The organism is Quadrisphaera sp. KR29, assembly GCF_052644995.1.
Window position 1 is genome coordinate 1 of the sequence record NZ_JBQXXG010000013.1, and the last position, 56,212, is coordinate 56,212.

Consider the following 56,212-nt stretch of genomic DNA (forward strand, 5'->3'; position numbering starts at 1 on the left):
CGAGGCCGTGGGGCGGCCTCACAGGGGGGTGCGCCGCAGCCTCAGGGCGTTGCCGGTGACGCTGACGGAGCTGAGGGCCATCGCCGCGGCGGCCACCTCGGGCGACAGGAGCACGCCCACGGCGGGGTAGAGCACGCCAGCGGCCAGGGGGATGCCCAGGCCGTTGTAGGCGAAGGCGAACCAGAGGTTCTGCCGGATGTTGCGCATGGTGGCCCGTGACAGGGCGCGGGCCCGCACCAGGGCCTGCAGGTCGCTGAGCAGCAGCACCACCCCGGCGCCCTCGACGGCGACGTCGGTGCCCGACCCCATGGCGACGCCGACGTCGGCGGCCGCCAGGGCGGGGGCGTCGTTCACACCGTCCCCCACCATGGCCACCACGCGCCCCTGCTCCCGCAGGCGCGAGACCACTGCGGCCTTCTCCTCGGGGCGCACCTCGGCCTCGACGCGCTGCACGCCCAGCTGCGCCGCCACCGCCTGCGCGGTCGCCCGGGCGTCACCCGTGAGCATGACGACGTCCAGGCCCTGCGCCCGCAGGGCCGCGAGGGCCGGCGGGGTGCTCTCGCGCACCTCGTCCGTCACGGCGAGCAGCCCGGCCTCCTCGCCGTCGACGGCGACGAGGACGGCCGTCCCGCCCACGGCCCGCACCGCGTCCGCCCGCCCCGCGAGCGCCAGGCCGGCCCGCACCCCCTCCTCCTGGAGGAACGCGGGGCTGCCCACCAGCACGCGGCGTCCCTCGACCAGGGCCCTGACGCCGCGGCCCGCCGGTGCCTCGAAGGCGTCCGCGGGCGAGGGCGGCAGCCCGAGCTCCGTCGCGGCCTGCACCACCGCCCGCGCCAGCGGGTGCTCGCTGCCGCGCTCAGCGGCCGCTGCCCAGCGCAGCACGTCGGCGTCGTCGAAGCCCGGCGCGGTGGCGACCAGGCGGGCCGACGGGCGGCCCCGCGTGAGGGTGCCCGTCTTGTCCAGCACGACGACGTCCACGCGCTCGAGGCGCTCGAGGGCCTCGGCGTCCCTCACGAGCACGCCGAGCTGGGCGCCCCGCCCCACGCCCACGCCGATCGACATCGGCGTCGCCAGCCCCAGGGCGCAGGGGCAGGCGATGATCAGCACGGACACCGCGACGACGAGGGCGTGCGGCAGCCGCGGCTCGGGACCCGCGAGCGCCCACACCAGGAAGGCCAGGACGGCCACCGCGACGACCACGGGCACGAAGACGGCCGAGACCCGGTCCGCGACGCGCTGGACGGGGGCCCGCGAGCGCTGCGCCTCCTGGACGGACGCGACGATGCGGGCCAGCACCGTGTCCCGCCCGACGCCCTCGGCGCGCATGAGGAAGCCGCCGCCGGACGCCGTGGTGCCGCCGACCACGGCGTCGCCCACGTCCTTGCTGACGGGCATCGGCTCGCCGGTGACCATGGACTCGTCGACGCTCGAGCGGCCCTCGACCACGACGCCGTCGACGGGGACCCGCTCCCCGGGCCGCACCCGCAGCAGGTCGCCGACGGCCACGTCCTCCAGCGGGACCTCGGCCTCCTGGCCGGGGAGCTGGCCGGCGTGATGGCCGGTGTGCTCGCCCGCGGCCGCGCGCGCGACGCGCAGGGCTGTCGGCGGCGCGAGGCCCAGCAGGGCGCGCACCGCGCCGGAGGTCCGCTCGCGCGCCCGCAGCTCGAGCACCTGGCCCACGAGCACCAGCGCCACGATGACCGCCGCCGGCTCGAAGTAGACGTCGGGCAGCCCGTCCTGCCCGCGCAGCTGCGCCGGGAAGGCTCCCGGGGCGAGCGTGGCGACCAGGCTGTACAGCCAGGCGACCCCGACGCCGAGCGCGATGAGGGTGAACATGTTCAGCCGGCGCGTCCGCACCGACGTCCACCCGCGCTGCAGGAAGGGCCACCCCGCCCACAGCACCACTGGCGTGGCCAGCACCAGCTGCACCCAGGCGGAGGCTGCGGGCGGCACGACCTCGTGCACCACCGGGAGGTAGTGGCCGCCCATCTCCAGCAGGACGACGAGCGCCGCGAGCACGGCGGCGACGCGCAGGCGCCGCGACATGTCCGCGAGCTCGGGGTTCGGCCCGGCGTCGGCGCTCACCTCCACCGGCTCCAGCGCCATGCCGCACTCGGGGCAGCTGCCCGGGCCCTGCTGGCGGACCTCGGGGTGCATGGGGCACGTGTGCGTGGCCGTCGCGTCGTCGTGGTGGCGGCGCTCCCGCCCTCCGTGCCCGTGGGCCCCGTGGACCTCGTGCCCGTGGACCTCGTGCCCGTGGACCTCGTGCCCGTGGGCCCCCGCGTCGCCGGCGGTGAACCGCGAGCGGCAGTGCTCCGAGCAGAAGGCGTACCGCCGCCCGTCGCGCTCGGCGGTGAGGGGGCCGTCGGGGTCGACGGTCATGCCGCAGACGGGGTCGGTCGACCCCGCAGCCGTCTTGGTGGGCGCGTGCCGGTGCTCAGCCACCCTGCAAGAGTACCCCCGGGGGGTATTGGTCAGGGACCTCAGCGCGGGGTGAGGACCTCCTCGACCCGTCCGGACTCCGACGAGCGCACCAGCGCCTCCACCGCGGCGAGGGTGGCGAGGTTGTCCCGGCCGGTGACCTCCGGCGGCGGTCCACCAGCCGCGGCGCGGGCGAACTGGCGCAGCCCGGCCGCGCGCCCCCACAGCTCCGGCACCTGCAGCGGCACGGGGGACTCGACCCCGTCGCGCCCCCGCAGCACGAGCGAGTCGTCGACCGGCGGCGCGCTCCCCCCGTGGCGGCTGGCCATGGACAGCTCCCCGAGCTCCCCGGTGGCGCTCCACTCCCCCGCCCACGGCGTCGGCCTCGCTCGCGAGAGCCAGCTGCCGCGGTAGCTGACCACCAGACCGTCGGACATCTCGAGCAGCGCCGATGCCGCCGCCGGCTGGTCGAACCTGCTCCAGGACGGGGAGGACGCCACCGCGCGGACGCGCTCGACCTCCCTGCCGGTGACGAAGCGGAGCAGGTCGACGTGGTGGACCGCCATGTCCACCAGCAGCGGCTGGGGGAAGCGGTAGTGCGGGTGGGTCTGGGCGGGCTCGTCGTTGGCCCACTTCCGGAAGTCCACCGAGACGCCAGACAGCTCGCCGAGGGCACCGCGGCGCAGCAGATCGCGCGCGGCCCGCGGGGCGGGGTACGAGCGGTAGTTCTGGCTGACCTGCAGCACCAGGCCGAGCTGCTCGGCACGGGAAACCGCGGTGAGCGCCTCCTCGACCGCGGGTGCGAAGGGCTTCTCGACCAGCACGTGCAGCCCCGCCTCCAGGGCCTCCAGCGCCAGCGGAACGTGCGCTCCCACAGGGGCGGTGACCAGCACGCCGTCGGCCCGCACCTGCTGCAGGGCCTGCTCCAGGGAGGTCGCGCAGGCGTCGTCGGGCAGCCCGTGGGCGCGCCGGAAGGCCGCCAGGCGCGCGCGGTCGGGCTCGACGACCGCGACGCGCTCGACCTCGGGCACCCGCGGCAGCACCGTGCGCTCCCAGTCCCCGCCCCAGCCCCCGAGCCCGACGTGCACCAGCCTCATGCGCTGAGACTGGTCCACCTCCGGGTCAGCGGCCAGGCCGGGGGGTCAGGCGCCGGAACGGCGCGGGCCCCCTCGCCGCGGCACTGCGAGCGACCTCGCGGCGCCGAGCAGCCGGTGGAGCCCCGCCCGGCTCTGACGAGCCGGGACGGCCGCGTCGGGCCGACCGTCGGGGAGGACGACGACGAGAGGGCTCGGGGCGTGGGCGTCGAGCGCCTCGACGGCGGCGTCGCCCCCCACCCAGGCGGTCGGGTCGACCACCACCTCGGCGCCGCACGCGTCGAGCACCACCCGGGCGCCCCCGGGCAGGTGCACGACGGCCGCGGCGCGGTCCCAGGCGGCGCCGTCGGTGGTCCCGTCCTCGTGCTGGAGGAGGACCCCCTCCGCGCCCACCACGAGGCGCCCGGCGCCGCGGGTGGAGACCCACGTGCCTCCGGTGGGCTCCGGGGCAGCGGGCGGGCCGGCCAGCGGCACCCCGGCGGGTGCCTCGACGTCACGGGGCACCTGCAGCAGGCCGGTGCCCAGCGCCTCGCGCAGGGCCTGAGCCACGGCGGCGGGTCGCACTCCCCCGGCCTGCGCGCGCAGCAGCTCGCCGGGGGCGGCGGTGGGCGGCTCGACCTCACCGGACAGCAGCCAGGCGCCGGCGAGCTCCTCGAGGGCCGCCGTCGCGCCGAGAGGGACGAGGCTCGCGGCCCAGCGGGCCAGCTCCTCGGCGGGCGGCGGCTCGCTGCACGCGCGGGCGGTGGCCTCCTGCACGGCGTGCAGGGCCTCCTGCCCCGCCTCGGCGCTCGCGCTCAGCGCCAGGCACAGCTCGACGGCACCGCCGCCGACGGCGGTGACCTGGACCTCGACGTCGGCGGGGCCGGGGACCCGGGCACCCAGCTCCTCGGCGACCAGGTGCCGCAGCCACCACCAGCCGGCGCGCAGCGCCGCGCTGTCCTGGGCGAGCGCGGACACCGCGACGACGCCGGGCGGGCCGGCCACCACCGCGGGGGTCGACAGCTCCTGCTCCGCCGGCCGCGGCGCGGGCGACGGCGACCCGGACAGCAGCGGCAGCACCCACGCCGGGGGCTGGGGCCCGCGGACGGCGAGCACGGCGTTGGACGCGGTGAACCAGCGCTCCACCCACCCCGTCACGGCGGTGGCGTCGGCGGTGGCCAGCGCGAGCTCGGGAGCGGCGCGGTGGCCCCAGCCGGTCGAGCCGTGGCGGGTGGTGCGGAGCAGGTCCCAGCTCGTGGGCAGGTGCAGCAGCGACTCCCGCTCGGCGCAGCCCGCCTCGTGGGCGAGCTTCTCGGGGAGCACCTCGGCCAGCGACGCCAGGCCCTCGCACACGGCGACCAGGTGGTCGCGGACCTCCTCGTCGGTGCCGGTCGCGACGAAGGCGACCTCCAGCGGGGAGGTGCAGGGCGCGTGCCACGGCTCGCTCGGCCGCCGGCCCCCGCCCGCCTCCTGCCCGACCTCGGTGAAGCGGTGCGCGAGGTGGGCCACCAGGTGGGTCAGGCCGCGCTCGGGCAGGCCCTCGTCGGCGGTGCCGACGCGGAAGGCCAGGCGGGCGCGCACCGGCCCCTCCGAGGGCAGCCACGCGACGCGCAGGCCCCGGCGCGTGGAGCCGAAGCGGACCCCCGCGGGCGGGGCGGAGGGCGCCGCTGGCGCGCTCGCGGGCACGGGCGCCCCGGGTCCGGGGTCCACGGCGGTGCTGGTCACCCTCCGGGCATCGGCACGCGAGGGCGGGGGCTCAAGCGCCGCCGCACCGGTGGTGGCCCGCTGCTGCTCCCGAGCCGCGGCAGGCCGGGCGCGGCCGGCGGGCGCACGGCGGCGCGACGTCCGGATGACCGGCTCGGCGGCGCCTTGCCACAGGTGTGAGGCTGTGCGAGGTTCATCGGTCGGCAAGGCGTCAGGACGCAGGTGGGGAGGTCGGTGGTGCGCGGCTCGAGCACGTCGGACGGCGCACGGGCGACCCTCCCCGCGCCCGCCCTGAGCGAGGTCCGCTCCGACGCGCCGGCTGCTGTGCTCATGGTCGACCTGGCCGCTCAGCAGGTCGTCTACGCCAACGCCGTGGCCCAGCAGGTGGCGCCCGGCCTGCCGCTGCCGGCCAGCACGGAGGAGTGGTCGCGGAGGGCCGACCTGCGCGACCTGGACGGCGCGCCGCTGTCCGAGACCGACCACCCCCTGTCGCGGGTCGCCCGCTTCGAGCCGGTCGCCGGCCAGGGCGTCTCCGCGGCGCGCTCCAGCGACCTCGGCAGCCGCCGCGAGCCGCTGTGGGTGGTCGCGCTCCCGCTCGACGGAGCGCCCAACCTCAGCGACCACGCCCTGGTGGTGCTGCTGCCGCTGCGCGACCGCGCGGCCGCGCAGGAGCGCGCCGTGGCCGCCCACCTCGACGGCCACCTCGCGGACGTCGACCCCGTGCTCGACGACGGCGGCGACGCGCTGCGCTCCTCCGCGGTGGTGGCCACGGGGCTGTCCTTCACCGTCGCCGACGCCGGCGACCCCGACGTCGCGCTCGCCTGGGTCAACCCGGCCTTCACCGCGGTCACCGGCTACACCTTCGAGGAGGCCGTCGGGCGCAACTGCCGCTTCCTGCAGGGACCGGGGACCGACCCCGAGGTGCGCCGGCAGCTGCGCGATGCCGTCCGGGCGGGCGAGTCCATCACGGCCACGCTGCTCAACTACCGCAAGGACGGCTCGGCCTTCTGGAACCAGCTGGCCCTCAGCCCCGTGCGCGACGCCGAGGGCCGCGTCACCCACGTCGTCGGCATCCAGACCGACGTCTCCGGCCGGGTCGCCGCCGACGCCGAGCGCGACCGCGCCCTCGCCGCGGAGCGCGCGGCCCGCGCCGAGGCGGAGAAGGCGCGCCAGCGCCTGGCGCTGCTGGCCGAGGTGACCCGCCAGCTCAGCTCCACCACCGACGGCGAGCAGGCCATGCAGCGCCTCGCGGGCCTCGTGCTGCCCCACCTCGGCGACTTCGCGATCCTGGCGATCGTCGGGGACGACGCGCGCGACCCCTCATCGACCGCGTCACGGCCCACCGGCTCCGACGGCTCCCCCCTCGGGGCGAGCGTGTCGGGGCGCGACCTGCGCGACGTGGCGTGCGCCCACGTCGACCCCGCCGTCCAGCCCCTGCTCGAGGCCTACTGCCGGGTACGGCTGACCCACCTGACGACGGCGGGCCGCCAGGTGCTCAGCTCGCTGCTCGTCGACGGCGAGCCGCGCCACGACGCGCCCGCCGACCAGGCGGGGGCCTCTCCCACCGAGGTCCTCACCCCCCTCATGCACGGCGAGGCCCAGCACCTGCTGGAGCAGCTGGCGCCCTCCTCCGTCGCGACCTTCCCGCTGCGGGGCCGCGACCGCACCGTCGGGCTGCTGACCGTGTGCACCGGTCCCGGCCGGCCGCCGCTGACGGAGGGCCAGCTGGCGCTGGGCGCGGACATCGCCATCCGCGCCGGGCTGGCGCTCGACATCGCCCGCCTCTACCGCCAGCAGCGCGACCTCGCCGCCGGGCTGCAGCGCTCGCTGCTCACCCTGACGAGCCCGACGGCCCCGCACGGCCTGGAGCTGGCGGTGCGGTACGCCGCGGCCGCGGAGGCCGCGCAGGTGGGCGGCGACTTCTACGACGCCTTCGTCCAGCCCGGCGGGGCAGTGGTGCTCACCATCGGCGACGTCATGGGCCACGACACCCAGGCCGCCGCCGGCATGGCCCAGCTGCGCTCCATCGTCAGGGCCCTCGGGGCGGCCGGCGACGACGGGCCGGCCGCCGTGGTGGCCAGCACCGACCGGGTCATGTCGGTGCTGCGCCTGGACACCACGGCCACCGCCCTGGTGGCGCGCTGGGAGGATGGCGAGCTGCTGTGGTCCAACGCCGGCCACCCGCCGCCGGTCGTGGTGGCGCCCGACGGGTCGGTCAGCACGCTCACCAGCGAGACCACCGACCTGCTGCTCGGCGTCAAGGCCGAGGTGCCCCGCCAGGAGCTGCGCACCGCCCTGGCGCCCGGCACCACCGTGCTGCTGTACACCGACGGCCTGGTCGAGCGGCGGGGGCAGCCCCTGGACGCCGGCCTGCGCCGGCTGCAGGACGAGCTGGTGGCCCTGCGGGCGCACCAGCTGGACCTGGAGGTGCTGGTCGACGCGGTGCTCCTGCGCCTGCTGCCCAGCCACGCCGCCGACGACGTCGCCGTCCTGGCCCTGCGGGTGCTGCCGGCCTGACGCGCGTCACAGCGGCGCGGTGCCCTCGGCCACCTGGGCCGGGTGGTGGCGCACGAGGAACGAGCGCAGGTTCTTGGCGGCGAGCACGTCTCCCGCGCGCACGCCGCGCGAGAGCATCCGGCGCGCCTCCACCACCCGCCCGCGCCGCTCCAGCAGCAGGCCCAGGTTGTTCCACGCCCTCGCCTCACCACCCTCGGCGAGGGCACGCAGCGCCCGCTCGGCGCCGTCGAGGTCGCCCAGGTCCTCCTCCAGCACCAGCGCCAGGCGGATGGCGCTGGTGGGGTCGCCCTCGGCGGCTCCGGCGCGCAGCAGGGCCAGGGCCTCGGCGTGCGCGGCGCCGTCACCGCGGCGCACGCCGCGCAGGCGCAGCAGCCAGGCCAGGTCGCCGCGGGCGTCGACGTCGACGACGGCCCCCGCGCGCAGGAGCCGCTCCAGCTCACCGCCCGGCGGCAGGGCCGCGACGGCGTCGTCGGCGCCGCCCCCGGGGCCCGAGCCGCCGCCGGCGGCCTCGCTGAACAGCCACGTGCCGAGCACGGCGCTGGCCTCGGGGTCCCCCGCGGCGGCGGCCGCGCGCAGGAGGTCGCGCGCGTCGTCCTCACCGCCCGAGACCCCCGGGTCGGTCCCGTGCCAGCGCCACACGTCGGCGAGGAAGACCAGCGCGCGCGGGTCACCGGCCCCCCGGGCCACCTGGTAGGCGCGCTCGGCGCCGCCCCAGTCCTCGAGGCGCTCGCGGGCGATGCCGAGGTTCAGCCCCGCCAGGGGGTCGCCGCCCTCGACGGCCCGGGCGAAGACCGCCTCGGCCTCGGCGTCCCGCCCGAGGTCCAGCAGCGCGTTGCCCAGCCCGAGCAGGGCGTCCCGGTCCCCCAGGGCGGCGGCGCGCGCGAAGGCCTCGGCGGCCTCCCCGTGACGACCCGCCTCGGCGGCGTCGACCCCGCGGTCGTGCTCGGCGGCCGCCGCCGCGCCGTCAGCCCCCGTCTGCTCCACCCCCGTACTGTGCCAAGGCCCTCGGAGGCGCGAGCGGTCAGCCGCCGGCCCGCACCGCGCCGGCGGTGCGCGCGAGCGGCAGCGTGCGCGGGACGGGCGAGGTCGGCGAGGCTCCCGGAGCCGGGGCCGACGGGGCCGACGGGGCCGACGCAGGGGTGTGCAGCAGCAGCAGCAGCGCGCGGGTGCGCCGAGCGCTGCGGACCCCACCGAGCATCCCGCGCCGCGGCGCGCCACCGCCGGCGACACGCGGGCGGGAGCGGGCTGCGTGCCGGCGCGCGGCGTGGCCCCGCGCGGGGAGGCGGCCTAGCGTCGTCGTCGTGAGCAACCACGGCGCGGTCACCACGCGCACCCTGGGATCGACCACCGGCGGCACGGCGCTGGAGGTCTCCGCCCTCGGCCTGGGCTGCATGGGCTTCAGCCAGTCCTTCGGCCCCAACCCCGGCAGCCGGGAGGAGATGGTCGCGGTCATCCGCGGGGCGGTCGAGCGGGGGGTCACGCTGTTCGACACCGCCGAGGTCTACGGCCCCCACGACAACGAGGAGCTCGTCGGGGAGGCCCTCGAGCCGGTGCGCGACGACGTGGTGATCGCCACCAAGTTCGGCTTCGCCATCGAGGAGGGCTCCCGCCGGCACGGCGGCCCCGGCGGCACGGACAGCCGCCCGGAGCACGTCCGGGAGGTCGTGGAGGCCAGCCTGCGACGACTGCGCACCGACGTCATCGACCTGCTCTACCAGCACCGCGTGGACCCGGCCGTGCCGATCGAGGACGTCGCGGGCGTGGTCGGCGAGCTGGTGGCCGAGGGCAAGGTCAAGCACTTCGGGCTGTCGGAGGCCAGCGCCGCGACCATCCGCCGCGCTCACGCCGTGCACCCGGTCACGGCCCTGCAGAGCGAGTACTCGATCTGGTTCCGCGACGTCGAGGCCGAGGTGCTGCCGACCCTGGACGAGCTCGGCATCGGCCTGGTGCCGTTCAGCCCGCTCGGCCGCGGCTTCCTCACCGGGGGCGTCAGCGCCGCCAGCACCTTCGGCGACGGCGACATCCGCGCGGGGCTCCCCCGGTTCACCCCCGAGGCGCTCGCGGCCAACCAGGCGCTGCTGGACCTGCTCGGTGAGATCGCCCGCGCGAAGGGCGCCACCACGGGGCAGATCGCGCTCGCCTGGCTGCTGGCCCAGCGCCCCTGGGTGGTGCCCATCCCCGGCACGCGGCGCCTGAGCCGGCTGGAGGAGAACCTCGGCGCGCTCGACCTGGACCTCACCGCCGAGGACGTCGCCGCCGTCGACGCCGCCTACGAGCAGGTGCAGGTGCAGGGCGAGCGCTACCCCGAGCACATGGCGCGGCTCACCAACGGCTGACCAGGGACCTCAGGGCTGCGGCCCCGCCACCCCCTGGTCGGCGAACCAGTCCGCGTAGGCGGTGGTCCTGGCCAGGTGCCGCGTCAGGTCCGGCGCGCCGTCGTCCCACCACACCGGCCCGCGCTCCCCGAGGGCCTCCTTGGCCGCCTGCACCCGCCGGCGGGCGTCGGCGCGGGCCGGCTCGTCCCGCGAGCGCAGGGCAGCCGCCTTGGCGCGCCGGGCGGCCATGAGCTCGGCCACGAGGCGCTCGCGCTCGGCGTCGGGGAGGCGGGGGTCGCTTCGCCGCCACAGGCGCCCGCGCACCACCAGGTACCGGCCGTCGGGCGTCACGGGGGGCCCGTGGGGCGTCGCACCGGTGGCCACGCACCGACGCTAGGCGCCGGTGGCCGGGTGCGCCCGTGTGACGAGTGCGTTTCGGGCGGCCCCGGGCCCGACCGGGCGGGTGACGATCGCCCATGGCCGTCGCCGACCCTCCAGCCGTCGCCCTCCCCCCGCTGGCCGAGGCGCGGGTGGTGGTGGTCCACGTGCCCGAGCAGCGGCGCTTCGAGGTGCGCGTGGGGGGCCGGCGCGCGGGCTTCACCGAGTACTTCGAGACCGGGGACCGGCGCGTCTTCGTCCACACCGAGGTCGGACAGGCCTTCAGCGGACGCGGTCTGGCCAGCGCGGTCGTGCGCCGGGCCCTGGAGGCGACCCGGGAGGACGGCCGGCGGGCCGCCGCGGTGTGCCCGTACGTCTCGCGGTGGCTGGCCAGCCACCCCGGGTTCGAGGACCTGGTGGCACCGGGGCGCTGACCGGCGCCGGCCAGCACCGGTCAGCGCGCCGCGGGGGCCCCGGCGTCGTCGCTCTCCGGTCCCGGCCCCTGCAGGGGCAGCTCGACCCGGAACACCGTCTGGCCGGGGCGCGACCGCACCGTCAGGGAACCGCGGTGCTTGTGGGTGACGATGCGCCAGGAGATGTCCAGGCCCAGGCCCGTCCCCTCCCCGACCGGCTTGGTGGTGAAGAACGGCTCGAAGATGCGTCCCACCACCTGGGGGTCGATGCCGTGGCCGCTGTCCTGGACCTCCACGACGGCGCAGTCGCCGGAGCGCAGCGTCCTCACCACCAGCTCGCGCGAGCCCTCGGGCTGCTGCGCCATGGCGGCGACGGCGTTGACCACGAGGTTGGTCCACACCTGGTTGAGCTCCGCGCCGTAGGCGGGCACCAGGGGCAGCGTCCGGTCGTACTCCCTGAGCACCCGCACGCCGGAGAGCTTGCCGCCGAGCATCGTCAGGGTGGAGTCGAGCAGCTCGTGCAGGTCGACGTCGCGGAACGGGGCCCTGTCGAGCTGGGAGTACTGCTGCGCGGCGCCCACGAGGTGGGAGATGCGGGTGGCGGACTCGGCGATCTCCCCCATGAGCAGCTCGGTCTCCACCGTGTACCGCAGCCACCCGACGGCGCCGGGGAGGGCGCCCTCGGAGGCCGTCGCGGCGACGGTCTCGAGCCAGTCGACGTCCAGGCCGCCGGCCACGAAGACCGGCGCGACGTCCCAGGAGCCCGGCAGACCGTGCTCGTCCAGCCAGTCGGCCACGGCGTCCTCGCGCTCGCCGGCCTCCACGGGCCCCAGCACGGGGGCCTTGGCCGCGCGGCGGACCGCCTCCTCCTGGAAGCGGATGAGGGCGGCGATGGTGGCCGGCTCCAGGCGTCCGCTGCCGATGAACTCCAGCTTGTGGCGCATGCCCGCGACGCGCTCGCGCAGCGCCTCGACGGCGCGCACGGCGGCGGCGGCGGGGTTGTTGAGCTCGTGGGTGAGGCCCGCGGACAGCGCGCCCAGCGCCAGCAGGCGCTCGCGCTCCGCGACGCGCTGCTGGCTGGTGCGCATGCCCTCGTAGAGGCCCTCCAGGAGGTGGGCGGCCATGGGGAACCACTCCCGCAGCACCGTCTCCAGCACCGGGGCCTCCAGCTCCAGCAGCACGCTGGGGCGGGTGGTGCGCGCGCTGTTGCCGTAGTCCGGCGCCGCGCGCTCCCCGAGGTAGCCCTGGGTGGCGCCCATGTAGACGCCGCGCTGGGAGGTGCGCGAGACCTCCACGTCGTCCGCGCCGACCCGGCGGCTGATGACCACCTCGCCCTCGACGAGCACCCAGAACAGCCGCGCCGGCTCCCCCTCGGTGAACAGCGGGCCGGCCCCGACGCGGCGCAGGGCGCTGCGCTCGCAGATCCAGGTGAGCTGGGCGTCGGTCAGCTCCTCGAAGAGGAACAGGGTGCGCAGGAGCTCGGGGGTGCAGCGGAGCTCCTCGGCGGGGGTCAGCACGCCGGGTCCAGCGCCGGAGGGGGTCACCGCTGTTCCAGGTAGCGGTGCACGAGGGTGACGGCCATGGCGCCCTCGCCCACGGCCGAGGCGACCCGCTTGACCGACCCGGAGCGCACGTCACCGGCCACGAAGACGCCCGGCACGGAGGCCTCCAGGTGGTAGGGGTCGCGCTGCAGGTCCCAGCCCGGCGGCGGATCGCCGCCGCGCAGGAGGTCCGGTCCGGCCACGACGTAGCCGCGCTCGTCGCGCACGGCGGTGCCGTCGAGCCAGTCGGTGCGCGGCGCGGCCCCGATGAAGACGAACAGCCGGTCCGAGGGCACCTCCTCGCGGCCCTGCGGCGTGGCGAGCACGAGGCGCTGCAGGCGCCCCTCGCCGCGGGCCTCGACCACCTCGGTGCCGGTGCGGACGGTGACGTTGGCCAGGGCCGCCAGCTGCTTGACCAGGTAGTCGGACATGGTGGCCTCCAGGCCCGCGCCGCGCACGAGCACGGTCACCGAGCGCGCCCGGCCCGCGAGGAAGACCGCCGCCTGGCCCGCGGAGTTGGCGCCCCCGACGACGTGGACGTCGGCGCCCTCGCACCCGGCGGCCTCGGTGAGGGCGGAGCCGTAGTAGACCCCCGCCCCGGTGAGCGCTTCCACGCCGGGGACGTCGAGGGTGCGGTAGGAGACGCCCGTGGCGAGCACCACGGCGTGCCCGGAGACCCGTGAGCCGTCGGACAGCACCACCGTGCGGGCCGGTCCTTCGGCCTCCAGGGCCACCGCGTCGCCGGCGGTGATGACCTCCACGCCGAACCTGTCGACCTGGCGGCGTGCGCGGTCGGTGAGCTGGGCGCCGGAGACGCCGTCGGGGAAGCCCAGGTAGTTCTCGATGCGGGAGCTCTGCCCGGCCTGCCCGCCGGTGGCGCTGCGCTCGAGCAGCACCGTGCGCAGCCCCTCCGAGGCGCCGTACACCGCCGCCCCCAGGCCGGCGGGCCCGCCCCCGACCACGACGAGGTCGTAGAAGTCGGCGTCGGCGGTGGTGTGCAGGCCCACGGCCGCGGCGAGGCGGGCCTCGGTCGGGCGCTCCAGCCAGCCGCCGTCGGGGAGCACGACCACCGGCAGGGCGAGGCCCTCCGCGCCGGTGGCTGCGAGGAGCAGCCCCGCCTCCGGGTGGTCGGACGGCAGCGAGCGGTAGGGCACCTGGTTGCGGGCCAGGAAGTCGCGCAGGGCGAAGAAGTCCGGCGACCAGCGGTCCCCGACGACCTTGACCTCAGGCCGGCCCCGCTCGGTGGCGCGCCGGTCGCGGCGCCAGGCCTCGAGCAGCGCGTCGATGACGGGGTAGAGCTTCTCCTCGGGCGGGTCCCACGGCTTGAGCAGGTAGTGGTCGAGGTCGACGAGGTTGATGGCGTCGATGGCGGCGCTGGTGTCCGCGTAGGCGGTCAGCAGCACCCGGCGAGCAGCCGGGTGCAGGTCCATCGCCTGCTCGAGGAACTCGATGCCCGACATGCCGGGCATCCGGTGGTCGGCCAGCAGCACGGCCACCGGCTGGCCGCGCAGGGCGAGGTCGCGCAGGGCCTCCAGCGCCGCCGGCCCGGACTCCGCCCGCACCACGCGGTAGCGCTCGCCGTAGCGGCGCCGCAGGTCGCGGGCGACGGCGCGGCTGACCGAGGGGTCGTCGTCGACGGTGAGGAGGGCCGGGCGTGCGGCGGCCGCGGAGCCGGGCGAGGCAGGGCCGGGGCGGGGCGGAGCGGGGCTGGTGGGCGGGGGGCTGGTGGAGAGGGCGTCAGGCTCGCTCACGGACGAAGGCTCGCACGCCGCAGGGGTCCGTGGGCAGGGGCGCTGGCCGTGCGGCCACCGCCCCTGCCCGGGCGCGTCAGCGCTTGGTGGAGAAGGCGGCGTCGAAGGCGGCGGCCGGCGGGGAGATCCTCGCCAGCTCCTTGACCATCGCCAGCGCCTGCGGGGCGCCGACCAGGCGGTCCATACCGGCGTCCTCCCACTCCACGCTGGTGGGGCCCTCGTAGCCGATGGCGTTGAGAGTGCGGAAGATGGGCTCCCAGTCGACGTGGCCGTGGCCGGCGGTGACGAAGTCCCATCCGCGGCGCGGGTCGGCCCAGGGCAGGTGGGAGCCGAGTCGGCCGTTGCGCCCGTCGAGGTGGCGCACCGACTCCTTGACGTGGACGTGGTAGATCTTCTCGGCGAAGTCCTGCAGGAACATCACCGGGTCCAGGTCCTGCCAGATGAAGTGCGACGGGTCGAAGTTCAGGCCGAAGCCGGGCCTGTCGAGCACCTCGAGGGTCTTCTTGGCGGTCCAGTAGTCGTAGGCGATCTCGCTGGGGTGGACCTCCAGGGCGAACCTGACGCCGACCTCGTCGAAGACGTCGATGATCGGGTTCCAGCGGCGGGCGAAGTCCTCGTAGCCGCGCTCGATCATGCCGGCCGGCGGCGGCGGGAACATCGCCACGCACTTCCAGATCGAGGACCCGGTGAAGCCCGTGACCGTCTTCACGCCCATCTTGGCGGCGGCGCGGGCCGTCATCTTGAGGGCGTCGGCGGCGCGCTGGCGCACTCCCTCGGGCTCGCCGTCGCCCCACACCCGCGGGGAGAGCATGTCCTCGTGGCGCTCGTCGATCGGGTCGTCGCAGACGGCCTGGCCGGTGAGGTGGTTGGAGATGGCGAAGACCTGCAGGCCGTTCTCGGCCAGGACCCGCTGCTTCTCCTCGAGGTAGCCGTCCTCCTCCACCACGCGGTAGGGGTCCAGGTGGTCTCCCCAGCAGGCGATCTCCAGACCGTCGAAGCCCCACTCGCCGGCGAGGCGGGCCACCTCGGTGAAGGGCAGGTCGGCCCACTGGCCGGTGAACAGCGTGATCGGTCGCGTCATCGTCGAAGCTCCTGCTCGTGTGCGGTCGTCGGGGTGCCCGTCAGGGTCGGGGACAGCATGGCCCTACCAGGCGGTAGGTCCTCGGTCGGGGGCGTCAGACGTCGCGCGCGGTCGCCGCGCGGCGCTGCAGCGCCGGGATGAGCACCTCGGGCCGCATCACGGCGTCGACCTGCTCCGGCGTCATGAGGCCCCGCTCCACGACCAGCTCGGTGACGCTGCGCCCGGAGGCCAGCGCCTCCGCGGCGACGTCCGTGGCGGCGGCGTAGCCGATGTGGGGGTTGAGGGCCGTGACGATGCCGATGGAGCGCTCCACCACCCCGCGCAGGTGGTCGGTGTTGGCGGTGATGCCCACCACGCAGCGGGACTCCAGCACCCGGCAGGCGGCCGTCAGGTGCGTCACGGACTCGAAGAGGTTGTGGGCGATGATCGGCTCGAAGGCGTTGAGCTGCAGCTGGCCGCCCTCGGCGGCGAGCGAGATGGAGACGTCGTTGCCCACCACCTCGAAGGCGACCTGGTTGACCACCTCGGGGATGACCGGGTTGACCTTGCCGGGCATGATCGAGGAGCCGGCCTGGACCGGCGGCAGGTTGATCTCCGAGAAGCCGGTGCGCGGCCCGGAGGACAGCAGCCGCAGGTCGTTGCAGATCTTCGACAGCTTCACCGCGGTGCGCTTGAGCACGCCCGAGAGCTGCACGAAGGAGCCGACGTCCTGGGTGGCCTCCACGAGGTCGGCGGCGCTGACCACCCTCACCCCGCTGATCTCGCGCAGCGCGGCCACCGCGAGCTCCACGTACCGGTCGGGGGCGTTCAGGCCGGTGCCGATGGCCGTGCCGCCCAGGTTGATCTCACGGATGAGCGCCGCTGCCTCGGCCAGGCGGTCGGCGTCCTCCGCGACCATGACCGCGTAGGTGGCGAACTCCTGCCCGAGGGTCATCGGGACGGCGTCCTGCAGCTGGGTGCGCCCCATCTTGAGCACGTCGGCGAACTCGTCGGCCTTCCGCGCGAAGGCCTGCGACAGGCTCTTCATGGCGGTGTGGAGCCTGTCGATGGCGAAGTGCATCGCCACCTTGACGGCGGTGGGGTAGACGTCGTTGGTCGACTGGCTGCGGTTGACGTGGTCGAGCGGGTGCACCACGGCGTAGTCGCCCTTGGTGCCGCCGAGCAGCTCGATGGCCCGGTTGGCGATCACCTCGTTGGCGTTCATGTTGGTCGAGGTGCCGGCGCCGCCCTGGATGACGTCGACGACGAACTGCTCGTGCAGCCGTCCGGCGCGCACCTCCTCGCACGCCGCCTGGACCGCCCCGGCGACCTCGGGGGTCAGCAGGCCCAGCTCGGCGTTGGCGCGGGCCGCGGCCTGCTTGACGCACGCCAGCGCCACGACCAGGTCGGGGTGGGTGCTGATGGGGCTGCCCGAGATGGGGAAGTTCTCCAGCGCCCGCAGGGTGTGCACGCCGTAGTAGGCACCCGCGTCGACCTCGCGGTCACCCAGCAGGTCGTGCTCGCGCCGGGTCTGGCCGGCCCCGCCAGCGGCCGTGGTCGTGCCCGTGGTCGTCTGCGTCGTCGACACGCCGGTGAGCCTAGCCAGCGCCCCGGTGCGCCCCTCAGGGGCGCGGCGACGGGGGCTGGGCGCCCTCGTGCTGCACCGTCAGCGCCGCCGCGGCCGTCGCCGCCTCCACCGCGGCGCGCCGGTCGTCACCGGCGGCCAGGCGGGCGGCGAGCACCCCGCAGAAGGAGTCACCGGCACCGGTGGTGTCCACGACGGCCTCGACGCGCTCGCCGGGCACCTCCAGGTCCCCCCAGCGCGAGCCGGCCGCGCCCAGGGTCACCAGCAGCGACGGCGGCTGGTCGCCGCCGAGCTGCTCGGCGAGCAGCGCGGCCTCGTGCTCGTTGACGACGACCGGGTCGGCCAGGGCCAGCACGTCCGGCGGCAGCACCGCGAAGGGCGCGAGGTTCAGCACCACCCGGGCGCCGCGCGCCGCGGCGCGGCGCACGCCCTCGGCCACCACCTCCAGAGGCAGCTCGAGCTGCGCCAGCAGCACGTCGCCGTCCTCCAGGCCGCCCGGCCCGTCCAGGGCCGCCAGGTGCTCGGCGCCCACCCGGTGGTTGGCGCCCGGCGCGACGACGATGGTGTTCTCCCCGCGGGCGTCCACGCAGATGACGGCGGTGCCCGTCGGCGCGCCGGGGACCTCGCGCACCAGTCCGGCGTCCACGCCGAAGGCCTCCAGCCGCCGCCGGTACTCCCGGCCGGGCTCGTCGTCGCCGACCGCGCCGACCAGCGCCGTGGTGGCCCCGGCCCGCGCACAGGCCACCGCCTGGTTGCCGCCCTTGCCGCCGAAGCGGCGCTCGAGGTCACCGGCGAGCAGCGTCTCCCCGCCGCGCGGGTGCCGCTCCACCTGCAGGTGCAGGTCGAGGTTGACCGACCCCAGCACGACCACCCGGCTCACGGCGGTGAGCCTAGGGGGACGACGGGTCAGCGGACGGTGTACCCGCCGTCGACGACGAGGTCGGCGCCGTTGACCATGTCGGAGGCCCCGCTGGCCAGGAACAGGGCCGCTCCGGCCACCTCCTTGGGCACCGCGAAGCGCCCCACGGGGATCTCCCGCTTGGCCGCCTCGCCCTTCTCCCCCGCCCAGGCCTTCTTCCCCAGCTCGGTGAGCACGACGGTGGGCGAGATGCAGTTGGCGGTGACGCCGCGGCCCGCCCACTCGGCGGCCAGCACCCGGGTCAGGCCCACCACGCCGGCCTTGGAGGCGCAGTAGGCGGCGTGCTCGAGCAGCCCGACGCTGGCGGCCTGGCTGGCCATGCTGATGACCTTGCCGCGCCCGGCCTCGAGCATGCGCCGGCCCACGGCCTGGCTCACGAGGAAGGTGCCGGTGAGGTTGACGGCGATGGTGCGGTCCCAGGCGCGGGTGGACAGGTCCTCGGCGGGAGCCAGGTCGACGATGCCCGCGCAGTTGACCAGGACGTCGACACCTCCCGTCGCCTCGACGGCGGCGGCCACGGCCTCCTCGACGCTGGCCGCGTCGGAGACGTCGCAGCCGAGCCCGAGGGCGCCGCCGCCCAGCTCCTCGGCGCGCCGCTGGGCGGCTCCGGCGTCGAGGTCGACGACGACCACGCGCGCGCCGCGCTCGGCGAAGACGCCGGCGATGGCCGAGCCGATGCCCGAGACCGCACCGGTGACCAGCGCGGTCCGGCCGTCGAGGCGGAAGCTGAGGTCGACGTCGTCGTCGGTGACCTCCCGGCGGGCCTGCGGCGAGCTGCTCACGCCTCGTCCAGCTGCAGCTCGCCCAGCCGCGACCAGTCGTCCTGGGGCAGCTGGAAGTTCACGATGCGCGGGCGCTCGGCGACCTTGGCGCCCAGCGTGGCCATGGCGTGCCGGAAGTGGTCGCTGCTGACGTGCGGCCCGGCGCCGTCGTCGGTGAAGGCCTCCAGCAGCACGTACTCGGTCGGGTCCTCCACGCTGCGCGACCAGTCGAAGAAGAGGTTGCCGGGCTCGGCGCGGGTGGCCTCGGTGAAGTCCGCGACCGACTCCAGCCAGGTGTCCGCGTGCTCGGGCCTGATGCGCCACTTGACGGCGATGAAGATCACGGGAGCTCCCTCGGGACGACGGCGTCCGGTGCGACCGGCGCGCGCCAGCCTAGGTGCGGGCGGGTGACCGCGCGGTCCGAGGAGGGCCAGCAGCGGGACTCGAACCCGCAACCCCTCGTTTACAAGACGAGTGCGCTACCAGTTGCGCCATGCTGGCCGGCGCGCCCGGGGCCGGGCGCCCTCCCAGGATAGGGCGCCGGGCCCTCCGGCGGGCCGTCCACCGGGCACGCCCCCGGGCCCGGTGGCGGACGTCCCGGCCGCCGCCCCGCTCGTCGCGCCCGGCCGCGCCCCCGTGGTGTCGCGGTGGGGTGCGGCTGGTAGACCGGAGCCCGTGGCTGAGGCGGGTGTCCTGAAGGTCGGCGTCGTGGGACTGGGGTGGGCCGGGCAGCAGCACCTGCAGGCGTACGCGGCCCGGCCCGACGTCGAGGTGGTGGCGCTGGCCGGCATGGAGTCCGCGCTGCTCGCGTCCCTGGGCGAGGCGCACGGCGTCCAGCACCGCGTGGCCCGCTGGCAGGACCTGCTCGAGGTCGAGGGCCTGCAGGCGGTGAGCATCGCCGTGCCCACCGCGCTGCACGCGCCGATCGCCGTCGCCGCCCTGCAGCGCGGGCTGCACGTGCTGTGCGAGAAGCCCATCGCCCGCGACGCCCCCGAGGCCTCCACCATGGTCGAGGCGGCCCGCAGCGCCGGCCGCGTGCTGGAGGTGGTCTTCAACCACCGCCAGCGCGGGGACGTGCAGGCGCTGCGCCAGCTCGTGGCCTCCGGACAGCTGGGCCGCCCCTACGCGGCCAGGACGTGGTGGCTGCGCCGCCGGGGCATCCCCACGCTGGGCAGCTGGTTCACCAACGCCGAGGCCTCCGGCGGCGGCCCCCTGGTCGACCTCGGCGTGCACTGCCTGGACTGGGCGCTGCACGTGCTCGGGGAGCCGCGCGTGCTCGCCGCGAGCGCCGTGACGGCCTCCGAGCTGGGCCCGCGGGGCCTGGGCGGGAGCCGCGAGGCGGGCAAGACGCAGGCCGGCGGCCCCTCGGCCTACGAGGTGGAGGACCTCGCCCACGCGTTCCTGCGGCTGGAGGGCGGTGGCGTGCTGCAGCTGGAGACCTCCTGGGCGGTCTTCCGCGACCCCGTCGACCAGCTGGGCATGAGCCTCAGCGGCACCGACGGCGGCGCCGAGCTGGTGGTGCGCGGGGACACCGAGGTGCTCGGCGAGCTGCGGGTCTTCACCGACAGCCCGCTCACCGCCGACGGCGAGCCGGCCGACAGGACCGTGCCGGTCGAGCGCGGCCGAGGGCACGCCGCGGTGGTCGACGCCTTCGTCGACGTGGTCCGCGGCGACCCCGCCGCCTGGGAGGACCACGACGGGTCGCTGGCGCTGGGGCGCGCCCGGATCATCGACGCCTGCTACGCCTCGGCCCGCGAGAACAGGGAGGTCGCGCTGTGAGCGCTGCTGGAGCGGTCAGGGTGACCGTCTGGAACGAGGGCGTCCACGAGGCCCGCCAGCACCCGGAGTGGATCGGGGAGATCTACCCCGACGGCATGCACGGCGCCATCGCGGCGGGCATCACCGAGCACCTCGGCGACCGCGCGCAGGTGCGCACGGTCACGCTGGCCTCCGAGCCCGACCACGGGCTCACCGAGGAGGTGCTGGCCGCCACCGACGTGCTGCTGTGGTGGGGCCACGCCGCCCACGAGCAGGTCAGCGACGAGGTGGTCGCGCGCGTGCACCGCCACGTGCTCGCGGGCATGGGCTTCATCGGGTTGCACTCCGCGCACTACTCGAAGATCTTCACGCGGCTGCTGGGCACCACCTGCTCCCTCGCGTGGCGCAACGAGGGCGAGCGCGAGCTGGTCTGGACCACGGACCCCTCGCACCCGATCGCGCGGGGCGTGCCCAACCCGGTTGTCATCGAGAAGCAGGAGATGTACGGGGAGCCCTTCGGCATCCCCCACCCCGACGAGGTGGTGTTCCTGTCCACCTTCGCCGGCGGCGAGGTCTTCCGCTCCGGGGTGACCTACCGGCGCGGGCAGGGGAAGGTCTTCTACTTCTCCCCCGGCGACCAGGAGTACCCGGTCTACCAGCACCCGGACGTGCGCCGGGTCATCGCCAACGCCGTGCTGTGGGCCCACCGGCCCGACGTGCAGCGGCTCAGCGAGGAGCAGCTGGGCTGCACCAACCCGCCCCGCCGCTTCTGACCTCCCCGGCGCCCGTCCTGCGGCGCCGGTGCAGTTGACGCCCCTTGGCTGCCACCGACGCCCCTTCGGGCCCGCCGATGGGGCGTCGGGTGCGGGGAAGGGGCGTGGAGTGCGCGGACGGGGCGTCGAGGCGCCGGCTGGCGGATCAGCGGGTGAGGGCGTCAGCGGGCGAGGGAGGCCTCGGGGGACGACGGGGCTGCGGCCGGCGCGGGCTCGGCCGCTGCCGGGACGCGCCAGCCGCCCACCAGCAGCGCGAGCGCCGCGAGCGCGAGCCCGCCGGTGCCCACCGCGGCGAAGCCCCACGGGGCGCCGAAGCGGTCCACGGCCACGCCGGTCAGCGGGGCCCCGAACGCGTCACCCAGGGTCAGCGCCGAGGCGTGCACGCCCAGCACCAGCCCGCGCACGGTGGCGGGGGTGGCGTGGGTGAGGGCCTCCGCGGTGCCCGCCATGAGCGGGGCGCAGAACAGGCCCGTGGGCACCACCAGCAGCGCCAGCACCGGCCAGCTGCCCGCGAGGGAGACCGGCAGCGCCGTGCCGGCCAGCAGCAGCAGCACCACCAGCGGGGACGGCCTGTTCTTCATGGCCCCGAAGACGAAGCCGCCGACGAGGGAGGCCAGGCACCAGACGGCGAAGACCAGCCCGAGGTGCGGCACGGCGTCCCACGAGGTCATGACCGCCGACAGCGCCGTGTCGGTGCCGCTGACGGTGACCGTGGCGGCGGACGTCACGAGCAGCAGCGCCACCACGGGCCTGCTCATCCAGCTGCGCAGCCGCGGGCGCTCGGCGCGCTCGCCCGCAGCGAGGGTGCGGGTGAGCTCGGGGTCGCGCACCGGCGGGTCGAGGACGAACAGCGCCGCACCGGCCAGCACCACGAGAGCGGCCACCGCGGTGAGCGTGGTGGCCGCGCTGGTCGCGGTGTAGAGCGCGATGCCCGCCGCGGGGCCGACGGCGAAGCTCATCTCCACGGCCATGGAGTCGAGGGAGAAGCCGGGGCGGCGCAGCTCGGGGGTGAGCATCGCCGCGAGCGCCTGGCGGGTCACGGAGAACACCGGCAGCGACAGCAGGCCCGCGAGGAGCGCGGCGGGCAGCAGCACCGGGTACTCCAGGCGCGGCGCGACCACCCAGAAGGCGGTCGAGGCGACGGTGGTGACGGCGACGACGGGCCGCAGGCCCACCCTGTCGACGGTGCGGCCCACGAGCGGGGCGCCGACCGCGGCGCCGACGGCGAAGGCCGCGCCGAGCAGGCCGGCCAGGCCGTAGCCGTGCCCGAGGTCGAGCACCACGTGGAGGGTGAGGACGACGGGCGCGGCGGCGATCGGGATGCGGGCGAAGAGCCCGATGAGGATGACGGCGGGGACGCCGCGGCGCGCGAGCACACCGCGGTAGACGGCGAGGGACAACGACGATCCGTTCGGGTACCAGCGCCGACGGGCGCCGCGGCCGGGTCAGCACCCCGGCGGTGGGCCGGCCCGGGACGCGCGCCAGCACTCCCTACAGTGCCAGAGCCCGGCCGCTGATTCCCAGTCCCGCTGGCCCGCTCGCGTGGCGGATCGCCGGTCCACCGGCACCGGCGCCGCTGGATCCGTCGCCGTCCTCGTCCGCAGCCGGGCGCTCCGTTGCGGTTCCCGAGCCCCTCCGCACCGCAACCGGGCGCTTGACTGCGGTTCCCGGGCGCTGCGGACCGCAGCCGGGCGCCCGGTCGCGGTTCCCCGCACGGCGGCAGCGGCGCTGACCGTGCCGGGGTGGTGCCGCCGGGCCCGCCCGGCTGGACGGGCGGACCCGGCGGAGTCCTGGAGCGCTGGTCAGCGCACGGGCAACCAGACCCGCATCGGGCCGACGCCGCGGTTGGCCCACACCGCGTACGGCACGGCGGTGAGCTCGACGTCCTCACCGTCGCCGGCGGGCTCGGGGTCGCCCGCGGGCAGCCAGGTGGCGTCCGCGCCCTCGTGGCCGGCCGAGCGGCCCCGGGGGTGCAGGACGACGACCCCGCCGAGCAGGTCGTCGCGGCGCTCCGCGCCCACCGGGGCGGCCGGGTCGACGACGACGTCGTCCACGAGCACCCCGTCGGGCTGGTCGACCTGCTCGAGGGCGTACACGAGCGGTCCGCGCTCCAGGGCGACCGCGCCGCGGGCGTCGTCGACGCGGCGGTCGGCCCGCGAGAGGCGCACGTCCAGCGGCAGGTCGAGCTCGAGGACGTCGCCGGCGACCCACGTGCGGGTCACGCGCAGGTAGCTGCCGGCCTGCGGCTGCAGCTGCTCGTCGCCGACGCGCGCGGTGGCCCCGGCCGCCCAGGCGGGCACCCGGACGGACAGCGTCCAGGCGGCGGCGCCGGCGGGCTCGCCCTGCCCGACCTGGTCCACGCGGACGCGCACGCCGCCGTCCCACGGGTAGCCGGTCTCGACCGCCAGGTCGACGGGCCCGACGCCCTCGACCTGCGCGGTCAGCGCGCTCGGGGCGAACAGGTGCAGCTGCACGCCGGCGTGCCCGTCCACCGCCCCGGTGGTGGCCAGGTACCCGTCCAGGCTGGACAGGGTCCGCATGATGTTGGGCGGGCAGCAGGCGCAGTCGAACCAGCCGCGCCGCCCGTGCGCGGGGCTGCGGTTCTCGAAGGGGTGGCTGCCGTCGCGGAACTGCAGCGGGTTGACGTAGAAGTACTCGTCCCCGGACAGGGAGACGCCCGCCGGGAAGCCGTTGTGGAGCATCCGCTCGGTGGCGTCGGCGTACTGGGCCTTCCCCGTGGCCAGCAGCATGCGCCAGGCCCACTGCACGCCGCCGATGGCGGCGCAGGTCTCGGCGTAGGCCCTGTCGCTCGGCAGCTCGTAGGGGTCGCCGAACGCCTCCCAGTCCCACCGGGAGCCCAGGCCGCCGGTGATGTAGGTCTTGGTGGCCCACATGTGGGCGAACTGGCGCTCCAGGGCGGCCAGCAGCTCGGCGTCGTCGGTCTCGGCCGCGACGTCGGCGGCGCCCGCGGTGAGGTAGACCGCGCGCACCGCGTGCCCCTCCACCGTGGTGGCCTCGCGCACCCGGACCCGGTCGGAGAAGTACGTCGGCTCCTTGCCGTGGCCCTCGATGATCCCCGTGCCGCGCGCCTCGACCATCCAGCGCGCCAGCTCCAGGTAGCGCCGCTCGCCGGTCTCGCGGAACAGCTCCACCAGGCCCATCTCGACCACGGGGTGCCCGTCGACGTCGCGCACCCGGCCCTCGCCGTCGCCGAAGGTCGCGTCGAGGTGGTCGGCGAGCCTGGTGGCGACGTCGAGGAGCCCGCGCTCCCCCGTGGCGCGGCTCACGGCGACGGCGGCCTGGAAGAGGTGGCCCGCGCAGTACATCTCGTGGCTCCACGGCAGGTCGGCGTACCGCCCCCGCGTCCCGATCGAGCCGTCCTGCTCCTGCACCACCGAGTCGAGGTAGCCGTCCTCGGCCTGTGCAGCGGCCACGACGTCGGTGAGCTCGCGGATCCAGCCGAGCAGCTGCTCGCTCGGCTCGCGCCCGTGCTCCCACGCCGCGGCCTCGAGCCACTTGTAGACGTCGGAGTCCATGAAGATCGGGCCGGTGACCTGCGCCCCCTGCGGAGCGGTGCCCGCGGCGATGCGCAGGTTGGTGAGGTTGCCGGCGCTCTCCAGGCGCTCGCGGCCCGTGGGGATGGCGTTCTCGCGGTTGGCGCGCTGGCGCTGCGCCCAGTACCCCCCCGTGATGCGCGCGGCGCCGGGGGCCACGGGCTGCAGGGCCGTGGTGCCCGGGGTGGGCCGGGCCGGGCCGGCACTCGCCCCGCCTCCGGTCGGAGAGGTGGTGCGGGCGGTGGTCTGGGCGGTGGTCGTCGTGGCCACGCGGGTCCTCTCGCAGCGTCGCGGAACATCCGGAACACGTTTTCTGCCACCGTAGCCCGCGTCGCGGCCGCCCGTCGACCCCCACCGCCGCGCTACCCTCGGCCCACGCCGGCCGCTGCGGCCGGAAACGCCGGAACGCTGCTGGCCGGCAGGTTCGGACGGGCTGCTGCCAGGCGGCGGAGGGGGTGGCGTGACGAGCAGGGCGGTCCAGCGGCGCTCGGTCGCGCGCATCGTCGACGTCGCCGCGCTGGCCGGCGTGTCCCCCGGCACGGCCTCCAAGGCCCTCAACGGCACCGGCCAGCTGCGCGCCGAGACCGTGCAGCGGGTGCGCCGGGCCGCCGACCAGCTCGGCTTCACCCCCGACGGCGTCGGCCGCGCCCTGTCCTCCGGCCGCAGCTTCACGGTGGGCCTGGTCACCACCGACAGCTTCGGGCGCTTCACCATCCCGGTGCTGCAGGGCGCCGAAGACGCCCTCGGCGCCGGCGACATGGCGGTGCTGCTCTGCGACACCCGCGACGACGCCCTGCGGGAGAAGCACCAGCTGCGGATGCTGGCCAGCCGCCGCGTCGACGGGATCATCGTCACCGGACGTCGCACCGACCCGCGCCCGCCGGTCGAGGTGCCCGGACCGGTGCCGGTGGTCTACGCCTTCCAGCCCTCGGCGCGCGAGGGCGACACCAGCGTCGTCGTCGACGACGCCGGCGGCGCCGCGCAGGCCGCACGCCACCTCCTCGAGCTCGGCCGGCGCAGGGTGGGGCACGTCACCGGCTGGCCCGAGCACCACAGCGCCCGCACCCGCGCCGCAGCCGTCGCCGGTGCGCTCGGCGACGCGCTCGCCGGCGAGCCGCTCTTCGGCGCCTGGAGCGAGCAGTGGGGCCGCCAGGCGGTCGACGTCCTGCTGCGGCGCCACCCGGACCTCGACGCCGTGAGCTGCGGCAGCGACCAGATCGCCCGCGGCGCCTGCGACAGGCTGCGCGAGCTGGGGCGCTCGGTGCCCGAGGACGTCGCGGTGACCGGCGTCGACGACTGGGAGGTCATGGCGCTGGCCTGCCGCCCCCCGCTGACCACCGTGGACCTGCGGCTGGCCGAGGTGGGCCGCCGCGCCGCGCAGCTGCTGCTCGACGCCGTCGACGGCCGCGAGGTGCCCCCGCGCACCGTGCTGCCAGCGCAGCTGGTGCTCCGCGCCTCCACGCTGGGCGCCTGAGCCGCGCCCCGGGCCGGGGTCAGACCAGGGAGACCCAGCTGCTCCAGAACGCCTGCGCCACCATCACGACGACGGCGAGGTAGGTCAGGACCACCGCGACCAGGCGGTACTCCACCAGCGTGGCCGCGGCGCGGCGCAGGCCGGCGGGCACGGGGACCACACCGCGGTCGAGGGAGTCGGCGGTGGTGGTCCAGAACATCGGGATCACGGCGGCCCACACCACCATGCAGTAGGGGCACAGCGCCCTGATCTCGTACAGGCTCTGCGTCACCAGCCAGCTGATGAAGACGAAGCCGAGGGTGATGCCCACCTGCCACCCGGCCCGCACCCACCGCGGCAGAGGGGTGCCGGATAGCAGCAGCACGCCCAGCGTCGTGGCCACGGCGAAGGCGGCGATGCCGAGCAGGGGGTTGGGGAACCCGAACAGCGCCGCCTGCGGCTGGGACATCACCGAGCCGCAGGAGATGAAGGGGTTCACGTCGCACGACGGCCGGTAGCCGGGGTCGGAGGCCAGCTTGAAGCGCTCGACGGTGAGGGTGAACGCGGCCAGGAAGCCGATCGCGCCGCCGACGGCCAGGAGCAGGCCCAGGCGCCGAGGGGGCACGGGGTCGGCCGAGAGGTGCCCCTCGGCGGCGCGAGCGCCGTCGTCCTCGAGGGGGCGCGACGACGACGCGCGGGGAGCGGGCGGCCTCACGCCGCTGCGGGTGCTCATCAGCCCGCGACGCCGATGGCGGTGGCGAGCGCCTGCTGGTCAGGCGCACCGCCCTGGTCGTTCTGGAGCAGCTGGCCGTCGACGAAGACGGTGGGCGTGCCCTGCACCGTCCGCGCGCCGCTGCTGTCGGTGAGCGCGAAGGCCGCCTCGGTGCGCTCCGCCACGAAGTCGTCGTAGGTGCGCGAGGCGACGCACGTGCCGATGTCGCCGCCGGCGGACTGCGCGATGGAGACGAGCCTGCTGTCGGTCAGACCGTCGGTGCCCTCGGCCGGCTGCTCCAGGTACATGGCGGTGTTGAAGGCGTAGAAGTCGACCCCGGGCTGGCCCGCCAGGCAGAAGGCGGCGTTGGCGGCGCGCGTGGAGTACTCCGTGCCGCTCGACTGGGCGTCGAGGAAGGAGATCGGGCGGTACTCCAGCTTGGTGGCCCCGGAGTCGACCTGCTCCTTGAGCCAGGGGCCGACCGACGCCTCGTAGGCCTTGCACACCGGGCACTGGTAGTCCTGGAAGACCGTCACCGTGTGGGGCGCGTCGGCCTGGCCCAGCACCACACCGCCGTCCGCGGTGACGCCCGGGGGGGTCGCCGCCGGCTCCCCGCCGCCGGCGCGGCTGATGCCGAAGGCGACGGCACCGATCACGAGGACCAGGGCGACGGCACCGGCGGAGATGGCGAGCACGCGGTTGCGGCGCTTGGCGCGCGCCTGCGCCTCGCGCATCTGGCGGGCCTTCTCACGGGCCGCCTCGCGGCGCGCGTCCTTGGTGGTGGGCCGGTCGGGCACGGGTCGTCCTCCAGGGTGTCCGGTCGGCTCACCAGCGTACGGGCGCCACCTGGGAGGAGGCTGCGACGACGCGGCGCTGTGACCCGCCTCCCACGACGGGGGCCGGCGGACCCGAGGGGAGGGTCAGCCCAGCCCCGGCGGGGGCGTGGTCAGCGGCGTCCAGTCCGGGGAGCCGCCGCTGCTGACGACCACCACCACGCAGGCCACCAGGACCAGGGCGAGCACGGACAGCGCGACCAGGCCGCCGGTGCGCCCCGGCAGCGCCCCGCGGACCGCGGTGCGCGCTCCGCGCCGCAGCGTGCGGCTGCCCGGTCCCCACCACGCGGTCGCCGTGCCCACCGCCACCGCCGCGGCCAGCGGCAGCGCCTGCCCGGGCACGGGGGTGCTCTGCGGGGCGATGGCCCATCCCACGAGGAAGGCCGTGCTCACCGCCATCGCCGCGGGCAGCAGCAGCGCCGGCAGCGAGGCGAGCGCCGCAAGCAGCAGCTGGCCGGGCAGCGAGAGGGCGACCACGGCGCCGTCGGAGCGGCGACGGCCGCGCTCGAAGCGGCGCCGCACCACGGCCGCCACCGACCTGTCCACGGTGCGCGCGACGACCACGCCCCCGGCGACGGTCATCGCCGCCACCAGCGGCGCCACGGCCCCCAGGGCCACCACGACCAGGAGCAGCAGGAGCAGGACGGCGCCGACCGGCGAGCGCCGCGCGGCGTCCTGCTCGCCGGCGGGCGCGGGCGGCGCGGGCCGCTCGTAGCCGGCGGGCGGCTCGTAGGGCTGCTGGAGGGACTGCTGGTGGGGTGGACCGGCGCGGTGGGCGCCGTCGTAGCCCGGCGGCGGGGCCGCGAAGGGGGACGGCGGCTCCACCACCTGGGTGCGGTCCCCGGAGCGGTCCGGGACCGGTGCGGGCTGGGCGCGGCCGGTGCCGGCGGGCAGCACCCGGGTGCCCTCGGGCGCCCCGAGCGCCGCGGTCGGGGCCGAGGCGGCGGTGGGCGCGGGCGCCCGCTCGTGGGGGGCGTCGGGGCCACCGGTGTCGCGCTCCGCGCCGCGCCGGGGCGGCTCGGGCCACGGCACGGGCGCGGCCTCCGGCGGCGCGCCGGCCAGCGGCGCGGCGGCCTCGGGCATCACGGTGGTCTCCGGCAGCACCGTGGACGTCCGCCCGGCACCGGGCTGGCCGGGCGCTGCCTGCGGCGTGCTCGTGGGGCTCAGTGCGGGCGCCGCGCCCGCGGCGGGCCGGTGCAGCGGCACGGCGGTGGTGGGCGCGGCGCTGGAGCCGGTGCGCACCGGCGGCCACGTGCCGCTGTCGGGCTCGAGCAGCCCCTGCACGGCCTGGCGCAGCCGGCGCGGCGGGGGGCGGTGGGCGGGGTCGGGCGAGAGCGCTCCCCGGAGCACCCCCACGAGGTCCTCGGGGGCGCCGTCCAGGTCCGCTGCCCCCCGCCGGACGCGGGAGAGGACGGCCTCCGACGGGCCGGTGCCGAAGGGCGGGCGGCCGGTGGCGGCGTAGGCGAGGGTGGCGGCCCAGCCCCACCAGTCACCGGAGGTGGTGGGGGCCGCGCCGTCGAGGACCTCCGGGGCCAGGTAGCCCGGGGTACCCATGACCAGGCCCGCGCTGGTGAGGCGCACGTCGTCGGCGACCTGCGCGATCCCGAAGTCGATGACCACGGGGTCGCCGTCGGCGACCAGCACGTTGCCGGGCTTGAGGTCGCGGTGGACCACCCCGGCGGAGTGGATGGCGGCCAGGGCGTCGCCGAGGCCCAGGCCCAGGCGCCCCAGGCCGGCTCCCGACAGCGGTCCCTCCCGCTCGACCAGCACGTCCAGCGGCGGCGCGGGCACGAACTCGGTGACGACGTAGGGCTGGTCGGCATCGGGGTCGGCGTCGAGGACCTCGGCCACGCGCGGGGAGCGGACCCGCTGCAGCGCGTCGACCTCGCGCGCCAGGCGGCTGCGCGCCGAGGGGTCGGCCGCGACGTGCGGGCGCAGCACCTTGATGGCCACGGCGCGCCCGGCGGGGTCGAGGCCGAGGTGCACCACGCCCATGCCGCCGCCGCCGATGACCTGCAGCAGGCGGTAGGGACCGAGCCGGCCGATGACGGACGGCGTGGCGGCGCCCGCGGGGACCGCCGCGCCGGGCTCGCGGCGCCCCGCGCCCTCGCGCGCGCCGAGCCCCGGGGTCCTGGCGTCCACCCCGCCACGGTACGCGGAGCGGGCGGCCCCGGCGCCGCGGCGCGGCGGGCCGGGAGTCGCGGCCCGGGTGGCGCCCGCCTAGGGTCGGTGCCGGGCTGGCCCCGGTCAGCGGGGCGTCGCACGAGCGGGGAGCTGGGCCGGGTGCCGCAGGGCGTGGGCGAGTACGACTTCGTGGTGGTGGCCAACCGGCTTCCGGTGGACCGGGTCGTCGCGGAGGACGGCGCGGTCTCCTGGCGCACCTCCCCGGGAGGCCTGGTCACGGCGCTCGAGCCGGTGATGCGCCGCGCGGACGGCGCCTGGGTTGGGTGGAGCGGCGACGCCGGCGAGGCGCCCGAGCCCTTCGACGGCGAGGACATGCACCTGGTCCCGGTGCCGCTGTCGGAGGAGGAGGTGGCCACCTACTACGAGGGCTTCTCCAACGACACGCTGTGGCCGCTGTACCACGACGTCATCGCCGTGCCCACCTACCACCGGGCCTGGTGGGACGCCTACGTCAAGGTCAACCACCGCTTCGCCGAGGCCGCGGCCTCCCAGGCCTCCCGCGGCGCCACGGTGTGGGTGCAGGACTACCAGCTGCAGCTGGTCCCCGCGGCGCTGCGCGAGCTGCGGCCCGACCTGAGGATCGGCTTCTTCAACCACATCCCGTTCCCCCCGTACGAGCTGTTCGCGCAGATGCCGTGGCGCCGGCAGGTGGTCGAGGGGCTGCTCGGGGCCGACCTCGTGGGCTTCCAGCGGCAGTCCGACGCCAACAACTTCCTGCGGGTGTGCCGGCGGCTGCTGGGACTGGACAGCCGCCGCCACCGCATCCGCGTGGCCGACGGGCAGGGCGGCGGGCGCGACGTGCACGCGGCGGCGTTCCCGATCTCCATCGACACCCCGGCCTTCGAGGAGCTGGCGGCCCGCCCGCCGGTGCAGTCGCGGGTGGCCGAGGTGCGCTTCGAGCTGGGGGCGCCGCGCAAGCTGCTCCTGGGGGTCGACAGGCTCGACTACACCAAGGGGATCATGCACCGGCTCAAGGCCTACGGGGAGCTGCTCGACGACGGCGCCGTCAGCCCCGAGGACACGGTGCTCGTCCAGGTGGCCACCCCGAGCCGCGAGCGGGTCGACAGCTACCGCCAGCTGCGCGACGAGATCGAGCTCGCGGTCGGCCGCATCAACGGCGAGCACGGCACCATCGGGCACGCCGCCGTCCACTACCTGCACCACAACCAGCCCCGCGAGGAGATGTCGGCGCTCTACCAGGCGGCCGACGTCATGCTCGTCACCGCGCTGCGCGACGGGATGAACCTCGTGGCCAAGGAGTACGTGGCCTCCCGCCTGGACGAGCGGGGCGTGCTGGTGCTGAGCGAGTTCACCGGGGCCGCCGACGAGCTGAGCGGCGCCGTGCTGGTCAACCCCCACGACATCTCGGGCCTCAAGCGCGCCCTGCTGCAGGCGCTGCAGATGCCCGAGCGCGAGCAGACCCGGCGCATGCGCCAGCTGAGACGGCGGGTCCGCAGCCACGACGTCACCCGGTGGGCCGAGGCGTTCCTCTCGGCCCTGGAGACCGGGCGCGGCTCCGGGGCGGCCGTGCCGGAGGCCGAGCAGGCCGCGGCGGGCGCGCGGTGACCACCTCCGGCCAGGCCCCGGCGGGCGAGGTCCCGGGGGTCCCCCCGGAGCTGCGCGCCGCCCTCGACCGCCTCGCCGCAGCGCCCTCGCTCCTGGTGGCCCTCGACTTCGACGGCGTGCTCGCGCCCATCGTCGAGGAGCCCGGGGCCGCGCGGGCGCTCCCCGCCAGCGCCGCCGCGCTGGAAGCGCTGACGGCGGTGGACGGCGTGGCCGTGGCCCTGGTCAGCGGGCGCGCCATGGAGTCCCTGCGCCAGGTCAGCGGCCCGCCGGCGGGCGCCCTGCTGGTCGCGAGCCACGGCGCGGAGGGTGACGGGACCCCCACCGACCTCGACGAGGACCACCGGGCGCTGCTGGCGCGCGTGGTCGAGGCGGTGAGCGCCGTCGTGGACGCCCACCCCGGGACCGCCCTGGAGCTCAAGCCCGCCGGAGCGGTGCTGCACACGCGCACCGCCGCGCGCGACACCGCCGCAGCCGCCGTCCGCGCCGTCGGCGAGGGCCCCGGCTCCTGGGAGGGCGTGCGCTCGCTGCCGGGCAAGGAGGTCGTCGAGCTGAGCGTGGTCGAGGCCGACAAGGGCAGCGCGGTCACGGCGCTGCGCGAGCGCCTCGCGCACGGCTCCGGCCAGCGGCCGGCCGTGCTCTACGCCGGTGACGACACGACCGACGAGGACGCGTTCGGCGTGCTGGACCCCTCCGCCGGGGACGTGGGCGTCAAGGTGGGCGAGGGCGCGACCGCCGCGGGCTTCCGCGTGGGCACCCCCGAGGACGTCGCGGCCCTCCTCGAGCACCTCGTGAGCGCCCTGGCGGCCTCGCCGCGGAAGCCGGGGTTCCCCGCAGGTCGCGCGTAGGGCAGTATGTGGCCCGGACACCGGCGTCCACCTCGGCTGCCGGCGCCCCTCCGCACGGCCACCGCTGGCCGGGCGGGGTCCCTCACTCGGATCGTCCGGCACGTTCCTGCCGGTGGGAGGACGCCTTCTCATGGCATCTGTGGTCTACGACAACGCGACGCGCCTGTACCCCGGCGGTGAGCGCCCGGCCGTCGACAAGCTGAACCTCGAGGTCGCCGACGGCGAGTTCCTCGTGCTGGTCGGCCCGTCCGGCTGCGGCAAGTCGACGTCGCTGCGCATGCTCGCCGGCCTGGAGGACGTCAACTCCGGCCGGATCCTCATCGGCGACCGCGACGTCACCGACGTCCAGCCCAAGGACCGGGACATCGCGATGGTGTTCCAGAACTACGCGCTGTACCCGCACATGACGGTGGCCGACAACATGGGCTTCGCCCTGAAGATCGCCGGCGTCAAGAAGGACGAGATCAAGACGCGCGTCGCCGAGGCCGCCAAGATCCTCGACCTCACGCAGTACCTCGAGCGCAAGCCGAAGGCGCTCTCCGGCGGTCAGCGCCAGCGCGTCGCCATGGGCCGCGCCATCGTGCGCCAGCCCCAGGTGTTCCTCATGGACGAGCCGCTGTCCAACCTCGACGCGAAGCTGCGCGTGCAGACCCGCACGCAGATCGCCCAGCTGCAGCGCCGCCTCGGCGTCACCACCGTCTACGTGACCCACGACCAGGTCGAGGCCATGACGATGGGTGACCGCGTGGCCGTGCTCAAGGACGGCCTGCTCATGCAGGTCGACAGCCCCCGGCGCATGTACGACCACCCGAACAACGTCTTCGTCGCCGGGTTCATCGGCTCCCCCGCCATGAACCTGCTGAACCTCGACGTCGTCGACGGCGGCGTGAAGTTCGGCTCCACGACGATCCCGGCCTCCCGCGAGGCCCTCGCGGAGACCGGCTCCACCGTGACGCTGGGCGTGCGCCCCGAGGACCTCGACCTCGCCGAGGACGGCCTGCCCGTCGAGGTCGACGTCGTCGAGGAGCTCGGCGCCGACGCCTACCTGTACGGCCGCGCGAAGCTGGGCTCCTCGGAGCAGCAGATCATCGCCCGCGTCGACGGCCGCCGTCCTCCCCAGGCCGGCTCCACGGTGCGCGTGGTGCCCAAGGCGAACCACATCCACCTGTTCTCCTCCAAGGACGGCCAGCGCATCGGCGACTGAGCCCGCCTGCTCCACCCGAGGGGCGTCCCGCTGCGGCGGGGCGCCCCTCGGCGCGTCAGACGTCGAGGAGGCGGCGGCCCTCGAAGGCGCGCCCGAGGGTGACCTCGTCGGCGTACTCCAGGTCGCCGCCGACAGGCAGCCCGGAGGCCAGGCGCGTGGTGCGCAGGCCCATCGGCTTCAGCATCCGGGCGAGGTAGGTGGCCGTCGCCTCGCCCTCGAGGTTGGGGTCGGTGGCCAGGATCACCTCGGTGACGTCCCCCGAGGCCAGGCGGGAGAGCAGCTCGCGCACGCGCAGGTCGTCAGGGCCGACGCCCTCGATGGGGCTGATCGCCCCGCCGAGCACGTGGTAGCGGCCGCGGAACTCCCGCGTGCGCTCGATGGCGACGACGTCCTTGGGCTCCTCCACGACGCACAGCACCGTGGGGTCGCGCCGCGGGTCGAGGCAGATGCGGCACTGCTCCTCCTGCGCCACGTTGCCGCACACCGAGCAGAACCTCACCCGCCGCTTGACCTCGGTGAGGGCCGACACGAGGCGGGCCACCTCGTCCTCATCGGCGGCGAGCAGGTGGAACGCCAGGCGCTGGGCGCTCTTGGGCCCCACACCGGGGAGCCGCCCGAGCTCGTCGATGAGGTCCTGGACCGCGCCCTCGTACACGCGTCGAGCCTACGTGCCGGCGCCGACCGCGCGGGCACGGACGACGCCGCGCCCGTGCGCCGCGGCCCTCAGCTGCGCTCGTCGACCGAGAGCACCCGGCCGCCGAGCAGCCGCTGCACGACCGGCAGGCCGACCTGGCCCGACCCCTCGGCGTCGGGGTCGTCGCGGCTCGGCTCGTCCTCGGGGACGGGACGGGCCTGCGCCGCGGCGCTCGCCCCGGCAGGACCACCGCCCGGCGCGCCCCCCGCCCCGGCGGCGGAGCGCATGGCGGAGCGCGCGAGGTCGGCGCCGCTCAGGGGCCGGCCCGGGGCAGGGGGGCGCGGGGCCGCAGGACCCGCCGCCGTCGAGGGCGCCGACGGGGCGACCCGCGCAGGGACCGCCGGTGGCGGGGGCGTCGGCGGCGCCTCGGGCGCCGACCGCGCCGCGGCCCCCGGACGCTGGCGCGACAGCTGGCCGGGCTCCGCCCACGGGTCCTCGTGCTCCGGTGGCGGGGGCTCCCCGTCATCGGGCGGCTCGGGGGGCGGGACGTCCTCCCACGGCGGCGGCGCGGAGCTGCGGGCCCGCTGGCGGGACGGCTCGGCGGGCGCAGCGGGGCGCTGCGGGGCGCCGGCGGGCGGCGACCCCGCTCCAGCCGGCCGCTCGCGCCGCTCGGGGCCCACGGACGGCTGGCGCTGCTCGGGGCCCGCGGACGGCTGGCGCTGCTCGGGGCCCGCGGACGGCTGGCGCTGCTCGTCCCGCGGCGGCCGGGCCGGTCCGGGCGGCCCGGCGGGTCCGGTCGGCTGAGCCGGCTCGGACCGCGGGCCGGCCGCCGAGGGAGCTCGGCCGGCCGAGGTCGGCCCGGACGGCGCGGACGCCGTCCCGGGCAGCGGCGCTCCGGCGTTCACCGCGATGACCTGCCGGTCCAGGCCGAGCACGGCGATGAGCGCCTCGCGGACGAAGTCGGCGTGGGGCCCGGTGCTGAAGGCCTGCAGCGTGCCGGGCCGGGCGAAGTGGAGCACCACGCGCTGGTCGTCGACGTGCGCGACCTGCGCGTCCTGGCTCACGCGCGTCCAGGTGCGGCGCTTGACGGTGGCGAGGTGGTCGAGCACCTCGGGCCACATGCGGCGCACGGCCTCGGTGGAGTGCGGCCCGGAGGGCGCGCCGGTGGGCACGGAGCCCACGGGGTCCGGGGCCGCTGCGACGGGTGTGGCCGCCACGTCCTCCTCGTCGGGAGCCCGCTCGGGGGCCCGTTCCGGCGCCCGCTGCGCGACCGGGGTTCCGGCCGGCGCGGTGCCGGGTCCCTCGGCCTGCCCCCAGCCGTGCTCGGCGGTGTCGGGCCCGACGGCGTCCGCCGGGGGCTCCGCAGCGGCGGGGGCCGCCGGGCGCGCCTGCTCGGCTGCTGGTGGGACCCCGACGTCCCGCCGCCGCGCCATGACGTCCCTGACGTGCTGGGCGCCGCGCGGCTCACCGGCGTCCTCCGGCGCCGCGGCGGAGGGGTCGCCGGCGCCGCCGGGCAGCGAGCGGGCGGCCCCCGCGTGGTCGGCCGCTGGGGCGCCGCCGGCGGCGGGGACGCCGCCGGGGACCGCCAGGCGCCTCTCGACGCGGTCCAGGCGCGCCGCGAGGCCGCGCTCGCCGTCGTCGGCGGCGGGCAGCAGCATCCGGGCGCACAGCAGCTCCAGGTGCAGGCGCGGGGAGGTGGCGCCCGTCATCTCGGTGGAGGCGGTGTTGGCGAGGTCGGCCGCGCGCGACAGCTGCGCGGCGCCGAAGCCCGCCGCCTGCAGCGCCATGCGCTCCAGCTGGTCTGCGGGGACCCCCGGGAAGACCTGGGCGGCGCGCTCGCCCACGGCCTGCACCACGACGAGGTCGCGCAGGCGCTGCAGGAGGTCGTCGACGAAGCGTCGCGGGTCCTGTCCGGAGGAGATGACCCGGTCGACCACCTGGAACACCGTGGCGCCGTCGCCAGCGGCGAAGGCCGCGGTGACGTCGTCCAGGAGGGTCGCGTGGGTGTACCCCAGGAGCCCGACCGCGTTCTCGTAGTCGATGCCGTCGGGGCCGGCCCCCGCGGCCAGCTGGTCGAGCACGGACAGCGAGTCGCGCACCGACCCGGCGCCGGCGCGCACCACCAGGGGCAGCACGCCCGGTCCCACCTGCACGCCCTCGGCGTCGCAGACCTGCTGCAGGTGCGCCTGGAGCACCTGCGGCGGCACGAGGCGGAACGGGTAGTGGTGGGTGCGCGAGCGGATGGTGCCGAGCACCTTGTCCGGCTCGGTGGTGGCGAAGATGAAGGCGATGTGGGGCGGGGGCTCCTCGACGATCTTCAGCAGGGCGTTGAAGCCCTGGGGCGTCACCATGTGCGCCTCGTCGACGATGAAGACCTTCTGCCGGTCGCGCGCCGGGGCGAAGGTGGCGCGCTCGCGCAGCTCGCGGGCGTCGTCGACGCCGCCGTGGCTGGCCGCGTCGATCTCGACCACGTCCAGGCTGCCCGGGCCGCCGCGGGCGAGCTCGACGCAGCTGTCGCAGGTGCCGCACGGGGTGTCGGTGGGGCCCTGGGCGCAGTTGAGGCAGCGAGCCAGGATCCGCGCCGAGGTCGTCTTGCCGCAGCCGCGCGGCCCGGAGAAGAGGTAGGCCTGGCCCACGCGCCCCGAGCGCAGGGCGGCGCGCAGCGGCTCGGTGACGTGCTCCTGGCCGATGACCTCCGCGAAGGAGTCGGGCCGGTAGCGGCGGTACAGGGCGGTGGCCACGTCAGCATCCTCCCGCCGGGTTCCGACAGCTCGGGGCCGCCGCTGCAGCGCCTGTGGACAGCGGGGCCTGACAGGGAAGGACCCCTCGCGCACCCACCAGAGCCCACCTGCCCTTGCTGCCTTCCGGCCCTGGGGGGGTTCAGCAGGATGGCGCCGCACGAGGGGCCGGGCCCCACTGTAGCGCGGCGCGCCGGGGGCGCCGAGCACCGGCGAGGGGTGGCGGGGGACCGCTGACGGACGCCGCGGCGGTCCGGTATCGTCGGCTGCGGAGGATTCGCCTAGTGGCCTATGGCGCTCGCCTGGAACGCGGGTTGGGTTAACAGCCCTCGCGGGTTCAAATCCCGCATCCTCCGCCCTCGGGGCCCGGACGGTCGTGACCGTCCGGGCCCCGCTGCGTCCCCGCTCCCACGGGCTGTCAGACCCCTCTGCGACGGTGCACGCGTCGTCGAGGAGGCGCCCCGGGCGCCCCAGGAGGAGGTCAGCGTGCCGGTGCTGGAGGAGATGGACTGCCCGTGGTGCGCGGGGCCGCAGCCCTTCGAGGTGCCGCCGTGCGCCGACGGGCACGGTCCGCAGTGCCCCGAGCGGGTGTGCACCCGCTGCTCGGGCGCCCTGGTGCTGTCCTCGCCGGCCGCCGCGGCGCTCCCCCGCCCCCACCTCGCGGTGGTCGCCTGACGGCCCGGCGGGCCTCGGCGCGCACCGCCCGGCGTAGGGTCGACCAGGTGATCTTCGCCCGCGTCGGAGACTCCCGGCCCTATCCCGAGCACGGTGTCGACACGCCCCGCCAGTGGGCCGCGGTGGCCCCGCGGCAGGTTCGCCTGGACGAGCTGGTGACCACGAAGCGGACGCTGGACCTGGGCAGCCTGCTCTCGGAGGACTCCACGTTCTACGGGGACCTCTTCGCCCACGTGGTGCAGTGGCGCGGCGAGCTCTACCTGGAGGACGGCCTGCACCGGGCGCTGCGGGCGGCGCTGCAGCAGCGCAGCGTGCTCCACGCGCGCGTGCTCGTCCTGCCCGACTGACGCCGGGCCCCCCGGCCCCCGCGGCCGGGGAGCACGCTCACAGCAGCCGGCGGTCGCTCGCCCAGCGCGTCAGCTCGTGGCGGTTGGACAGCTGCAGCTTGCGCAGCACCGCCGAGACGTGGGTCTCCACGGTCTTGACCGAGATGAACAGCTGCCTGGCCACGTCCTTGTAGGCGTAGCCGCGGGCGATCAGCCGCATCACCTCCCGCTCCCGCGCGGAGAGCCGGTCCAGCTCCGCGTCGGTGGAGGCGACCTCCCCGCCCCCGCCGGCGGCGCCGAAGGCGTCCAGCACGAAGCCGGCCAGGCGCGGGGAGAAGACGGCGTCGCCGTCGGCGACGCGGCGCACGGCGTCGGCGAGGGCCGCGGCGTCGACGGACTTGGTGACGTAGCCGCGCGCCCCGGCCCGCACGACGGCGATGACGTCCTCGGCGGCGTCGGAGACGCTGAGCGCCAGGAAGCGCACCGGCTCGCCGTCGGGTCGCACCGCGCCCGCGCACCGGCGCAGCACCTCCGCACCGCCGCTGCCCGCTCCGCCGGGGGCGTCCCCACCGGGCAGGTGCACGTCGAGCAGGACGACGTCGGGCGCCAGCCGCCGCACGGCCTCGACGGCGGAGGGGACGTCGTCGGCCTCCCCGACCACCACCAGGTCGGCGGGCAGGACCGCGCGCACGCCCGAGCGCACGAGGGCGTGGTCGTCGACGAGGAGGACCCTCAGGGCGCTCACCGCTGCCCTCCCGCCGGGTCGTCCCCGACGGGCGCTGCCGCCGCCCCCGGGCCGGGTGCCGTGCTGAGCGAGACCTCCGTGCCCCCGCCCGGCGCCGGCCCGACGTGCGCCGACCCCCCGGCCCTGCCCATCCTGCCGAGCACCGAGTCGCGCACGCCGCGGCGGTCGGGGGGCACCGCCGCCGGGTCGAAGCCGTCGCCGTGGTCGCGCACGAAGGCCTCCGCGCCGGCGGGTCCGGCCTCGAGGTAGACCTGCACGGGCGGCCGGGCGTGGCGCACGGCGTTGAGCACCGCCTCCCGCAGCGCGGCCACCAGCGCCTCCTCCACCCGGCCGACCTCGCGGTCCCCCACGACGACCACCTCGACCGGGACACCGACCGCGTCCTCGACGTCGGCGGCCTCGGCGCGCACGCGCTCGGCGAGGGTGGCCTCCTCGCGCCCCGGCCCACCGGTGCGTCCGCCGTAGAGCCACTCGCGCAGCTCGCGCTCCTGGCGCCGCGCCAGGCGGGTCACGGTGGCCGGGTCGTGGCTGTGGCGCTGCAGCAGGGACAGGGTCTGCAGCACCGAGTCGTGCAGGTGGGCGGCGACCTCGGCGCGCTCGGCCTCGCGCAGCCGCGCGGTGCGCTCGGCGGACAGGTCGCGCAGCAGGCGGAGCACCCACGGCGCCACCACCAGCGCGGCGCCCCCGAGCACCGCGAGCGCCGCCACGGCCGCGGGTCCCAGAGCCTGGGCCCGCCCGCCGCCCAGGGCGAGCAGCACGAGGCCGCCGGCGGCCAGGGCCGCGCCGAGCAGCACGCGGCGGGTGCCGTCGGGGGTGCCACCGCCCGCCTGGGCGAGCAGCGCGGAGCGGGTGGGCGGCGCGAGCGCTCCCCAGGCGACGGCCGCCCCCGCCAGCCCGGCGGCCACCGGGACCAGGGCGGCGGCGGAGGCGTCCACGCCGCCGCGCTGGAGCAGCAGCTGGGCACCGGCGGCGAGCAGGACGGCGCCGACGACCAGCTGCGCGCCCGCGCCGCCGGACGGGCTCCACCGCGTGAGCCGCTCCGCCACCCCGCGGCCGGGCTCGCCCGGTGCCGGCTCGCCGTCGAGGGGCACCAGCACCCACAGCAGCGCGTAGCCCACCACGCCCGCGCCGCCCGCCGCGGCCAGGCCCACCCACAGCACGCGCACCACGGCCACGGGCAGGCACAGGTGGCTCGCGGTGCCCGCCGCCACCCCACCCACCCAGCGCCCGCCCAGCGGCCGGCGCAGGGGCTGGCGGCGCGCACCGCCAGCCGCTGCGCCGGCCGCGCGCGCTCGTGCACCGGGGGCCGGGGAGCTGGAGGCCGTGGTCGTCACCGGCCCATCGTGGCGGCTGCTGCGCCGGGGGTCACCCGTGCGGGACCCTGGCCGGACCCCGAGCCGCGGCCGCCAGGGCCAGGGTCGGGCCAGGGTCGTCACCGGATCCGCCGAGACCACCACCGGAGCACGCTCGACGCCATGACCACCTCACCGACCACCGCCGCCGGAGACCCCGGCCCCTCCGACCCCGCGGGCGCCGGCCCGACGGGTCCCGCGCCGACGGCTCCAGGCCCGGCGGGCGCGCACGGCGCGCCGCGCACCGCGTTCTGGGACTGGCTGGCGCGCCTGGACCTGCGCCGCTCCGACGAGCGCTGGCTGGGCGGCGTCGCCGCCGGCGTCGCCGACCGCCTCGGGATCGACCCGGTGCTGCTGCGCGTCCTGGTCGTCGTCGTGTCGCTGCTGGGCGGCGCGGGCCTGGTCCTGTACGCCGCCGCGTGGCTGCTGCTGCCCGACCGGGCAGGCCGGATCGAGGCGCGCGCCCTCGTCGGCGGGGAGGTCTCGGCCGCCGCGCTGCTCGCGCTCGGCCTGGTCGCCGTGGCCACCGTGGTGCCCGACCCGTGGTCCTGGGCGGTGGACGGACAGGTCGTCACCGGCGGTGACGTGGTCGCCCTGGTCGTGGTCGGCGTGGCGCTGGTCGTCGCGGTGGCGCTGCTGCCGAGGCTGGTGCCGGTCTCGGCGGGCGGGGTGCGTCCCGACGGCGGCGCCGTCCGGGGTCCGGGGAGCCACGGGGCCCGCAGCGCGCCGCCGAGGGCCCAGCAGGCGGCGGTGCCCGCCTGGCTCACGTGCGCCGTGCTGGGCCTGGGGCTGCTGGCGGGAGCCGCGACGTGGCTCGCGGCCCGGCCCGAGGCGCTGCGCTCCCTGGGGCTCGGCGGGTGGCGGGCCCTGGGCGCGGGCCAGGAGGTCCTCACGACGCCGCAGGTGGTCGCACTCGCCGTCGGGGCGGGCACCGCGGTGCTGGCCGTGGCGCTGCTCGCCGCGGGGCTCGCGGGGCGGCGCGGGGACGGCCTCGGGTTCTGGGCGGTCAGCGGCGCCACCACCGCGCTCCTCGCGCTGGGCGTGCCGCCCGGCGCCGACGTGCGGGCCGTCGGCGACGTCGACTGGCGCCCGCTGACCGCGGCGCAGGCCGAGCGCGGCTTCGCCTCCTGGGCGGGCGACTCCACGCTGGACCTGCGGGCCCTGACCGACGACCCCGCCGCCACCGGCCGCACGGTGCGGGTGGAGCTGCGGCACGGCTTCGGCGACGCGCGGGTGGTCGTCCCCGCCGGCGCCGAGGTGGAGGTCCGCACCGGCGGGGTCATCGGCGCGGTGGTGACCCGCGGCGAGGGGTGGACCACCCGGGGCCGCGAGGACGGCTTCTTCACCAGCACCACCTCGACGGCGACGCCGGTGGCGGGCGGCGACGCCGAGGCCGTGCGCCTCCTCGTCGACGCCCGCACCGCCATCGGCCAGCTCGAGGTCGTCAGGAGCGCAGCATGAGCACCGATCCGACCCTCCCCCGCACCGACCAGCAGCCCGGCGAGCAGCCCGGCGAGCAGCCCGGCGAGCCGGCCCCGGGCGGACCGCACGTGCCGAGTCTGGTGACGGGCCTGGCCGCGCTCCTCGTCGCCGTGCTGGTGGGGCTGGGCGTGCTCACCGACGTGCGGGTCGACGCGGTGGCGGTCGCCGCCGCGGCGCTGGTGGTGCTGGGCGGCCTGCTCGTGGCCGGCGGCCTGGCCGCGGGCCTGCGGGGGCGCTGACCCGCTGGCGGGCGGCCCGGAGACGACGAGACGGCGGCGCCCCTGCGGGCGCCGCCGTCTGCGTGGCGGTGGCGGTGGGATTTGAACCCACGGAGAGCTCTCACCCTCACACGCTTTCGAGGCGTGCTCCTTAGGCCGCTCGGACACGCCACCGCGACAGACCCTACCGGCTGCGGCGGTGCTCCTCGAAGAACCCCCTCAGCAGCGTGGCGCACTCGGCCTCGAGCACCCCGCCGACCACCTCGGGCCGGTGGTTGAGCCGCGGGTCGCGCACGACGTCCCACACCGACCCCACGGCCCCGGCCTTGGGGTCCCAGGCGCCGAAGACCAGGCGCGCCACCCGCGCCAGGACCACGGCGCCGGCGCACATGGTGCACGGCTCCAGGGTCACCGCCAGCGTCGCGCCCTCCAGCCGCCACGACCCGGCCGCGGCGGCGGCGCGGCGCAGGGCGACCACCTCGGCGTGCGCCGTCGGGTCACCCGTGGCCTCGCGCTCGTTGCCGCCCGCCCCCAGCACCAGCCCGGAGGCGTCGACGACGACGGCGCCGACCGGCACGTCGCCGGCGGCCAGGGGGGCCGACCTGGCCCGGGCGAGCGCCAGCCGGAGCAGCCGCTCGTCGTCGCGGGGGGCGGGCAGCGAGACGGGCAGCGGGGCAGGACCGCTCAGCGCAGCGCCTCGAGCAGGTCCACGAAGCCGACCCGCTCCCCCACGGCCACCAGGGCGCTGGCCGGGTCGCGGGACTCGGCGGTGTCGGCCAGCTCGCTGCCGGGCAGGTCGAGGTCGGCCAGCAGGTCGGCGTCGCCGGCCCACGTGGGGGCCGCCACGCGCGCGGCGCTGTCCTCCTCCTCGTCCTCCTGCGGCGCCGGCTGCGGGGCCGGGGCGTCGGCGGTGACGCTCAGCAGCTCCCCGTAGTGGCTGGTGGAGGCGGCCGGGAGGTCGGAGACGAAGGCCCGCGGCTCCTCGCCGTCGACCCTGACGAGGGCGAACCACTCGTCCTCGCGCTCGAGCACCACGAGCAGGGGCCCAGGGGCCTCTCCGGTGCCCTCGACTGCGGCGCGCACCTCGTCGGCCAGCTCCTCGACGTCCACGGCGTCCTCGACGTCGAGGTCGACGGAGCGCCAGCCGTCTCCGTCGGAGGCCAGGACCGCGGTGAAGTACGACATGGGTGTCATCGTGGCGCAGACGCGCGCGGCAGGCGAGGGCCCGCGGCGCGTCCAGGACCCCGCGGGACTGGGTAGGGTCGTCGACCGTGCGCGTCCAGGTCGTCGACCACCCGCTGGTGGCCCACAAGCTGACGGTCCTGCGGGACTCCAGGACCGAGTCGCCCACCTTCCGGCGCCTCGCGGACGAGCTCGTCACGCTCCTGGCCTACGAGGCCACGCGCGGGGCGCGCGTGGAGCCGCTGGAGATCTCCACGCCCGTGGCGCCGACCACGGGCGTCAAGCTGGCCAGCCCCAAGCCGCTGGTGGTGCCGATCCTGCGCGCCGGGCTCGGCATGCTCGACGGGATGACCCGGCTGCTGCCGACCGCGGAGGTCGGGTTCCTCGGCATGGTCCGCGACGAGGAGACGCTGCAGGCCAGCACGTACGCGCACCGCCTGCCCGACGACCTCTCGGGGCGGCAGTGCTACGTGCTCGACCCGATGCTCGCCACCGGCGGGACGCTGGTGGCCGCGATCCGCTACCTCTTCGAGCTGGGGGCGACCGACGTCACCGCGGTGTGCCTGCTGGCCGCGCCCGAGGGGGTGGAGGTGGTGACCTCCTCCTTCGGCGCCGACGCCCCGATCACGGTGGTCACGGCCGCCGTCGACGAGCGCCTGGACGAGAACGGGTACATCGTCCCCGGACTGGGAGACGCCGGGGACCGCCTCTACGGCGTGGTCTGACGCCCGGGCCCCCGCACCCGCGCGGGGCTCAGGCGGCCTCCGCCTCGGCGTCCTCCAGCTGGGCCCGCAGCCTCTCGAGCGTGCGGGCGAGCAGCCGCGAGACCTGCATCTGGGTGACCCCGATGTCGGCGGCGATCTGGCTCTGCGTCCAGCCGCGGAAGAAGCGCAGGGACAGGATCCGCCGGTCGCGCTCGGGCAGCGACGCGAGCAGCGGCGCCACGCTGACGTGGTCGACCACCCTGTCGATGGCGCCGTCGTCCTCACCGAGCGTCGCCCCCAGGGGCGTGCCGTCGGCCTCGCCGTCCATGGGGGCGTCCAGGGAGGCCAGGTGGTAGTCCTGCGCGGCGGCGAGCGCCTCGATGACCTCCTCCTGGTCGACCCCGAGGTGCTCTGACAGCTGGGTCACCGTGGGAGCGCGCCCGATCTTCTGGGTGAGCTCGGCGGCCGCGGCGCCCAGGGACAGGCGCAGCTCCTGCAGGCGCCGCGGGGGCCGCACGCCCCACTGGCGGTCGCGGAAGTGGCGGCGCAGCTCTCCGGTGATGGTGGGCACGGCGTAGGGCAGGAAGCCGCGGCCCTTGCCCGGCTGGTAGCCCTGCGCCGCCTTCACCAGGGCGAGGGAGGCGACCTGCACCAGGTCGTCCTGCTGCTCGCCGCGGTCGCGGAACCGCGCGGCCAGCGCCTTGGCGACCGGGAGGTTGAGGACGACGACCTCGTCGAGCAGCCGGGCCCGCTCCGCGCCGTCGGCCACCGAGGCGCGGGCCAGGAGCTCCTCCGTGGCCTGCTCGCGGGCGCTGCCGGGGGCGGACGCGGGCGCGGCGGGCGCGCTGGGCGCGGTCGGCGCGGTGGCCTGGGGTCCGGAGCCCACCGGGGAGCTCGGGGCCTCAGGGGCGTCGACGGACGCGGTCATCGGGGCTCCTGTGCTCTCGCGTCGTTTCGCCGCACGGGCGCGGTCGCCCCGTGGCGGGCAGCCGGCGCGGCGGGGACCGCCGGGCTCCGCCCTGGGACGCGGACCAGCACAGCACCGCCCCGGACCCCCGGCAAGCCGAGCCAGGAGTGGTTCAACCGGAGTGGTTGGAGCGTCCCCCCGGTGGTAGGCAGGGCCCATGCCGGAACCCGCACCCGAAGCCCAGCACGACCGCCAGCGGCTCCTGCAGGAGATCGTCGCGGGGGTGCACGCCGACCACGCCGGTGGTGACCTGGACGTGGTGCGCGAGGCGCTCACCCGTCGCATCGCCGAGCGCGGCTTCCCCGAGCAGCCCGCCAAGTGGGTGGACGACACGGCCGCCGAGGTGAGCCAGGGCCGGCACGTGGTGGTCGACAGGGAGCTGGGCGTCGACTCGCCCCTCGAGGAGACCACCGACAGCGCCGAGCAGAAGACCCGCGAGGAGAGCCGATGAGCGAGCACGACGACCAGCACGACGCCGCTGCCCCCCTGGGCACGGGCACGGCGGACGACCCCACCGCCGGTCTGCCCGAGGTGACCGAGGCCGACATCGCAGCGGCGATGGGGGTGAACTCCGTCCCCGACGAGGTCCGCGTGGTCTCCGACGACGCCGACGAGACCGGTCAGGTCATGGACGCCACCGGTCGGCTGGGCGAGCCGGCCGAGGAGGAGCCGGAGGGGCACCGGGCCCAGTAGCCCCTGTCCGCGCTGACGTCCCGTGCAGACCTTCCTGCCCTTCCCCGGGTTCGCCGAGAGCGCGGCCGTGCTGGACGCCCCCCGGCTCGGCAAGCAGCGCGTGGAGGTGCTGCAGGTGCTGCGCGCCCTGGAGCTGCCCGAGTACGGCTGGAGCAGCCACCCGGTGGTCGCCATGTGGCGCGGCCGGACGCCGGCGCTGGTCCGCTACGGCCTGGACTGCGTGCGCGAGTGGGTCGGCCGCGGGCACGCCGACTCCACGGCCGAGCAGATCACCGAGTTCGCCCCGGAGGCCGCCACCGCCACGCAGCAGGACCTGGCGGCCTCCGGCCAGCTGCCGTCCTGGCTCGGGCGCGCCGACCTGCACCGCTCGCACCGGTCAAACCTGCTGCGCAAGGACCCCGCCTTCTACGGGCCGCGCTTCGAGGCGGGGCTGGCCGACGACCTGGAGTACGTGTGGCCGGGTGCTGACGACGTGCCCGAGCGGCCCGTCGTGCCCGGGCGCGCCCTGTGGGTGGTCCGCGCGGCCGATGCGACCACGCTGGGGGTGCTCGTCGGCCAGGGCGTCGTGGGGCTCGACACCAGCAGCGGCGTGGACGTGCCCGCCGACCTGGCCCCCGCAGCCGGGGGGCTGCGCGCCCTGCTCGCCGAGCGCGGCGAGGCGACCGGGACCAAGCGCCGGCCGGGCAAGGCGCTGCGGCAGCTGGAGGCCCTGGTGGCGCAGGTCGCCGTCGGCGACGAGGTCGCCGTCCCGGTGCAGGAGGGCCGTGCCCTGCTGCTGGGCCAGGTGAGCGGGGAGTACTCCTTCGCGGGCAGCGCCGCCCTGGTGCCGCACCGGCGCCCCGTGCGCTGGCTCGACGTGGTCCCGCGGGCGGCCCTGGTCCGGCCGGCGCAGCTGCAGGACCCGCGCTCGCTGTTCCGGGTGGCGCTCTCCCTGGGAGCGTCCGCGGCGGCCTGAGCAGCCCCGGCACCCGACCGCCGCCGGGTCGCTCAGCCCCGTCCGGGCAGCACGACCGGGCCGGCCTCCCGGGGGCGGGGCCGGTCTTGGAGGTGCAGGCGCACGGCGACGACCGCGACGTCGTCGTCGGGGCGGGTGCACACCAGGCGCTCCAGCAGGGCGTCGCACAGCTGCTGCAGCGGCAGGTGCCCCAGCTCGGCGAGCAGGTGGCGCAGCCGGTCCAGCCCGGCGTCCAGGGACCGCCCGCGGCGCTCCACGAGGCCGTCGGAGTACAGCAGCACCGTGCTGCCGCGCTCGACGACCTCGACGCCCTCCTGGCGCTCGGCGAGGGCCTCGAAGCCCAGCAGCAGGTCGGGCTCGTCAGCCTCGAGCACCTGCACGCCACCGTCGGGGTGCAGCACCAGCGGCGGGGGGTGCCCCGCGCTGCTCCAGCGCAGCGCCACCGTGCCGGCGTCGCGCTCGCGCGGGCCCCGCTCCAGGCGCAGCACCGCGGCCGTCGCCGTGGTGGAGACCATCAGGCCGGGGATCGCGGCGTCGAGGCGCTGCAGCACCTCCGCGGGGCCGGCGCCGGTCGTGTAGGCGATGCCGCGCAGCAGCCCGCGCAGCTGGCCCATGGCCGCGGCCGCCGCCGTGTCGTGCCCCACGACGTCGCCGATGACGACGACGGTGGACCCGTCGGGCTGCAGGAAGGCGTCGTACCAGTCGCCGCCCACCTGGGCGGCTGCAGCGGCCGGCAGGTAGCGCACGGCCACCTCGAGGTGGTCGGGCTCGGGCGGGGCCGTCAGCAGGCTGCGCTGCAGCTCCTCGGCCAGCTCGCGCTGCTGCTCGTACAGGCGGGCGTTCTCCAGCGCCGCCCCGGCGCGCGAGGCCACCTCGCGGGCGGTGGCGACGTCGTCCTCCCCGGGTGCGCTGCGCCCGGGGCCCCAGAACAGCGACAGCGCGCCGAGGGTGCGGCCGTGCGACGTCAGCGGCAGCACGCAGCAGGCCTCCGGCCCCAGCTCGGCGATGAGCTGGCGCGCCTGCGGGTCGTCCACGGAGGCGCCCAGCACCTCGACGGCCCCCTCGGGCACTGCCTGGGCCTCCCCGCTGGCCAGCGCCCGCAGCAGCGGCGAGGTCTGCCTCATCGCCCGCGAGCGCCGCGCGGCGTAGCGCTCGACCGTCCGGACGCGGTCGGGGTCGCGGTGGGCCCAGCCGACGTCGCGCAGGGTCGCCGGCCCGTCCTCGCCCACCAGCGTCACCACCGACCAGTCGGCCAGGGCCGGCACGACCAGCGCGGCCAGCCGCGCGACCGCGGTGCGCGCGTCGAGCACCTCGGTGAGCTCCTCGGTGGTGCAGGCGAGCAGCCGCAGGCGGGCAGCCGCGGCGTCGGCGCGCTCCTGGGCCCGGCGGCGCTCGGTGATCTCCAGGAAGTACACCGACAGGCCGTCGGGGACCGGCCAGGCGCGCACCTCGTACCAGCCGTCCAGCGGGGGCGGGTAGTGCGCCTCGAACGCGCACGGCTGCCCCGTGGCCAGAGCGGCGCGGTAGTGGTGCTCGAAGGGGCCGTCGAGGGAGGCGGGGAACAGGTCCCACAGCACCCCTCCCAGGAGCTCGCTGCGCGGACGGCCCAGGAGGCGCTCGGCCTCGGCGTTGACGTAGGTGAAGCGGAAGGAGCGGTCCAGGCTGTAGAACGCCGCGGACATGCTCTCAAGCACGCGGGCGACGCGCGCCTCGCCCTCGTGCACCTCCGTGGTGTCGTAGGCGGCGCCGATGAGCCGCACCGCCCTCCCGCCGGAGTCGGACAGGGTGCGGCCGCGGGCCTGCACCCAGCGCACCGCGCCGCCGGGCCGCTGCACCCGGTACTCGGCCTCGTACTCCCCGCGGGTCTCGATGGAGCGGGCCACCGCGGCCGAGACGCGATCGAGGTCGTCGGGGTGCACGAGCGCGTTGAAGGCCTCGATGGTGCCGCCGAACTCCTCCCGGGTCACCCCGAAGACCTCCAGCAGCCGCGCGTCCCACTCCAGGGCGCCGGTGAGCAGGTCCCAGTCGAAGCTGCCCACGCCCGCGGCGTCCACGGCCAGCGCGACCCGCAGCCGGCTCCTCTCGACGTCGCCGGCGATGCGCTCCAGGTCCAGCTCGGCCGCCGCGCTGGCAGCGAGGTGCTGCAGCGCCGCGACCTGGTGGCCCTCCCAGCGGCGCGGCTCCGGTCCGTAGGCGCACAGGACCGCCGTCGTCCGGCCGTCCGTGACCACGGGCACACCCAGGTAGCAGCGCACCACACCGGCCTCGACAGCGGGCAGGCCGGCGGCGCGGGGGTCGGTGCCGGCGTCCTCCACGACGAGGGGGCGCTCCTCGGCGGCGACCAGCCGGCACAGCGTCTCCTGCGGGCGCTCGCAGCGGCGCGGCGGCAGGCCGGGGGGCGCCCCCGCCGAGCCGACCACCTCGTGCACGTCGCCCTTGACCAGGGCGACCTGCGCCCACGGCGCCCCGACGAGCCGTGCTGCCAGGTCTGCCAGCCGGTCCAGGCCCGTGGCCGCGGCGGCGGAGGCCTGGTCGCCGGGGTGGCTGCCGCGGGACAGGTCGGCCCGGGTCACCGCCTGACCACCCTCCACCGCACCCCCCGCTCGTCGGCTCGCCCGGAGCGCGGTGCCCGCGCCGCCCCGCCCCTGGAGCAGCAGGGCCGCCAGCACCGGAGGCGCCCCCGGGGCCAGTCTGCGGCACGACGGGCGCCGGCGGGAGGTCTGCCGGAGTCCGCGTCGGCGCCCGTGCCGGCTGCGGGGGCCGGGGAAGGGCCTCGCGGGGCCCCGCCGCCGTCAGCGGCGCGGCCCCCGGGAGGCCCCGCGGCTGTCGAGCACGGCGCGCAGCCGCGGCGCCGGCGCGGAGGTCACGCCGGGCTCGCTGGACAGCGCGGAGACCACGCGCAGCACGGGCGGCCCGGCCGGGGCGGCCTGTCTGGCGGCCTCGGGCCCGTCACCGCCGTCCTGCTCGGCGGCCCGCAGCGCCTCCAGCTGCGGGGCGTGCACCGCCCGGGGGCGGGTGGGCAGCGCCCCCGCCGGTGCGGGCCTGCGCACCAGCCCGAAGGCCATGACCGGCCCGAACACGCTCAGGGGCCCCGGTCCTGCCGGTGCCGCCATCCGCAGCACCGCAGCGTCGCCCGACGCCGCCAGCGCCGGCGTCGTCGCGCCGGCACCACCGGCTCCGTCGGCGGGGTCCGCGCCGCGGACCACCCTGGCGCGCTCGCGCCACGCCTCGAGGTCGACGACCGGCGATGCAGGTGCAGCGGACATTGCTGGCTCCGATCTGGCTGGGCCGGTCCCGGACCACCCGGGGGCGCTGTGGTACTAGCGTGATCTCTGCGACTTCTGTGACTCGTGTGACTTGAGAGAAACTAGAGGAACGCAGGTCCACGGGCCAGCACCGCCTCGGCGTGTCGCGGCGCGGCCCGCCCCGCCGCGCGGACGGTCAGGCCGGCGTACCGCCCTGGCGGCGCACGGCGGCGTCCCGCTCGGCCTGGCGGTCCGGCACGGCGCGGCGCGAGGAGGTGCCGGAGCCCCCACTCGCGGCGTGGGAGCCGGGGCCCCCGGCGCCCCCGTCGCGCCCGTCACCCCCGTGGTCGCTCCCGCGGTCACCCCCGCCGCCGGCCTCGCCGTGGGCCAGCCGCAGCTGGCGCCCCAGGGCGACGTCCTCCTCGTGCTTGGCAGCGGCCTTGTCGCTCTTGCGCGTGTCGCGCGGCGGCAGCTGGAGGTCCTCCTCGGCCTCGAAGCCGGCCTGCAGCTCACGGCCGCGCTCCAGCTCGGCGTCCAGCTCGGCGCCGAACAGCAGAGCGAGGTTGGTGATCCACAGCCACAGCAAGAAGATGATCACGGCGGCGAAGCTGCCGTAGGTCTTGTTGTAGTTGCTGAAGTTCGCCACGTACAGGCCGAACAGCGTCGAGGCGAGGGCCCAGACGAGGATGGCGGTCACGGCCCCGACGCTGGTCCACGACCACTTGGGCCGCTTGATGTTGGGCGTCATCTGGTACAGCACCGCCACCACGACGACGACGATGACGATCAGCACCGGCCACTTCGCGATGCCCCACGCCGTCACCGCGGCCGACCCGAGGCCGACGACGTCGCCGATGGACTGCGCGACGGGTCCGGAGACCACGAGGATGATCAGCGCGGCCACGACCAGCACCACCGCCACGACGGTGACGAACAGCTGCATCGGGCGCATCTTCCAGAACGGGCGGCCCTCGGTGATGCCGTAGATGCGGTTCATGGCGCGGGAGAAGGCCCCCACGTAGCCGGAGGCCGACCACAGCGCGCCCAGGAGGCCCACGACCAGGCCCAGGCCCGCCCCCTGGTTCTCCTGGAGCTGGTCGATGATCGGCCGGAGCTGGTCGGTGACCGTCGACGGCGCGAAGCCGCCGACCACGTCCAGGAGCGTCTGGGTGGTCTGCGGCCCCTGCCCCAGCACCCCGACCAGCGAGATGATCGCCACCAGCCCGGGGAAGAGCGCCAGGACGGCGTAGTAGACCAGCGCGGCCGCGAGGTCCAGGCACCCGTCGGCGGTGAACTCCCGGAACGTCTTGCGCAGGACGTACGTCCAGGACCGCTTGGTGAGGTCGGTGGGGTCGTCCGGCTTGCGCGGGTCGTCCGGCGCGGGCGCGGTGCGCGCCTTCTCGGCGGTGCGTGCGTGGTCGTCGACGCTCATGTCGGCTCGGCCGGCCCTTCAAGCGGTGCACGCGCCGCTGGCTCGACGCCGTCGCCAGTCTGCTGCGAGGGGGACCCACCGGCGACCTGAGCGCCGCCGGCCGTCGGTGTGCGGGGGCACACTGCCTGCTGTGTGCGGTCGCTACGCCAGCAGCAGGTCCGACGCCCAGCTCGTGGAGGACTACGCCGTCGACGCCGTCGTGGGGTCCGAGGTCGCGCCCTCCTGGAACGTCGCGCCGACGCAGCAGGTCCGCGCCGTGGTCGAGCGGGAGCCCCGGGACGACGAGGGAGCCGCCGCTCCGGCGGGCGGCGGGCCGCCCGGTGGCGGGGGCGCCCAGCGGCAGCTGCGCACGGTGCGCTGGGGCCTGGTCCCCTCCTGGGCGAAGGACCCCGGCGTGGGCTCCCGGATGATCAACGCGCGCGTCGAGACCGTCACCGAGAAGCCCGCCTACCGGCGCGCCGCCGCCCGGCGCCGCTGCCTGCTGCCCGCCGACGGGTACTTCGAGTGGGAGCGCCGCCCCGCGCCCGACGGCTCCGGCAAGGAGGTCAAGGTGCCGCACTTCCTGCACGCGGCCGACGGCGGGCCGCTGGCCTTCGCGGGCCTGTACGAGCTCTGGAAGGACCCGGGCGCTCCCGAGGGCGAGGACGCCTGGCTGTGGACGGCCACGGTCATCACCACGCAGGCGCAGGACGAGGCGGGCCGCATCCATGACCGCAGCCCGGTCGTGCTGCCCGCAGACTTCCAGGGCGACTGGCTCGACCCGCACCTGACCGACCTCGACCTGGTCCGCCAGGTGCTCGACGCGGTGCCCCCGCCGCAGCTGGCCACCCACGAGGTGGGCCGCGCGGTGGGCAGCCCCCGCGTCAACGGACCCCAGCTGGTGCTGCCCCTGGGCGAGCTGGGAGGGCTGGGGGGCTGATCAGCCCTCGCCGTCGTCCCCACCGCCGCCGGCGGCGGCCCGCAGGTGCGGGGCGCACACCGCGGCGACCACGGCCAGGGCCGCCAGCAGCGAGGCGGAGGCCACGCCACCGGCCAGCACGCCGACCACCACCAGCACCGCCCCCGCCCCGGCCACGAGCAGCGCCACCAGCGCCATGGGCGACAGGCGCGGTGCCGTGCCCAGCAGCAGCACCAGGCCGGCGCCCCCGGCCACGAGCGCACCGGGCAGGTCCCAGGTGCCCAGGGACAGCAGGCCCCGGGGCAGCTCGACCACGTGCTCAGCGGTCCACCGCGGCTGGGCGCGGGAGGCGACCACCGCGCCCGCCGCGCCGGCGGCCAGCGCCAGCAGGCCCCAGACGCGCCCCAGCCGCGCCGCCAGCGCGGGGTCGCCGCTGCGGCGGACGACGTCGAGGGCGCCCCAGCTGCCGCCCCCGCCGACGACGAGCACGCCGTGGACCACCGCGAGCAGCACCACGGCCCACGCGCCGGCCTGCGCCGGCTCCGGCGACGGCGCACCGGCTCCCATCTGCACGGCCCCGGCCACCGCGAGGGCGGCGCCGACCGCGGCGGCCGGACGCACCAGGAAGCCGGTCAGCAGGGTGACGACCAGGGCGACCTCGACGGCGGGCAGCAGCCAGCCTGCCGCCCCCTGCAGCCCCAGGCCACCCGTGGCCCAGCTCTGGGCGCCCAGGCGGGGCAGCACGAGGTCCTGCAGCCACAGCAGCCCCAGCGCCACGCGCAGCAGCGCCAGCGCGAGGCCCTCACCGCGGCTGCCCATGCCTCACATGGTGGCGCCCGGCTCCCTCAGGGGCGGTGCAGCCACGCCGCTGACCAGGGGGCGAGCCAGACGTTCCCGTCGTCCCCGACGTGCGCCGCGCGCCCGGCCAGGGCGTCCCGGGCGCCGGTCAGCCCCAGCTCGGCCAGCCGCCAGCCGGGGAAGTGGCGCCAGCCGTCGGTGGCGTTGTAGAGGCACAGGAGGTCACCGACGGGGTGGCGGCGCAGCACGGGCAGCACCCCCGGGTCGTGCACCTCCAGCACCTGGGAGGGCACCGAGGCGTGCAGGTGCGGCAGCGAGGCCCGCACCTGCGCGAGGTGGCGCACCCCGGAGAACAGGCGGCCGGGCACGGTCGCCGGGTCGTGGCGGGCCGCCAGGGCGCCCTCGTCCATCCACGGGCGGTGCACCCAGCGGTTGTCCGCCTCGTGCCCGGGCTCGGAGGCCCACGCGTCGTCGCCGCGCAGGCCGAGCTCGTCGCCCATCCAGATGACCGGGATCCCGCCCCAGCCCATGACCAGCGCGTGCCCGAGCAGCACGCGGGCGGCAGCGGCCTCGGTGGCCGGACCGTCGCCGTCCTCCTGGGCGGCCACCAGGCCGGTCAGGGCGGCGGCGGAGCCGGAGATGCGCCGGTCGCGGGTGGCCGGGTTCTCCTGGAAGACGAGGCCGCGGGCCGGTGAGCCGGGGAAGGAGCCGCTGAACCAGTCGGAGAGGAACGAGCGGTGCGCGAAGCCGTCCAGCCCGACGGCGGCCGCATCCTCGTCGCTGACGGCCCAGCCGATGTCGTCGTGGCAGCGCACGTAGGTGATCCACGCGGAGCTGCTCGGGGCCGCGGGCAGCGAGCGGAGGGCGTGCGCGGCCAGCCGGACGTCCTGGGAGGCGATCATCGACCAGAACTGGACCATGAGGGTGTTGTGGTAGGCCAGGTCCGACACGCGGCCGTGGTGCTCGCCCTGGCCCAGGTAGGCGACCAGCTGCTGCGGGGAGACGATCGCCTCCGCCTTGAGCAGCACGCCGGGGCAGGCCACGCGGGTCAGCGCGCGCAGCACCTGGGTGAGGCTGTGCACCTCCGGCTGGTTCTGGCAGTCGGTGCCCATCCGCTTCCAGATGAAGGCGATGGCGTCCAGGCGCAGCACCTCCACCCCGAGGTTGGCCAGGAAGAGGACGATCTCGGCGTACTCGACCAGCACGTCGGGGTTGGACCAGTCGACGTCCCACTGGAAGCTGTTGAAGGTCGTCCAGACCCAGCCGTCCAGCTCCTCGTCCCAGGTGAAGCTGCCGGGGGCGAAGTCGGGGAAGACCTCCGGCAGCGTGCGCTCGTAGGCGTCGGGGACGGCGCGGTCGGGGTGGACGTGGAAGTAGGCGCGGTAGCGGGGGTCGCCCTCGCGGGCGCGGCGGGCCCACTCGTGCTCGCGCGCCACGTGGTTGAGCACGAGGTCGAGGACGAGCGAGGTCCCCTGGGCGCGCAGCGCCCGGGCCAGCTCGCGCAGGTCCTCGACGTCGCCGAGGTCGGGGCGCACGGAGCGGTAGTCGGCGACGGCGTAGCCGCCGTCGCTGTCCCCCTCGCGCGGCTGCAGCACCGGCATGAGGTGCAGGTAGGTGACACCCAGCTCGCGCAGGTGGTCCAGGCGGCCGCGGACGCCCTGCAGGGTCCCGGCGTAGCGCTCGGTGTAGGCGGCGTACCCGAGCATCGACGGCTCCTGGAACCAGTCCGGCCTCAGCGTGCGCGCCTGGTCGAGGCGGTGCAGGTCCGGCTCGCGCTCGGCGTGGGCGGCGGCCGCGGCGCGCAGCAGGCGGCGCTCGGTGGCGGTGGCGACCTCGGGGGCGTGCACGGCCGCGAGGCCGGCGCGCAGGTCGGGCCACCACCGCTCGACCCGCAGGCCGAACAGCTCCCGGCGCTCCGGCGACAGGGCCTGGAGCAGGTCGCCCGCCGCCTCCTCCACCAGGGCGGAGAGCTCCTCGCCGCGCTCGGCCTGCACCACGTCCACCCACGCCCCTCGCTCGTCCTCGCCGGCCCGCTGCGGCGCGGCCGCCACGCTATCCATCGGCGCCCGGCGGGCCCAGGTGGTGCGCTCAGGGCCCGCACCCTCCTAGGACGACCGCAGCCCCACCCGTTCGGGTGGGGCTGCGGTCAGGGGTCGCGCTCGGTTCGACGGCCCTGTGTGGTGCGGGAGCCGGGTCACCCCGGCCGTGCGCGGTGCTCTCAGGCGCGGGTGCGGTTGCGGCCGCGGGTGGCCTGGTAGATCGCCAGGACGATGATGGCGCCGATGATCGAGCCGATCCAGCTGGACGGCTGGATGAAGCCGTCGCCACCGCTGTTGCGGCCGAAGAGCAGGTAGCCCAGGAAGCCGCCGACGAAGGAGCCCACGATGCCGAGCAGCAGGGTCCCGCCGATGCCCAGGCCGGAGCGGCCGGGCACGACGAGGCGCGCGATGTAGCCGGCGATGATGCCGATGACGATGAGGCCGATGATGGTTCCGAGCATGACGTCCGCCCTGGTGAGAGAGGTCTTCTGGCGCGCACGACAGTAGGGCCGCCGGGGCCGGTCGGCATCTCGAGATCCGGCGGTGCCGCCGGGTGGAGGAGGTCGTCACGCAGCGCGGCGTGGGATGATGGACGGTGATGACCGAGGCAGCCCCACCGCGCAACCGCCCTGCTCAGCGCCGGACCGGCCGCCAGCGGGCGGCGGTCGCCGCCATGCTCGACTCCGAGCCGAGCTTCACCAGCGCGCAGGACCTCTACGCGCGCCTGCGCGAGCAGGGCAACCCCATCGGCCTGGCCACCGTCTACCGGGCGCTGCAGGCCCTGGTGGAGGACGGCGAGGTCGACGTGCTGCGCACCGGGGAGGACGGCGAGGCCGTCTACCGGCGCTGCAGCACCGGTCACCACCACCACCTCGTGTGCCGCCGCTGCGGGCGCGCCGAGGAGGTCGAGGGCAGCGCCGTGGAGGCGTGGGCGCGCCGGACCGCCGCCGGGCACGGCTTCACCGACGTCGACCACGTGGTGGAGATCTTCGGCACCTGCGCCGACTGCGCCGCAGCGCGCTGAGCACCACCGGTCCCCGGCCACCGGCCGCCAGGGAGGTCACGAGCGCCCGCCGCGCTCGTCTATGGTGAGAAGAGTTATCACTCCGACTCTCACCACCGCCCTGGAGGGCCCGTGCCCCGCCCCGCGCTCCGCCCCACCCGCCCGCTGGCCCTCGCCGGCGGGCTCACCGCCGCGCTGCTCCTGTCCGCCTGCGGGGGCGGCGCGAGCTCCTCGGGCGCGCAGGCCAGCGCCGGCGCCGGGGACTCCCCGGCCGAGGGGGGCCGGGTCGCGGTGGTGGCCTCCACCGACGTGTGGGGCAGCGTGGCGCAGGCCGTCGGCGGTGACGCCGTGGAGGTGACCTCGATCATCGACGACCCCGCCCAGGACCCCCACTCCTTCGAGGTGACCACGCGCGACCAGCTCCTGGTCCAGGACGCGCAGGTCGTGGTCATGAACGGCGGCGGCTACGACCCCTTCATGACCCAGCTGCTGTCGGCCACGGGCACGCGGGCGCCGGTGGTCGACGCCGTGGAGGTCTCCGGCCTGGAGGGCTCGCAGGAGGCGGCCGCCGACGACCACGGCCACGCCGACGAGCACGCCGGGGAGGACCACGCCGACGAGCACGCCGACGAGCACGCCGACGAGGCGGGCCACGACCACGGCGGGTTCAACGAGCACGTCTGGTACGACGTCGCCACCGCGGTGGAGGTCGCCCGGGCGCTCGCCGAGCAGCTGTCGGCCGTCGACCCCGGGGGCGCGAGCGCGTACGCGGCCAACGCGGAGGCCTTCGCCGACGGGCTGGCCGC

The 56,212-nt window shown here is 76.8% G+C and carries 50 protein-coding genes, 3 tRNA genes and 1 other RNA gene (1 of these 54 cut by a window edge); 21 read left to right on the forward strand and 33 right to left on the reverse strand.

The features are described 5' to 3' along the window. Positions 1–18 precede the first annotated feature (18 nt). The 3 genes from ACUN9U_RS12575 to ACUN9U_RS12585 are packed head-to-tail and all read right to left on the reverse strand — an operon-like array spanning position 19 to position 5,219. Entirely contained in the window at positions 19–2,445 is a 2,427-nt protein-coding gene (locus ACUN9U_RS12575; protein ID WP_445485340.1) for a heavy metal translocating P-type ATPase, read from the reverse strand. A 38-nt stretch (positions 2,446–2,483) separates the two neighbouring features. Continuing rightward, on the reverse strand, positions 2,484–3,518 hold the full coding sequence (locus tag ACUN9U_RS12580) for a Gfo/Idh/MocA family protein (RefSeq protein WP_445485341.1): 1,035 nt from the start codon (positions 3,516–3,518) through the stop codon (positions 2,484–2,486). Between the two features lie 45 nt (positions 3,519–3,563). Then, positions 3,564–5,219 (reverse strand): hypothetical protein, encoded by a 1,656-nt coding sequence (locus tag ACUN9U_RS12585; RefSeq protein WP_445485342.1) that lies wholly within the window; start codon positions 5,217–5,219, stop codon positions 3,564–3,566. Positions 5,220–5,435: 216 nt separating this feature from the next. Here ACUN9U_RS12585 and ACUN9U_RS12590 point away from each other — a divergent pair, with 216 nt between their 5' ends. Beyond that, entirely contained in the window at positions 5,436–7,715 is a 2,280-nt protein-coding gene (locus ACUN9U_RS12590) for a SpoIIE family protein phosphatase (RefSeq protein ID WP_445485343.1), read from the forward strand. Between the two features lie 6 nt (positions 7,716–7,721). Here ACUN9U_RS12590 and ACUN9U_RS12595 read toward each other — a convergent pair whose 3' ends face one another. Continuing rightward, a complete protein-coding gene (locus ACUN9U_RS12595; RefSeq protein ID WP_445485344.1) occupies positions 7,722–8,699 on the reverse strand; it encodes a tetratricopeptide repeat protein in 978 nt (325 codons plus the stop codon). Between the two features lie 317 nt (positions 8,700–9,016). On the opposite strand from ACUN9U_RS12595, the gene ACUN9U_RS12600 reads away from it, so the two are divergent. Continuing rightward, positions 9,017–10,051, forward strand: coding sequence for an aldo/keto reductase (locus ACUN9U_RS12600; protein ID WP_445485345.1), 1,035 nt, complete (start codon positions 9,017–9,019; stop codon positions 10,049–10,051). Positions 10,052–10,060: 9 nt separating this feature from the next. Here ACUN9U_RS12600 and ACUN9U_RS12605 read toward each other — a convergent pair whose 3' ends face one another. Then, positions 10,061–10,414, reverse strand: coding sequence for a hypothetical protein (locus ACUN9U_RS12605; RefSeq protein WP_445485346.1), 354 nt, complete (start codon positions 10,412–10,414; stop codon positions 10,061–10,063). A 92-nt stretch (positions 10,415–10,506) separates the two neighbouring features. Here ACUN9U_RS12605 and ACUN9U_RS12610 point away from each other — a divergent pair, with 92 nt between their 5' ends. After that, entirely contained in the window at positions 10,507–10,842 is a 336-nt protein-coding gene (locus tag ACUN9U_RS12610) for a GNAT family N-acetyltransferase (RefSeq protein WP_445485347.1), read from the forward strand. Between the two features lie 20 nt (positions 10,843–10,862). Here ACUN9U_RS12610 and ACUN9U_RS12615 read toward each other — a convergent pair whose 3' ends face one another. The 8 genes from ACUN9U_RS12615 to ACUN9U_RS12650 all read right to left on the reverse strand — a co-directional run bounded on the left by ACUN9U_RS12615 (position 10,863) and on the right by ACUN9U_RS12650 (position 18,939). Beyond that, positions 10,863–12,365 carry a sensor histidine kinase gene (locus ACUN9U_RS12615; protein WP_445485348.1) on the reverse strand — a complete coding sequence of 501 codons (1,503 nt, stop codon included), beginning with the start codon at positions 12,363–12,365 and terminating at the stop codon, positions 10,863–10,865. Further along, the gene (locus tag ACUN9U_RS12620) at positions 12,362–14,113 is read right to left on the reverse strand and encodes an FAD-dependent oxidoreductase (RefSeq protein ID WP_445485349.1); all 1,752 of its coding nucleotides are present in this window, start codon (positions 14,111–14,113) and stop codon (positions 12,362–12,364) included. Before ACUN9U_RS12620 ends, ACUN9U_RS12615 begins: the two co-directional genes overlap by 4 nt. Before the next feature lie 76 nt (positions 14,114–14,189). Next, entirely contained in the window at positions 14,190–15,194 is a 1,005-nt protein-coding gene (locus tag ACUN9U_RS12625) for a sugar phosphate isomerase/epimerase family protein (protein ID WP_445485350.1), read from the reverse strand. 94 nt (positions 15,195–15,288) lie between these two features. Further along, complete coding sequence (locus ACUN9U_RS12630) at positions 15,289–16,761, reverse strand: aspartate ammonia-lyase (protein WP_445485351.1); 1,473 nt, start codon at positions 16,759–16,761, stop codon at positions 15,289–15,291. Between the two features lie 34 nt (positions 16,762–16,795). Continuing rightward, complete coding sequence (locus tag ACUN9U_RS12635) at positions 16,796–17,638, reverse strand: ribokinase (RefSeq protein WP_445485352.1); 843 nt, start codon at positions 17,636–17,638, stop codon at positions 16,796–16,798. A 26-nt stretch (positions 17,639–17,664) separates the two neighbouring features. After that, positions 17,665–18,459 (reverse strand): GolD/DthD family dehydrogenase, encoded by a 795-nt coding sequence (locus ACUN9U_RS12640; protein WP_445485353.1) that lies wholly within the window; start codon positions 18,457–18,459, stop codon positions 17,665–17,667. Next, the gene (locus ACUN9U_RS12645) at positions 18,456–18,782 is read right to left on the reverse strand and encodes a putative quinol monooxygenase (protein WP_445485354.1); all 327 of its coding nucleotides are present in this window, start codon (positions 18,780–18,782) and stop codon (positions 18,456–18,458) included. Before ACUN9U_RS12645 ends, ACUN9U_RS12640 begins: the two co-directional genes overlap by 4 nt. Positions 18,783–18,866: 84 nt before the next feature. Next, positions 18,867–18,939, reverse strand: a tRNA-Thr gene (locus tag ACUN9U_RS12650). A 174-nt stretch (positions 18,940–19,113) separates the two neighbouring features. Between ACUN9U_RS12650 and ACUN9U_RS12655 the strand changes: the two genes are divergently transcribed. Both ACUN9U_RS12655 and ACUN9U_RS12660 read left to right on the forward strand, forming a co-directional pair. Beyond that, a complete protein-coding gene (locus ACUN9U_RS12655; RefSeq protein ID WP_445485355.1) occupies positions 19,114–20,217 on the forward strand; it encodes a Gfo/Idh/MocA family protein in 1,104 nt (367 codons plus the stop codon). After that, on the forward strand, positions 20,214–20,969 hold the full coding sequence (locus ACUN9U_RS12660; protein WP_445485356.1) for a ThuA domain-containing protein: 756 nt from the start codon (positions 20,214–20,216) through the stop codon (positions 20,967–20,969). The genes ACUN9U_RS12655 and ACUN9U_RS12660 overlap by 4 nt, the downstream gene beginning before the upstream one ends. A gap of 161 nt (positions 20,970–21,130) precedes the next feature. Here ACUN9U_RS12660 and ACUN9U_RS12665 read toward each other — a convergent pair whose 3' ends face one another. Both ACUN9U_RS12665 and ACUN9U_RS12670 read right to left on the reverse strand, forming a co-directional pair. After that, positions 21,131–22,369, reverse strand: coding sequence for an MFS transporter (locus ACUN9U_RS12665; RefSeq protein WP_445485357.1), 1,239 nt, complete (start codon positions 22,367–22,369; stop codon positions 21,131–21,133). 402 nt (positions 22,370–22,771) lie between these two features. Next, positions 22,772–24,793, reverse strand: coding sequence for a glycoside hydrolase family 127 protein (locus ACUN9U_RS12670; protein WP_445485358.1), 2,022 nt, complete (start codon positions 24,791–24,793; stop codon positions 22,772–22,774). 190 nt (positions 24,794–24,983) lie between these two features. On the opposite strand from ACUN9U_RS12670, the gene ACUN9U_RS12675 reads away from it, so the two are divergent. Beyond that, positions 24,984–25,997, forward strand: a complete 1,014-nt coding sequence (locus tag ACUN9U_RS12675) for a LacI family DNA-binding transcriptional regulator (RefSeq protein WP_445485359.1) — start codon at positions 24,984–24,986, stop codon at positions 25,995–25,997. 19 nt (positions 25,998–26,016) lie between these two features. Here the strand turns inward: ACUN9U_RS12675 and ACUN9U_RS12680 are convergent, their stop codons facing one another. The 3 genes from ACUN9U_RS12680 to ACUN9U_RS12690 all read right to left on the reverse strand — a co-directional run bounded on the left by ACUN9U_RS12680 (position 26,017) and on the right by ACUN9U_RS12690 (position 29,663). Beyond that, entirely contained in the window at positions 26,017–26,709 is a 693-nt protein-coding gene (locus tag ACUN9U_RS12680) for a vitamin K epoxide reductase family protein (RefSeq protein WP_445485360.1), read from the reverse strand. Further along, positions 26,709–27,485, reverse strand: coding sequence for a DsbA family protein (locus ACUN9U_RS12685; protein ID WP_445485361.1), 777 nt, complete (start codon positions 27,483–27,485; stop codon positions 26,709–26,711). Before ACUN9U_RS12685 ends, ACUN9U_RS12680 begins: the two co-directional genes overlap by 1 nt. A 123-nt stretch (positions 27,486–27,608) precedes the next feature. Then, positions 27,609–29,663 (reverse strand): protein kinase domain-containing protein, encoded by a 2,055-nt coding sequence (locus ACUN9U_RS12690; protein ID WP_445485362.1) that lies wholly within the window; start codon positions 29,661–29,663, stop codon positions 27,609–27,611. Positions 29,664–29,804: 141 nt separating this feature from the next. Here ACUN9U_RS12690 and otsA point away from each other — a divergent pair, with 141 nt between their 5' ends. The 3 genes from otsA (at position 29,805) to ACUN9U_RS12705 (ending at position 33,320) form a co-directional block, all read left to right on the forward strand. Continuing rightward, entirely contained in the window at positions 29,805–31,271 is a 1,467-nt protein-coding gene (gene otsA / locus ACUN9U_RS12695) for an alpha,alpha-trehalose-phosphate synthase (UDP-forming) (RefSeq protein WP_445485363.1), read from the forward strand. Further along, positions 31,268–32,116 (forward strand): trehalose-phosphatase, encoded by an 849-nt coding sequence (otsB, locus tag ACUN9U_RS12700; protein ID WP_445485364.1) that lies wholly within the window; start codon positions 31,268–31,270, stop codon positions 32,114–32,116. The genes otsA and otsB overlap by 4 nt, the downstream gene beginning before the upstream one ends. A 130-nt stretch (positions 32,117–32,246) precedes the next feature. Further along, positions 32,247–33,320, forward strand: a complete 1,074-nt coding sequence (locus tag ACUN9U_RS12705; protein ID WP_445485365.1) for an ABC transporter ATP-binding protein — start codon at positions 32,247–32,249, stop codon at positions 33,318–33,320. Between the two features lie 55 nt (positions 33,321–33,375). Here the strand turns inward: ACUN9U_RS12705 and recR are convergent, their stop codons facing one another. From recR to ffs, 3 genes are all read right to left on the reverse strand, one after another. Beyond that, on the reverse strand, positions 33,376–33,975 hold the full coding sequence (gene recR, locus ACUN9U_RS12710) for a recombination mediator RecR (protein WP_445485366.1): 600 nt from the start codon (positions 33,973–33,975) through the stop codon (positions 33,376–33,378). 68 nt (positions 33,976–34,043) lie between these two features. Then, on the reverse strand, positions 34,044–36,695 hold the full coding sequence (locus ACUN9U_RS12715; RefSeq protein ID WP_445485367.1) for a DNA polymerase III subunit gamma and tau: 2,652 nt from the start codon (positions 36,693–36,695) through the stop codon (positions 34,044–34,046). A gap of 73 nt (positions 36,696–36,768) precedes the next feature. Further along, an RNA gene (gene ffs, locus ACUN9U_RS12720) (signal recognition particle sRNA small type) lies at positions 36,769–36,865 on the reverse strand. 97 nt (positions 36,866–36,962) lie between these two features. Here ffs and ACUN9U_RS12725 point away from each other — a divergent pair. The 3 genes from ACUN9U_RS12725 to ACUN9U_RS12735 all read left to right on the forward strand — a co-directional run bounded on the left by ACUN9U_RS12725 (position 36,963) and on the right by ACUN9U_RS12735 (position 37,714). Continuing rightward, positions 36,963–37,048, forward strand: a tRNA-Ser gene (locus tag ACUN9U_RS12725). A gap of 130 nt (positions 37,049–37,178) precedes the next feature. Continuing rightward, on the forward strand, positions 37,179–37,367 hold the full coding sequence (locus ACUN9U_RS12730) for a hypothetical protein (RefSeq protein ID WP_445485368.1): 189 nt from the start codon (positions 37,179–37,181) through the stop codon (positions 37,365–37,367). A 47-nt stretch (positions 37,368–37,414) separates the two neighbouring features. Next, on the forward strand, positions 37,415–37,714 hold the full coding sequence (locus ACUN9U_RS12735) for a type II toxin-antitoxin system VapB family antitoxin (protein ID WP_445485369.1): 300 nt from the start codon (positions 37,415–37,417) through the stop codon (positions 37,712–37,714). A gap of 37 nt (positions 37,715–37,751) precedes the next feature. Here the strand turns inward: ACUN9U_RS12735 and ACUN9U_RS12740 are convergent, their stop codons facing one another. Then, complete coding sequence (locus tag ACUN9U_RS12740) at positions 37,752–38,438, reverse strand: LuxR C-terminal-related transcriptional regulator (protein WP_445485370.1); 687 nt, start codon at positions 38,436–38,438, stop codon at positions 37,752–37,754. Beyond that, positions 38,435–39,772: a PspC domain-containing protein gene (locus ACUN9U_RS12745; protein WP_445485371.1), complete on the reverse strand. Its 1,338-nt coding sequence runs from the start codon at positions 39,770–39,772 to the stop codon at positions 38,435–38,437. The genes ACUN9U_RS12740 and ACUN9U_RS12745 overlap by 4 nt, the downstream gene beginning before the upstream one ends. Positions 39,773–39,913: 141 nt before the next feature. Between ACUN9U_RS12745 and ACUN9U_RS12750 the strand changes: the two genes are divergently transcribed. Together ACUN9U_RS12750 and ACUN9U_RS12755 are read left to right on the forward strand one after the other, a co-directional pair. Beyond that, positions 39,914–41,251, forward strand: a complete 1,338-nt coding sequence (locus ACUN9U_RS12750; RefSeq protein ID WP_445485372.1) for a PspC domain-containing protein — start codon at positions 39,914–39,916, stop codon at positions 41,249–41,251. After that, entirely contained in the window at positions 41,248–41,511 is a 264-nt protein-coding gene (locus ACUN9U_RS12755; protein ID WP_445485373.1) for a hypothetical protein, read from the forward strand. The genes ACUN9U_RS12750 and ACUN9U_RS12755 overlap by 4 nt, the downstream gene beginning before the upstream one ends. A 63-nt stretch (positions 41,512–41,574) precedes the next feature. On the opposite strand, the gene ACUN9U_RS12760 is transcribed toward ACUN9U_RS12755, so the two are convergent. The 3 genes from ACUN9U_RS12760 to ACUN9U_RS12770 all read right to left on the reverse strand — a co-directional run bounded on the left by ACUN9U_RS12760 (position 41,575) and on the right by ACUN9U_RS12770 (position 42,675). After that, positions 41,575–41,664, reverse strand: a tRNA-Ser gene (locus ACUN9U_RS12760). A gap of 10 nt (positions 41,665–41,674) precedes the next feature. Further along, positions 41,675–42,178, reverse strand: coding sequence for a tRNA adenosine(34) deaminase TadA (gene tadA / locus ACUN9U_RS12765; RefSeq protein ID WP_445485449.1), 504 nt, complete (start codon positions 42,176–42,178; stop codon positions 41,675–41,677). Then, complete coding sequence (locus tag ACUN9U_RS12770; protein WP_445485374.1) at positions 42,175–42,675, reverse strand: tRNA adenosine deaminase-associated protein; 501 nt, start codon at positions 42,673–42,675, stop codon at positions 42,175–42,177. Before ACUN9U_RS12770 ends, tadA begins: the two co-directional genes overlap by 4 nt. An 86-nt stretch (positions 42,676–42,761) precedes the next feature. On the opposite strand from ACUN9U_RS12770, the gene upp reads away from it, so the two are divergent. Then, the gene (gene upp, locus ACUN9U_RS12775) at positions 42,762–43,397 is read left to right on the forward strand and encodes a uracil phosphoribosyltransferase (RefSeq protein WP_445485375.1); all 636 of its coding nucleotides are present in this window, start codon (positions 42,762–42,764) and stop codon (positions 43,395–43,397) included. 28 nt (positions 43,398–43,425) lie between these two features. Here upp and ACUN9U_RS12780 read toward each other — a convergent pair whose 3' ends face one another. Further along, positions 43,426–44,304, reverse strand: a complete 879-nt coding sequence (locus ACUN9U_RS12780; RefSeq protein WP_445485376.1) for a SigB/SigF/SigG family RNA polymerase sigma factor — start codon at positions 44,302–44,304, stop codon at positions 43,426–43,428. A 196-nt stretch (positions 44,305–44,500) separates the two neighbouring features. Here ACUN9U_RS12780 and ACUN9U_RS12785 point away from each other — a divergent pair, with 196 nt between their 5' ends. Genes ACUN9U_RS12785 through ACUN9U_RS12795 form a run of 3 tightly spaced genes read left to right on the forward strand, consistent with a single transcriptional unit; the run spans position 44,501 to position 45,991 of the window. Then, entirely contained in the window at positions 44,501–44,794 is a 294-nt protein-coding gene (locus ACUN9U_RS12785; RefSeq protein ID WP_445485377.1) for a hypothetical protein, read from the forward strand. After that, on the forward strand, positions 44,791–45,036 hold the full coding sequence (locus tag ACUN9U_RS12790) for a hypothetical protein (RefSeq protein WP_445485378.1): 246 nt from the start codon (positions 44,791–44,793) through the stop codon (positions 45,034–45,036). The genes ACUN9U_RS12785 and ACUN9U_RS12790 overlap by 4 nt, the downstream gene beginning before the upstream one ends. Before the next feature lie 22 nt (positions 45,037–45,058). Then, positions 45,059–45,991 carry an MSMEG_6728 family protein gene (locus tag ACUN9U_RS12795; RefSeq protein WP_445485379.1) on the forward strand — a complete coding sequence of 311 codons (933 nt, stop codon included), beginning with the start codon at positions 45,059–45,061 and terminating at the stop codon, positions 45,989–45,991. Between the two features lie 32 nt (positions 45,992–46,023). Here the strand turns inward: ACUN9U_RS12795 and ACUN9U_RS12800 are convergent, their stop codons facing one another. The 3 genes from ACUN9U_RS12800 to ACUN9U_RS12810 form a co-directional block, all read right to left on the reverse strand. Further along, complete coding sequence (locus ACUN9U_RS12800) at positions 46,024–48,564, reverse strand: SpoIIE family protein phosphatase (protein ID WP_445485380.1); 2,541 nt, start codon at positions 48,562–48,564, stop codon at positions 46,024–46,026. A gap of 219 nt (positions 48,565–48,783) precedes the next feature. Continuing rightward, positions 48,784–49,257: a hypothetical protein gene (locus tag ACUN9U_RS12805; protein ID WP_445485381.1), complete on the reverse strand. Its 474-nt coding sequence runs from the start codon at positions 49,255–49,257 to the stop codon at positions 48,784–48,786. Positions 49,258–49,432: 175 nt separating this feature from the next. Further along, the gene (locus ACUN9U_RS12810; RefSeq protein WP_445485382.1) at positions 49,433–50,668 is read right to left on the reverse strand and encodes a YihY/virulence factor BrkB family protein; all 1,236 of its coding nucleotides are present in this window, start codon (positions 50,666–50,668) and stop codon (positions 49,433–49,435) included. Positions 50,669–50,798: 130 nt separating this feature from the next. Here ACUN9U_RS12810 and ACUN9U_RS12815 point away from each other — a divergent pair, with 130 nt between their 5' ends. Then, entirely contained in the window at positions 50,799–51,587 is a 789-nt protein-coding gene (locus ACUN9U_RS12815; RefSeq protein WP_445485383.1) for an SOS response-associated peptidase, read from the forward strand. On the opposite strand, the gene ACUN9U_RS12820 is transcribed toward ACUN9U_RS12815, so the two are convergent. The 3 genes from ACUN9U_RS12820 to ACUN9U_RS12830 form a co-directional block, all read right to left on the reverse strand. Beyond that, positions 51,588–52,385 carry a hypothetical protein gene (locus tag ACUN9U_RS12820; RefSeq protein ID WP_445485384.1) on the reverse strand — a complete coding sequence of 266 codons (798 nt, stop codon included), beginning with the start codon at positions 52,383–52,385 and terminating at the stop codon, positions 51,588–51,590. A gap of 26 nt (positions 52,386–52,411) precedes the next feature. Then, complete coding sequence (locus tag ACUN9U_RS12825; RefSeq protein WP_445485450.1) at positions 52,412–54,322, reverse strand: alpha-amylase family protein; 1,911 nt, start codon at positions 54,320–54,322, stop codon at positions 52,412–52,414. 260 nt (positions 54,323–54,582) lie between these two features. Next, positions 54,583–54,864 carry a GlsB/YeaQ/YmgE family stress response membrane protein gene (locus ACUN9U_RS12830; protein WP_445485385.1) on the reverse strand — a complete coding sequence of 94 codons (282 nt, stop codon included), beginning with the start codon at positions 54,862–54,864 and terminating at the stop codon, positions 54,583–54,585. Positions 54,865–55,001: 137 nt separating this feature from the next. Between ACUN9U_RS12830 and ACUN9U_RS12835 the strand changes: the two genes are divergently transcribed. Both ACUN9U_RS12835 and ACUN9U_RS12840 read left to right on the forward strand, forming a co-directional pair. After that, on the forward strand, positions 55,002–55,427 hold the full coding sequence (locus ACUN9U_RS12835; RefSeq protein WP_445485386.1) for a Fur family transcriptional regulator: 426 nt from the start codon (positions 55,002–55,004) through the stop codon (positions 55,425–55,427). A 111-nt stretch (positions 55,428–55,538) separates the two neighbouring features. After that, on the forward strand, positions 55,539–56,212 hold the 5' portion of the coding sequence (locus ACUN9U_RS12840; protein ID WP_445485387.1) for a metal ABC transporter solute-binding protein, Zn/Mn family. The gene runs 382 nt beyond the window's last position; 674 of the gene's 1,056 nt are visible here — the first part of the coding sequence; it begins with the start codon at positions 55,539–55,541; the stop codon falls past the right edge of the window.

Coding starts and splice junctions, on each gene's coding strand:
- ACUN9U_RS12580 (WP_445485341.1), bottom strand. CDS start 3,518: ATGAGGCTGGTGCACGTCGGGCTCGGGGGCTGGGGCGGGGACTGGGAG.
- ACUN9U_RS12610 (WP_445485347.1), top strand. CDS start 10,507: ATGGCCGTCGCCGACCCTCCAGCCGTCGCCCTCCCCCCGCTGGCCGAG.
- ACUN9U_RS12625 (WP_445485350.1), bottom strand. CDS start 15,194: ATGACGCGACCGATCACGCTGTTCACCGGCCAGTGGGCCGACCTGCCC.
- ACUN9U_RS12680 (WP_445485360.1), bottom strand. CDS start 26,709: ATGAGCACCCGCAGCGGCGTGAGGCCGCCCGCTCCCCGCGCGTCGTCG.
- ACUN9U_RS12705 (WP_445485365.1), top strand. CDS start 32,247: ATGGCATCTGTGGTCTACGACAACGCGACGCGCCTGTACCCCGGCGGT.
- ACUN9U_RS12750 (WP_445485372.1), top strand. CDS start 39,914: ATGACCACCTCACCGACCACCGCCGCCGGAGACCCCGGCCCCTCCGAC.
- ACUN9U_RS12755 (WP_445485373.1), top strand. CDS start 41,248: ATGAGCACCGATCCGACCCTCCCCCGCACCGACCAGCAGCCCGGCGAG.
- ACUN9U_RS12770 (WP_445485374.1), bottom strand. CDS start 42,675: ATGTCGTACTTCACCGCGGTCCTGGCCTCCGACGGAGACGGCTGGCGC.
- ACUN9U_RS12780 (WP_445485376.1), bottom strand. CDS start 44,304: ATGACCGCGTCCGTCGACGCCCCTGAGGCCCCGAGCTCCCCGGTGGGC.
- ACUN9U_RS12785 (WP_445485377.1), top strand. CDS start 44,501: ATGCCGGAACCCGCACCCGAAGCCCAGCACGACCGCCAGCGGCTCCTG.
- ACUN9U_RS12790 (WP_445485378.1), top strand. CDS start 44,791: ATGAGCGAGCACGACGACCAGCACGACGCCGCTGCCCCCCTGGGCACG.
- ACUN9U_RS12805 (WP_445485381.1), bottom strand. CDS start 49,257: ATGTCCGCTGCACCTGCATCGCCGGTCGTCGACCTCGAGGCGTGGCGC.
- ACUN9U_RS12810 (WP_445485382.1), bottom strand. CDS start 50,668: ATGAGCGTCGACGACCACGCACGCACCGCCGAGAAGGCGCGCACCGCG.
- ACUN9U_RS12820 (WP_445485384.1), bottom strand. CDS start 52,385: ATGGGCAGCCGCGGTGAGGGCCTCGCGCTGGCGCTGCTGCGCGTGGCG.
- ACUN9U_RS12830 (WP_445485385.1), bottom strand. CDS start 54,864: ATGCTCGGAACCATCATCGGCCTCATCGTCATCGGCATCATCGCCGGC.
- ACUN9U_RS12835 (WP_445485386.1), top strand. CDS start 55,002: ATGACCGAGGCAGCCCCACCGCGCAACCGCCCTGCTCAGCGCCGGACC.